This window comes from Streptomyces sp. 2A115 (assembly GCF_052245575.1).
In the GTDB taxonomy this organism is placed as follows: domain Bacteria; phylum Actinomycetota; class Actinomycetes; order Streptomycetales; family Streptomycetaceae; genus Streptomyces.
On sequence record NZ_JBQQCG010000015.1, the window covers coordinates 113,179 to 169,777 of the forward strand.

Below are 56,599 nucleotides of genomic sequence, written 5' to 3' on the forward strand. Positions count from 1 at the left end.
CAGGGCGCCGGCGCGGAGGCCTCCGCCGCCCCGACCGCGTCGGCCCCGTCCGACAAGGAGATAGCCGACGGCACCGACAAGTCGTCCGTGGAGCACGACGGTCACGGCGACGACGACCCGAAGACCCAGGCGACGGCTACGGCAGCCGCGGGCACGGACACCGAATCCGGATCCACTGAGACGACGACGACGGCGACGGACGGCTCCGGCGCCGACTCGTCGACCGATGCCGAACCCGCCGGCGCCACGGAGAACCTCGCCGAGACCGGTGGCGACAGCACCACCTCGTACATCGCGATCGGTGGGGCGACCGCCCTGGCGATCGGTGCCGCGGCGCTGTTCGCCTCGGTCCGTCGCCGTACGGTGAGCGGCGGCCGCCACAGCCGCTAGTCGGTAGCCGGTAGCGGGTAGTCGGTCCGCCGACCGGTCAGCCGATCCCGGAGAGACAGGTGGTCGGGGTGGCGTGCGCCGGATCCAGGGCGTTCGCCACCTCGTGGAACGCGATCCGGTCGAAGAGTCCGATCGCCGCGTGTTCCGAGAGGTCGGCCGGACACAGGTCCTGGATCAGGACGTTGCGTACGTTCGGACCGTCGAGGTACTGCGAGCGGTATGGCGTGACCACCTCGTCGTACTTGGTGGCGATGACCGTGTAGCGGACGCCCGGCACGGTGTCGCCGCCCGCGTTGAGCTTGGTCAGGAAAGCGGAGCCGGGCACTTGGTCGGCGAGGGCCGGGGTGGCCGTGGAGAGCAGATCGCCCGCGCCGGGGAAGTACGGCAACAGGTTGGCGAGTCCGCCCAGGGTCGTGCCGTGGTTGTTGGGAGCGATGCCGACGAGGGCGTTCACCTTGGCGGCTCCGCCGAGGAACTTCAGGTAGTGGCGGGGCATCAGACCGCCCTGCGAGTGGCCTACGAGGTCGGTCTCGGCGGCTCCGGTCGCGGTGAGCACCTTGTCGACGAAGCTCCGGAGCTGCTCTGCCGACTTGTCGATGGGGCCGAGGGCGTGGAAGAGCGGGACGCCGGGCAGCTGCCCGTAGTCGAGGGAGTAGACGCAGTAGTCGCGGTTCACCAGGTAGGGCGCGAGGGCGAGCCAGTTGTCGACGGAGTTCGCGAAGGTGCCGTGGACGAGGACGACGGGACGGGGGTGGGCGGCGGACGGTTTGCAGGAGTAGTTGTTCCAGCCTCTGCTGGGGGCGCCCTTGCTGGGTGCGGATTCAGCCTGGGCGGTGGTGGCGGCGGGTGCGACGGTGGCGGGCACGACGGTGACCGCGGCGGTCAGCAGCAGCGCGGCCAGAGGTCTGAGCACTCGTTTCCAGGGCAGCATCGGGTGATCTCCTTGCGGCTCAAGGGAGTTGCGACGACGTACGCCCTGTGACCCGGATCACGAGGATGCTGTTCTTTTGACAAATTACGAGCGAGTAGCAAAAGAGTGAAGTTACGCGTCAGTAAAAACTTCCAGTGACAGGCGCGGGCGCTGACGCGTACCGATGAAGCATCACCAGGCGGGCTTGATGGGACCGTAGGGCGCAATACGCAGCAAACGGTCACGCAACGCCCGGACTTCACCTTCACCGAGCAACTCGACCCACGGCCGTACGGCTTCCGCGGCGGCCTCCTCCGCGGCGCGCGTACAGTCCCAGCCGCGCTCGGTGAGGACGACCAGCCGGGCACGCGCGTCCGCCGGGTGGGGCCGCCGTTCGGCGTATCCCTTGCGGACGATCTCCTCCACGAGCTGACTGGCGGCCTGCTTGGTCACGCCCAGATGGGCGGCGAGTTCGGTGACCGTCGCCCCGTCCGGGGCGAGCCGGGCGAACGCGAAGCCGTGCGCGGGTCGCACCCCCTCGAAGCCGCGGGCGACGACACCGTCGTTGATGCGCTGCGTGAGCTCGCCCGCGACGGCGAGCAGGGCGACGGACAGGGCCATGGCCTCGGAGTTCTGCACGCATGCATTGAAACACCGTTGACGGATTGGTCAACCTGCTTGACTATAGAGTCACATAGTCAAGTAGATTGACCATTCAGTCCCGCAGTCCGTCCATCACCGGAGGCAGCCGTGCCCGTCATTCGCTCTTCCGAAGCCGTCGTCCACGAGATCCACGGCGCCCGCTTCGTCTCGTACGCCACTCCCCTCAGCGGAAGCAAGGAGCTGTGCGCCTGGCGGGGCGAGATCCCCGCGGGTACGAAGGCGCCCGCGCACACCGTCAACCGTGAGGAGATCTTCCACCTCCTCTCCGGCGAACTGCTGATGACGCTCGACGGCCGCACCGAGCGAATCGCCGCGGGCGACACGGTGATCGTCACCCCCGGCGCGACACTCACCGTCGAGAACCCGACCGAAGAGACCGCGATCTCCTGGGTCACCACATCCATCGGCCTCCAGGCAGAACTGGCCGACGGCACGATCATCACCCCCCCATGGGCCAACTGACCTGCTGGGGGGCGCGTCCCTTCAGGGGCGCGGGGAACCGCGCGCCCAGCCACAACCGACCCGCACCCTCCAAACAACCCGCAGCTCCAGTACCGTCCTCCAAGCGGAGCGCCCCCGGCATCACCGCCCGCGGCCCGAACTTCGCCCGCACCCGGTCCGCCACCTCCTCGATGCGGCGGGCCTTCTCGTCCAACGGATCGAAGGTGAGCTGGTAGGAGGCCTGTTCAGCGGGATCCAGGCCCTCGGCCCGCAGGGCGATGCCGCGGACCCGGGCGCGCTGCAGGCCGAGCGCCTCGTACATGCGGTACGCGGCGTCGGTGAGGGCCGAGGAGTGGGCGGTCGGCTCGGAAAGAGTGCGGCTGCGGGTCGTTGTGGACCGGTCTGCGTAGCGGACGGTGAGGGTGAGCGTGCGGCACACCTTCTCCAGGGCGCGGAGCCGGGAGCCCAGTTCCTCGGCGGCGGAGAGCAGGGCGCGCCGGTGCCGGGACCGGTCCAACTCGTCGCGCTCGAAGGGTCGTTCGGCCGCGAGAGAGCGGGAGACGGCGTTCGGTACGACCCGGCCGCGGTCGATGCCCCGGGCCTGCTCCAGCAGTTCACGGCCGGTACGGGCGCTGGTGAGCCGTTGCAGCGTGGAGAGCGGCGCGGCGGCGACCTTGCCGAGGGTGTCGAGGCCGTACTCGCACAGGGTGCGCGCGGTGGCGGCGCCGACTCCGGGCAGGGCCCGTACCGGCTGTTCTTCGAGGAACTCCGCGAGGGCGCCGGGCTCTTCGGGCACCACGCGGGTCGTTCCGGGGCCGGCCTCCCGCAGGGCCATCCGGGCGAACATCGGCCCGGGTCCGGCGCCGATCGCGCAGTCGACGCCGTGCCACGCGAGCGCCCGTACCCGTATCAGCGAGGCCAGTTCCACGGCATCCCGCCCGAAGTACCGCTCCGCGCCCCGTAGATCCACCAACGCCCCGTCGGGCGGCAGCGCTTCGACGACGGGCGTGAACTCCTCCAGCACTCCGAGGAGTCGGGGCAGAGCGGCCTCGTACATCGGAGGCAGTTGGAAACGTACGCAAAGGATGGTCATCCCGCACTCCCCGGGCTCTGGTGCCACAACTTCCTTCCGCTCGCGGGCCCTTCGCCCGCCGGGCGCAGATCCGCCCACGGATTCATTTCGTATCCCGTGGGCATCTGGATTCGACGGCCGCCCGCCGAATCTCGACCGCCCCGGGAACCGTCCTCGGCCCCGCCGTCCCCCTGCGGCTCCGCCAGCCGCAGCGCCACTCCGTCCAGCCCTTCCGCGTCACGCAGTTCCACCAGGTCGGCGAGGTTCCAGGCGGCCGCCCCGACCACGCTGAGGCTGCGCGGGCCGCGGCGCTGCACCACCCCGCGCACCAGCAGCAGCCAGGAGTGGAAGACGGTGTGCGCGCAGGCGTCGTGGGAGTCGTCGAAGAAGGCGAGGTCGACCAGGCCCGTGCCGTCGTCCAGGGTGGTGAAGATGACCCGCTTGCCGGAGCGGATCGGCGGGGTCTGTGTGGCCGCCTTGGCGCCCGCGACCAGGACCGTCTCACCGTTCCGTGCCTCGCGAAGCCGTCGCGCCGACACCACGCCCAACTCGTCGAGGAACGCCCGGTGATCGTCCATCAGATTGCGCGAGGCGTCCATGGAGAGCACGCCAAGCTCGGCGCTGAGCCGCTCCGCCGAGGAGAGATCGGGCAGACCGGCCGACGCGGTCTTTCGGCCGCCGGACAACGGGAGTTGATCCCCACGGCCACCGCGCGCACCCCGGTGGAGCTCCGTCAAGTGCAGTTGCAGATCACGGCGGTTGGCGCCGAACGCGTCCAACGCGCCTACCTGCGCGAGCCGTTGAGCGATCGGACGGCTCGGCCGGGCCCGTTCCCAGAAGTCGAGCAACGAGGCGTACGGCTGTCCGTCCGCGATCCGCGCCGCCTCGGCCTCGCTGATGCCGTGCACGTCGGAGAGCGCCAGACGCAGGCCCCAGGCCTTCCCGGGCTCTCCGACACCCCTGGATTCAGACACCAGTTCGATACGGTGGGCGACCGCCGACCGGTTCACGTCCAACGGCAGGACCGGCACCCCCCGCCGCCGGGCGTCCGCGAGCAGCAGCCGCTTCGGATACATCCCCGGGTCGTGCGTGAGCAGCCCGGCGTAGAAGGCTGCCGGGTGATGCGCCTTCAGCCACGCCGACTGATACGTCGGTACGGCGAAGGCGACCGCGTGCGCCTTGCAGAAGCCGTACGACCCGAAGGCCTCGACGATCTCCCAAGTACGGGTAATCGTTTCCGCGTCGTACCCCTTCGCGGCCGCGCACTGCGCGAACCAGACGCGGATCCTCCCCTGCGACTCGGGGTCGGACAGCCCGCGCCTGATCTGGTCCGCCTCGTCACGCCCACAGCCGGTCATGATGTCGACGATGTCGATGATCTGCTCATGAAAGACCACGACCCCGTACGTCTCCTTCAGCGGCCCCTCCAGGTCCCGGTGCGGGTAGCGGACCGGCGCCCGGCCGTGCCGTGCCGCGATGAACGGCCGCACCATGTCGGCCGCGACCGGCCCGGGCCGGAAGAGGGAGATGTCGACGACGAGGTCGTGGAAGGTCGCGGGCTGGAGCCTGCCGACCAGGTCCCGCTGCCCCGGCGACTCGATCTGGAAGCAGCCCAACGTCTCGGTGGACTGGATGAGTCGGTACGTCTCCGGGTCCCCCTCCTCAAGAGCGTCCAGGTCGACATGTGTCCCTGTCGCCCGCACCACCTCGGCCACCGCGTGCGCCATCGCGGACTGCATCCGCACGCCCAGCACGTCGAGCTTGAGCAGCCCGAGATCCTCGACGTCGTCCTTGTCGAACTGCGCCATGGGGAAGCCCTCGCCGCTGGTCGGCATGACCGGTGTACGGGAGAGGAGTGAGGCATCGGAGAGGAGCACCCCGCACGGGTGCATGGCGACTCCGCGCGGGAGGGCGTCGAGAGCCTCGACCAGCTCCCACAGCCGCCCGTACTTCTCCATCCCCCCTGCCAGTTGGCGCAGTTCGGGCAGTTCCTTGAGCGCCGCGCGAGCGTCGCGGGCGCGAATGTGCGGGAAGGACTTGGCGATGCGGTCGATGTCGGCCGGGTCCATGGAGAGCGCGGCGCCGACGTCGCGGATGGCGTGCCGTACGCGATACGTCTCGGGCATCGCCACGGTCGCGACCCGCTCGGTGCCGAACCGGTCGATGATCGCGCGGTAGACGTCGAGCCGGCGTGCGGACTCCACATCGATGTCGATGTCGGGCAGGGCCCGGCGGCGCTTGGACAGGAAGCGTTCCATCAGCAGTCCGTGCTTGACGGGATCGGCGTGCGCGATGCCGAGGAGGTGGTTGACGAGCGAGCCCGCGCCGGAGCCGCGCGCGGCGACCCGGACGCCCATCGCCCTTACGTCGTCCACGACTTGAGCGACCGTCAGGAAGTAGGAGGCGAAGTTGTGGTGGGCGATGATGTCCAGCTCGCGGTGCATTCGCTCCCAGTAGACCCGGGCCTCGGAAGAACGGTCGTAACCACGCAGCACCATCCCCGCCGCCGCTCGCGAGGCCAGCACGCGTTGCGCGGTGCGGCGGTCGGCGCCGACGAGATGCGGCTCGGGGAAGTGGACGGCGCCCATGCCGAGGTCGTCCTCCGGGTCGACGAGGCACTCGGCGGCGGTGGACCGGGTCTGTTCGAGCAGGCGGTACGCGGCGTCGCGGCGGTAGCCCGCTGCCTCGACGACGCGTTCCGCGGCACCGAGCATGGCGTCCGCGTCCTTGAGCCAGGCCTCGCCGCTGTCCAGTTCCCCGCGGGGGTCGATCGGCACGAGCCGGCGGGCGGCGTCCAGGACGTCGGCGACCGGGCCCATGCCCGGGTCGGCGTATCGGACGGCGTTGCTGAGCACCGGCCGTACCCGCTGCTCGGCGGCGAATCCGACGGTACGGGCGGCCAGGCGCAGCGAGCCGGGACCGGTTCCTTCACGACCGTGCCAGACCGCTTCGAGACGCAGGGCGTCGCCGTGGACCTCCCGCCAGGGCGCGAGCAGCTTCGCGGCCCGGTCGGGACGCCCGGCGGCGAGCGCGCGCCCCACGTCGGAGGCGGGGCCGAGCAGCACGGTCAGGCCCTCGGCGTGGTTCTCGGCCCAGGGCAGCAGCGGCGGGCCTTCGCCCGCATGCGATGCGGTAACGATCCTGCAGAGGTCGGCCCAGCCCGCCGCACCATCCCGGGCAAGGAAGGTCACCCGGGGTGTCGACTCGTCGATGAAGGCACCGCCACGCACAGGAGCCCGGCGCCGCACCCCTCGCACGGCCTCCCCGACCGCGAGCTCCACCCCGAACAGCGGACGTACACCGTGGGCGGCGCAGGCCTTGGCGAAACGGACCGCGCCCGCGAGGGTGTCCCGGTCGGTGAGGGCGAGCGCGTCCATGCCCCGCTCGGAGGCGCGCTCGGCGAGGCGCTCCGGGTGGGAGGCTCCGTAGCGCAGGGAGAACCCGGAAGCGGTGTGCAGATGCGTGAAGTCCGGCACGCGCACCTCCACTCTCCAGGGGCTCCCATGCCAGCCCTCGAACATTAGTTCCCAGCTCCCTCACTCCCACCATAGACCATTTTCGAACTCTTGTGCGACATCCATTCGAACCCATCCCACCTGCGCAAACGCAGGACGGCTGTGTCCGTTCAGGCTTGTTTGCGGTGTTCGTGGGAGTTGGCGACCTGCGACTCGCCTGTCGGCCACTTCGGCGCTCGCTCAGGAGGTGAGCGAGAACCTGAGTGCGTACACGCAGAGGGCCCCTGCCGGGGCAAGCTGGAGTGGTGGCCTACTTCGTCCGATGCCAAGACGAGAACAGCTGGGAGGCTTCGAGATGACGACGATGGCGAACCTGCCCGAGGTGGTGTCGCGCGACGAGTGGCTCGCCGCCCGCAAGGAACTGCTGGCCAAGGAGAAGGAACTCACCCGGGCGCGCGACCGGGTCAACGCCGAGCGGCGGCGGCTGCCGATGGTGCGCGTCGACAAGCCGTACACCTTCGAAGGCCCGGACGGGACGGTGGGTCTGCTCGACCTGTTCGAGGGGCGGCCCCAGCTGGTCATGCACCACTTCATGTGGACCTTCGACATCGATGCCGACGGCGTCGAGCATCCCCGCGACACCGGCTGCCCCAGCTGCTCCTCCGCAGCTGACCAGATCGGCAACCCGCGACAGCTGCACGTCCGCAACACGACGCTGGTCGCGGTGACCCGGGCGCCGTACGAGAAGCTCGCCGCGTTCCGCGAGCGGATGGGCTGGACCTTCCCCTGGTACTCCTCGTACGCGAGCGACTTCAACTACGACTTCCACACGACCGTCGACGACCGGATCGCGCCGGTGCAGATCTTCCACCGCACCGAGGCCGAGCTGGCCGAGGCCGGGATGCCGTGGTCGGAGAGCATGCGCGGCGACTGGCCGGGCATCAGCGCGTTCCTGCGCGTCGGGGACGAGGTGTTCCACACCTACTCCACCTTCGGCCGTGGCATCGAGGAGTTCCACAACGGCTACCCGCACCTCGACCTCACCGCGCTCGGCCGCCAGGAGGCATGGGAGGAGCCGAAGGACCGCGCGGTCCCCCTCGGCCTGGAGGCCGGCGGCCCCGCCCTGCGCCTCCCCGACGAGTACGACGCCTGACGATTCGGCCAACAGTGATGCTCGGAGTCAAAAGGCACTGATGGTTGAAAGGACTGAGGGTTGAAAGGACTGAGGGTTGAAAGGCACTGCTGGTGAACGGATCCGGGTGCCCTCGACTGCCCCCAGCCAGTCCGGGCCGGCATAGCTCGCGCCGGGGAGGTCCCGCGTCGCCGCGTACCGGGTGGGCAGCGCGCCGGCCCGGTCGTCCTGGGCGAAGGGGAGCGACCAGCCACAACCGCCCCGCACCTTCCACACAGCCGAGAGAGCCCCGCCCCCGCACAGCGGGGACGGGGCTCTCTCCGATGGTCCGACGGGGCTGAGGTCAGCCGATCTCGGTCCCGGTCGCGGAGAGTGCCTCCGTGACCGGCTGGAAGAAGGTCTCCCCACCCGAGGTGCAGTCGCCGCTACCCCCGGAGGTGAGCCCGATCGCGCTGCTGCCCGAGAAGAGCGAGCCACCACTGTCACCGGGCTCGGCGCAGACGTCGGTCTGGATAAGCCCGTTGACGATGTCGCCGCTGCCGTAGTTCACCGTGGCGTCCAGACCGGTGACCGTACCGTCGTGCACCTGGGTCGTGGAGCCACTGCGAGTGACCTCCATGCCGACGGTGGCCTCCGCGGCTCCCGTGATCTCCTGCGCGGAGCCGTCGTAGAGGTTCACCTCGCTCGGGTGGTCCACGTCCGCGGTGTACTTGACCAGGCCGTAGTCGTTGTCGGGGAAGCTGGACTCCGCGTTCTCGCCGATCACGTTGCCGGACGAGTCCGACCACGACGAGATCGACTCGGTGCAGTGCCCCGCGGTCAGGAAGGCCGGTTCGCCGCCGAGGAGCACGTTGAAGCCGAGCGAGCAGCGGCCGCCGCCACCGGTGATCGCGTCACCGCCGGCGATGAAGGGCTTGAACTCCCCCTTGGTGGTCTTGAGTTCGGCCTTGGCGCCGAGCCCGTCGACGACCTTGGTCAACTGGGCCATCTTCTCGCCCTTGACCGTGCGGTCCGCGGTGACCACGATCTTGTTGGTCGCCGGGTCGGTCGCCCACGAGGTGCCGGGGATGGTCGCGTCCTGCTTCAGCGTCGTACGGGCGCCCTTGAGTTCGGCGAGGGAGTTCTCGACGATTCTGGCCTTGGCGCCGGCCGACTCGACGGTCTCGGCCGCGGCCTTGTCGAGCACGTTCACGACGAGGTTCTCGGCCTTCGCGTCGTAATACGTTCCCGCCGCGTCCGTACCGAGGTCCTTGCCGAGCGTCGATGCGAGCTTTCCGGCCGCCTTGATCGACAGGGTCCGGGGCTCGGGCGTGGGCTCGCTCTCACTCGCGTTCGCAGTCTGGAAGGTGACTCCCGCGGCGACCAGTGCGGTGATGCCCGCACCTGCCAGGGCGGCCCGCCGCTTGGGTATGCGTCGGTGCTTCAAGTTACGTCCTCCTGTGGGGGGTCGGACGCGGCGATCGTGGGGGACCATCGCGACCGGAAGGTGTACGGACATGAACCCGGCTCACAAAAAAAGCCGCGTTCATGCCAACGGACACCAACCACTATTCCGAGGCCTGCCGGGAGCGCACAAGGTCGACTTCAGGACGCGCACGCAGTAATGAGCGCGCCCCCCTCGCAGGTTGACGCGCGTTGACTCATCGCTGTCGCACCACGTCGGTCCCCATCGCAAACACTACGGGCGAGTAACTAATGGCAGCCTGTGAGGTCTAGTCCTGTCCGGATTTCGACCCTCCGAAGTCTGGATCCAACGAGGTCTCGACCGGCGGGAGTTGCTCCTGCATCGATTGCTGCAACTGGGACAACAGCTGCTGCGCCGGAGCCGGCAGTCCCTGCGCCAGGGCCGAAGGCGACTGCGACGCCGACTGGTCCGACGGGACCGACGGCTGCTCCGACTCGGGCAACGACTGCTGCCCCTGAGCCGCCGACGGCTGTTGCGTCGAGGGCGCCGGCTGCTGTGCCCGCTCCAGGAACCGCAGCAGCTCCACCGGGAAGGGCAGTACGAGCGTGGAGTTCTTCTCGGCCGCGACCGCCACCACGGTCTGCAGCAGCCGCAGTTGGAGCGCGGCGGGCTGCTCGGACATCACCCCGGCGGCCTCCGCCAGCTTCTTCGACGCCTGCAACTCGGCGTCGGCGTTGATGACCCGGGCCCGGCGCTCGCGGTCGGCCTCGGCCTGACGTGCCATGGACCGCTTCATCGTCTCCGGCAGCGACACGTCCTTGATCTCGACGCGGTCGATCTGTACGCCCCAGCCCACCGCCGGGCTGTCGATCATCAGCTCCAGGCCCTGGTTGAGCTTCTCTCGGTTGGAGAGCAGATCGTCGAGATCACTCTTGCCGATGATCGAGCGCAGCGAGGTCTGCGCCATCTGCGAGACCGCGAACCGGTAGTCCTCGACCCGCACGACCGCGTCGGCCGCGTCCACCACCTTGAAGTAGATGACGGCGTCCACGCGCACCGTGACGTTGTCCCTGGTGATGCCGTCCTGCGCGGGAACCGGCATCGTCACGATCTGCATGTTGACCTTCTGGAGCCGGTCCACGAAGGGCACGATCATGGTGAATCCCGGCCCGCGCACCTGAGATCGCAGCTTGCCGAGCCGGAGCACCACACCCCGTTCGTACTGTTTGACGACCCGGGCCGCCGACATTACGTACACCGCTCCGACAGACGCGAGGGCTACTCCCGCCGTCACCAGCTCCTCGACCATTACGACCCCCAGGGTCCGTATCGGGCGCAACAGGTGTGTACTTCGACGGTAACTCCGGTGCGGACGCCAAGGGGAGATGGAGGACACAGGTGCCGAGCGGCATACGGATGCGGGACGGACGACGGCTGGCGTTCGAGGAGTGGGGAGACCCGGGTGGTACGCCGGTGGTGCTGCTGCACGGCACACCGGGCGGCCGGCACGGCGTGGTGCCACCGGAGCTGATGGCGGCGCGTCCCGGGGTGCGGTTCATCGCGTACGACCGCCCCGGGTACGGGGACTCGGACCGCGGCCCCGGCCGACGGATCGCGCACGCCGCGCGGGACGTGTCCGCGCTGGCCGACGCACTCGGGCTCGAACGGTTCGCGGTGCTGGGCCGCGCGGGCGGCGCCCCGCACGCGCTCGCCTGCGCGGCGCTGCTGCCCAGGCGGGTACGGCGGGCGGCGGCGATGGCGACCCTCGCGCCGCCCGTCGCCGAGGGGCTCAGCTGGTTCGAGGGCATGGCCGTGTCCTGTGTCGAGGACTTCACGCGGGCGCTGACCGACCCGGTGGACTACGCGGACCGTCTCGCCGCGCGGGCGACCGCGATCCGCGCGGACCCGGCCCAGTTCCTCGCGTCGATCCGCGACGGACTCACCGACTCCGACCGCCGGATCATCTCAGCGCCGGCCGAGAGCGACATGCTGCTGCGCGACTACCGTGAGGCGCTGCGCACTTCGGCCTACGGCTGGCTCGACGACAACCTCGCGCTGCTGAGCCACTGGGGCTTCGACCCGACCCTGATCACCCGCCCCGTACTGCTGTGGCACGGCGCCATGGACACCTTCTCCCCCTTGGGCCACTTCGAATGGCTGGCCCAGCACATCCCCCGCGCCCGCCCCGTCCTGGACCCGAAGGGCAGCCACTTCTCGTCCCTGGAGGCCCTCCCGGACGTACTGGACTGGCTGAGCGCAGCACCCCTTTAGCAGCGCCCCCTTTGGCAGCGCCCCTTTAGGGGCGCGGGGAACTGCGCGACCAGCCACAGACAACCCGCGGCTTCCGTACGAACCAAAGACGAGCCCCGCACTGCGAACGCAGTGCGGGGCTCACCTGCTGCCGGCCGCAGGCACATCGCGCGGGTACTGCTGAACGGTGGCGCGGGCCGGTCTACCGGTCTAGAAGACGCTGACGCCGTATGCGCTCAGGGCCTCGGTGACCGGCTGGAAGAACGTGGTGCCGCCGGAGGAGCAGTTGCCGCTGCCGCCGGAGGTCAGACCGTAGGCGGTGCCGTTGCTGCCGTAGAGCGGGCCGCCGGAGTCGCCGGGCTCGGCACAGACCGTGGTCTGGATCATGCCGTAGACGACGTCGCCGCCACCGTAGTTGACGGTCGCGTTGAGAGCGGTCACGCGTCCGGTACGGGTTCCGGTGGTGGAACCGGTACGGATGACGTTGGTGCCCACGGTCGGAGTCGCCGCACGGGTGATGTCGACGCTGCCCGCCGTACCCCCCTTGGCGATGGAGGTGTTGGTGTACCGCACGAGACCGTAGTCGTTGGTCGGGAAGCTGGAGCCGGCGGTCGGACCGAGGACCGTCGTACGGCCGGAGTTGGAGTACCAGGTTCCCGCGCCGTCGGTGCAGTGACCGGCGGTCACGAAGTAGTTGGCTCCCGAGCTGTTGCGGACGTTGAAGCCCAGAGAACAGCGCCAGCTACTCGCATAGATAGCGTCGCCGCCGGCAATGAGTTTGTTGATTTTACCCGGGGTGTGCTTGATCTGAAGGGCACCGGCGTTGCCGCCCGCGGCCTCCTTGATCTTGGCGATCTCCGCTTCGGAGACCGTGCTGTCGACGGTGACGACGACCTTGTTGGTCTTGGCGTCGGTCGCCCAGGCGGTGCCCGGCACATCGGCCTTGAGCACCGAAGAGTTGGCGCTCTTCAGCTCGGACGCGCTGAACGCCTGAGCGTCACTCGCGCTCGCGGAAGGGACGGTGACGCTGACTGCTGCCGCGGCCGCGATTCCGGTGGCCACGGCGATCAGCCGGGTCCGTCTCGCTATGCCACTGCGGGGGGTGGTGCGCTTGGTCCTCACTGTTCGTTCCCTCCAAAGGGAAGTCCGGGGGCCCGCGTGGGGTCGGGGCCCGTGAGGCGCACGTCAGAGGAAGAGTGTCCGGGTTCCGAACACGCCGTGCCCCTGACAAGCGCTGGGGGGAGTATTCGGCCGCACGACCAGCGGGCGCAAGGGCGCCTTTCGGCCGTCCGGCGTTCAACTTGCCTATGCACCGCGCGAGTTGATCTCATCGCCGCGGATGTGCGGATTACGTGCGGATCACCGGAGCAGATTGCGTTCCCCAGCCGCAATCGCCGCGCCCAGGGTATTCCCCGGCGGCGGAAAAGGGCAGATGAAGTGGTCGGCGAATGCGCACGGCGGCAGCAGCGCCCGATTGAAGTCGACGGTCGTACGGCCGTCGGCGTCGGGCGCCGCGGGCCGCAGGAACCTGAATCGATAACTGCCGTGCCCGCTCGTGGCATCGCTGAAAACAGCCCACAGGGAACCGTCCCCCTGAACGGTCGCCTGAAGCCCCAGCTCCTCCCCGTCCAGCCCAAAGGTGAGTTCACCGTCGAGCCCGAGTCCGCGCTCGCGCCCGTCGGCGTTGGCCACGCGTACGGTCCGGTCCTCTCCGTACGGCGTGAAACGTCCCGGCACCGACCAGCGCGGATCGTACGACGTGGCCTCGATGCCCCGGAACGCCCGCCGTGCCGCGGAAGCGGGGTCGAAGTCGCGTACGCCCCAGACCCCTTCGCGCACGAGGACGACGAACCGCCGCTCGCCGTGCCCGACTCGGGCGGCGGCGGCCGGACCGCGATCGGCCTCGAGCCGCACCTCACCGGCGAACGGCCGTCCGTCCAGGAGAAGGCCATCGGCTGCCCCGCCGGTCAGCACGACCGCGCCGGAGCCGTCCACGGACCACCGACCGGGGACTCCCGGCAGAACCCCCTCCGGACGGTCCTCGATCCAGTGCGTGCCGCTGAGCGCGAGCGGCCCGTAGGGCGCGGACACCGTCTCGGTACGGCGCTCGTGCCAGCGCTTCCAGTCCTCGGACGCGTCCGTCGTCATGTCCGTCGTCATGCGATCAGCCCTTCAACCCCGGGATCCGGCAACCTGAGGTATGAGCGCGGCGTCGTCCCGCCGTATTCCGTCCGGAATGCGCCGCACGGTGCCCGGCGTTCTCCCGCCCCGCCCTCGCCACACGCACTCTCCTGGCCGGACTGGTGCCGTCAGCAGCTGCAGTCGCATCCACACCCGTCACACCCGTCGCAGCAATTGCCGCAGCACTCACAGCCGTCGCAGCAGTCGTCGCAGTTCCGGCAGATCCCTTCCTTCGGCTCCCGAGTCCACGGATCCTCGTACTCGCAGCAGCACATCTGGCACGTGCAGGCGAGCCCCGACCACACCAGACAGCCCGCGAGGAGCCCGCGCCGGTCGCGGCGCGGCGGCTCGGGGGGCGGCGGACCGCCGGGCCCGGACGGCGCGTACGGGTTGCCCGGCGGAGGCCCGTACAGCTCGGTCCGGTGCGAGCACGAGGTGGTGCCGAACGCCCGGTCCACGGAGTTCCGCAGCTCGTGCACGAGCAGCACGTGCGCCAGCTCGGCCTCGGTGAACTCCACCTCGCGCAGCGCGAGGCGTATCCCGTGCAGCGCGTCGTCGGCGAGCCGTCGGGCCTCGACCAGTGACGTACCGGTGGCCGTCAATGGGTTCCAGGCACCCGACGCGGCGTCAGTTTCCCGGTCCTCGACGGCGTCCAGGAGATGGGCGAGCCGTCCGAAGAGGCGGCCGGCCTCGGCGAGCGGTGCCGCGTTGCCGGGCCGCCCGGCCAGGATCGCGGTGTGCGCGAAGGCCGCGGCGGTCGCGGTCTCGGTCGGTTCGGTGACGGTCAGCAGCGGCGTGCCGAGTCCCGCGAGCGCCTCGATGCCGGTCTGCCGGTCCACGGCGTCGACGAGCAGGGCGGTGTCGAAGCCCACGTCGGAGCCGGTCCGCGCACCGGCCCGCCCCCAGTTCACGGCCACCCGGCGCGCGGCGAGCGCCACGGGCCGGCGTGCCAACAGCCCGTCCCCGTCGGCCACGTGGTCGTGCACCTTCGCCGAGGCGAGCACCAGCGAGACGGCGGCGGCGAGCCGTGCCCCGTCGCCCCGAGCGACCGACGCGCTGCGCATTCCGCGCAGCGGACAGGGCCCCGCCGTACGCCGCCGGTCACCGGCATGCCCGGCCTGAGCCTCCGTCAAAACCGATACCAGCAGGCCGTCATAGTTCGTGACGACCCGCGCGAACTGTCCGTGGTCCCCGCGCAGCGCGAGACACAGCCCGCACAAATGGGCCATCCACTGGGTTTTGAGGCTTTCGCCGAGCCGATGCCGGCAGGGCCTGACGATTCCGAACACGACGATCCCCCGTGATGTGTACGACGTTGAGCTGCGGCATCGTATCGACACCGCGTTCACCCGTACGCTCCAGCCGTCACCCATACGCCGTGAAGAATCATATTTCACTCTCAGTCAGCAGCCGTGTGCGGCAGGACCCTTGGGAAACGCGGGCTCTCGACGAATTCGTTCTGCACCAGTACCGTCACGAAACCCCCGCGCGGCGTCTATCCCCTTGGCGCGACATCCGCATCATGGACGACCATGGGGATGCGGAAAGAAGAAAGACCGCTGTGAGAGGAGGCGTCCATGGGATCGGTGCGCAAGGCGAGTGCCTGGCTTGGCCTCGTCGACGACAACGATGACGAGCGTTACTACGACGACGACTACGCCGAAGGATCCGCCGAGCCCAGGGATGCCTGGGTCACGGATCCGCGAGTGAAGGTGGCGTCCGAAGCGGCCGAGGAGAAGGGCCGCCGGATCGGCACGGTCACCCCGGACAGCTTCCGGGACGCCCGTGGCATCGGCGAGCTCTTCCGCGACGGCGTTCCCGTCATCATCAACCTCACGGCCATGGAGGCGGCCGACGCCAAGCGCGTCGTCGACTTCGCGGCCGGCCTGATCTTCGGCCTGCGCGGCTCGATCGAGCGCGTGTCGAACCGGGTTTTCCTGCTGACCCCCGCCGACACCGAAATCGTCAGCGGGGAGCCGGCGAGCCGTCGAACGGACGGTTTCTTCAACCAGAGCTGAGCAGGGCCGCTCACCGGCCCCGCCTCTCGTCGCCGCCCAAGGCCTTCGGCCTACCGGAAAGCGTCGAGACCGGTGAGCGCCTTGCCCAGTACCAACTGGTGCATCTCGACGGTGCCTTCGTAGGTCAGCACCGACTCGAGGTTCGTGGCGTGGCGCATCACGGGGTATTCGAGCGAGATCCCGTTGGCGCCCAGAATCGTCCGTGCCGTACGGCAGATCTCGATCGCCTCTCGTACGTTGTTGAGCTTGCCGAAACTGACCTGCTCGGGACGGAGCCGTCCCGCGTCCATGCGGCGCCCCAGGTGGTGCGCCAGCAGAATTCCCTTGTGCAGCTCGACCGCCATGTCGGCGAGCTTGGCCTGGGTGAGCTGGAATCCACCGATGGGCCGCCCGAACTGCTCACGCGTCTTCGCGTACTCGACGGCGGTCTCGAAACTCGACCGCGCGGCGCCCATCGAACCCCACACGATCCCGTACCGGGCATGGGACAGACAGCTCAGCGGCCCCTTGAGCCCGGTGACCTCGGGCAGCACGGCATCGCCCGGCAGCCGCACCTCGTCCATCACGAGTTCGCTGGTGACCGACGCCCGCAGCGACCACTTGTGCTTGATCTCGGGCGCGGAGAAGCCGGGCCTGTCGGTGGGCACGACGAATCCGCGGATCCCTTCGTCGGTCTGCGCCCAGACGACGGCGACCCCGGCGACGGACCCGTTGGTGATCCACATCTTGCGCCCGCTCAGGACCCAGTCCCCGCCGTCCCGCTTGGCGTACGTACGCATCGCACCGGGATCGGACCCGTGATCGGGTTCGGTGAGGCCGAAGCACCCGATGACTTCGCCCGAGGCCATCCGCGGCAGCCACGCCCGCTTCTGCTCCTCGCTCCCGAACCGGTGGATCGCGTACATCGCGAGCGACCCCTGCACCGAGACGAGCGACCGGATCCCGGAGTCGGCGGCTTCGAGCTCCAGACAGGCAAGCCCGTACTGCACGGCGGAGGCCCCGGCGCACCCGTACCCGCTGAGTGACATCCCCAGCGCGCCGATGTCCCCCAACTCGCGCGCCAGCTCCCGGATCCCGGGCAGCTCGCCCTTCTCGTACCACTCCGCGACATACGGCACCACCCGATCCGTGGCCCAGGCCCGCACGGTGTCCCGGATCGCCAGATCCTCCGCACTCAGCAGGTCGTCGACACCGAGGGGATCGGCGGGATCGAAGGGGGGCAGCTTCGAGGATGCGGCCACGGGAGAACCTCCGGCACACGAAAACTAGCACTGTTAACCAGGACTGGCGCCTGACGTTACGACGCAGTGTCCCGCACGTCCAGGCCGGGCCGAAGGCGCAGGTGCAGGCGCCCCGTCAGCTCACGGACTCCGCGTGAAGGGATGCCCCCGCCTCCCTGGGCCCGGGCACATGCCCCGCCAAGCCCGCCGCGGGCGCCTCGCACTCCATCACCCGAGGCAGCCGCAGGGCCATCACAGCCCCCAGCAGCAACAACCCCGCGCTCACCAGCAACGTCACATGCAGCCCATGCACGAACGACTCCCGAGCCGCGTGCCGCAGCGCCTCCCCGCGCTCCCCGCCGAGCCGCGCGGCGACCTCGTACGCCTCGCCCAACGAGTGCCTCGCGGCAGCGGAGTCCGAGGCGGGCACCCCATGCACGGAGGCCAGCCCGGGCGCGTACGCGGCGTTCATCACGCTCCCGAGGAGGGCTATCCCGATCCCGGCCCCGAGCTGGTACGACGTCTCCCCGATCGCCGCCGCCCCGCCGGCCTGCTCCTGCGGAGCCTCGCTCAGCATCGACTCGTACGCACCGAAGAGCGTCACCTCGAGCCCGAACCCGAGCAGCACGAACCCGGACAGCAGCAGCGGAGCGTTGTCGTGGCTCCCCATGGCCGTCAGCATGACGACCGCGACGGCGGTGAGACAGAACCCGCTGCAGACCATGGTCCGAGGCCCGAACCGCTGCAGCAGGTTCGCGCCGGCGAGCCCCGCGGCCATGGCGGCGATGGTGAGCGGCACCAGCCGCAGCCCGGTTTCCAGGGGGGAGAGCTTCAGCACGAGCTGGAGATACTGCGCGGCGATCAGTTCGAGGCCGACCAGCGCGAGCATCGCGAGCACGATGCACCCGACGGACGTGCTGAAGGCGGGCCGCGAGAACATCTTCAGGTCCACCAGCGGCTGCCGGTGGCGTCGCTGCCGCCGCACGAAAGCGACCAGCAGCCCGGCCCCGACGGCCAGCGGCACCGCCGTGAAGACGCTCAGCGGGGCCTCTCCGCCGCCGAGCCGCTTCACGCCCAGCACGACACCGAAGAGCCCGGCCGCGGCCATCAGCGCGCCCACGACGTCCCACGGCCCGTCCCCGTCGCCGGTCGACTCGGGCAGCAGCAGCCGCCCGACGGGCAGGCTGACGAGCATCAGCGGGATGTTGATGAGGAAGACGGAGCCCCACCAGAAGTGCTCGAGCAGGAAGCCGCCGAGGAGCGGTCCGACGGCCGCGCCCACCGCGGCGACCGCGCTCCAGACGCCGATCGCGAACGCCCGCTCGCGCCGGTCGGGGAAGACCTGCCGCAGGATCGACAGCGTGGCGGGCATGATCATCGCGCCGCCGACGCCGAGGAGGGCGCGCGCCGCGATCAGGACCTGCGCGTTGTCGGCGAGGGCCGCTATGGCGGAGGCGACGCCGAAGAGCGCGTACCCGAGGAGGAGGATCCGTCTGCGGCCGACGCGGTCGCCCAGCGTGCCGAAGAGGATCAGCAGCGAGGCGCAGACCAGCGGGTAGATGTCGACGATCCAGAGCAGTGATATCGCGCCGGGCTTGAGGTCCTCGGTGACGGCGGGTACCGCGACGTGCAGCACGGTGGCGTCGACGGCGACGAGCAACAGGCTGGTGCAGAGGACGATGAGGACGACCCAGCGGTTTGCACCGGCCCCGGCCTCCCGACGGCAACGCGACGCGGCCGTGGTCGTCCCGGACATGTACGTACCTCCCAGATGTTCCCTCGCGTTCGGCGGGACCACAGGGTGGGGACTCCCTGCGGTCGCGGCCGGGGATGAGCGGTGTCCCGGGCCCACGCAACAAAGGCGAGTGAGCGGCCAGCGTACGCGAGTTCCCGTCGGGTACAGGTGGCGGACCTCTCACGTTCCGCTCGGAGAGGGTGTGGCATGCGCCACGCTTCCCTGTCTCCAAGCACGCCCCGTCGGGGTCACCGGTTGCGGGCGGCGCCCATAATCGAGCCCGTGACCGATCTTGAAACACCCGTCGCGCCGACCCGCGCGGAGCCCGCGTGGCGCCGCGCCGCGCCCGCCCTCCTCGGGTACGCGGCGGTGCGCGCGCTGGGCCTGGTGGCGCTCGCGGTGTGGAGCGCCGCGCGGGACAAGAGCCCGCAGCAGCTGCTCTCCGCCCGCTGGGACTCGCTCTGGTACACCCGGGTCGCCGAGCTCGGCTACGGCTACGAGGTGCGCCTGCCGAACGGCGACGTGCACTCGAACCTCGCGTTCTTCCCGCTGCTGCCCTGGCTGGAGCGGGCCGTGGCGGCCGTCAGCCCTCTCTCGTACGCGGACGCGGGCCTGCTGGTCAGCACGGTCGCCTCGCTCGCGGCGGCCTGGGGGATCTTCGCGGTCGCGGACCACGTCTACACGGAGAGAAAGGCGCGAAGCGCGGCCTTGGAAGGGCGGTGGCGGGAGACGGGCGGGCGCCGGGTGGGCGTCTGTGCCGTGCTGGTGTGGGCCGTCCTGCCCGTCGGGATCGTGCAGTCGATGGCGTACAGCGAGTCGCTGTTCACGGCGCTCGCCGCCTGGTCGCTGTACGCGGTCCTGACCGGCCGCTGGCTGACCGCGGGCCTGCTCGCCTCGCTGGCCGGCCTGACCCGCCCGGTGGGCGCCGCGGTGGTCGCGGCCCTGTGGGTGGCGGCCATCGCCTCCTTCGTACGGGAACGGAGTGATTCCGTACGGGAACGGAGTGTTCCGGCACCGGACGGCGCCCCGCGGTGGCCGCGCGCCCTCGCCATGCTCCTCGCGCCCCTGGGCGCCGCCGGCTATGTCCTGTGGGTCGGCCACCACACCGGCAAGGGCCCGCTGGGCTATCTCGACGTCCAGGCGGGCTGGCGCAACGGCTTCGACGGCGGCTACGCCTTCGCCCGTTTCATCGCCGAAAAGTTCGCGTCGTCCCCTTCGGCCCTGGCGGGGGTCGGGCTGATCATCGGGGTCGGCCTGCTGGTCTGGCTGTACGTCATCTGCGTGCGGCAGCGTCAGCCGCTTCCGCTGCTGGTGTACGCGGGGGTCGTCACCGCGCTCGCCCTGTGCGCGTCGAGCTATTTCGGCTCGAAACCGCGTCTCCTGATGCCGGCCTTCCCTCTCCTGCTGCCCCTCGCACTGGCCCTGTCCCGGCTGCGAACGTCCAGGTCGGCGTGGGTGCTGGGCACCGTGGCGGTCGCGTCGGCGGCGTACGGCGCGTTCTGGCTGAACGGCTCCGGTCCGCCGTGATCGGCTTCTGGCCGTGGGTGAGCACCGGGAGAAGCGCACACAAGCACCCGGTGAACGAATTCATAAGCGCCACAAAACAAGTCACCTGAGTGATCAATCGAATTGACGGAAGAACAGGCCGCGGATTCTCTAATCCTTCGAAATAAACCACCTCCTGAGAGCAATCCCACATCACACCCTCATCACAAAGAGGGTGCTTCGCCCAGGAACACACCTCACTCGCTGTAACGTCGATTGGGTGCGTACCGAACGAAAGCTGACTCGTCTGGACCGGGTCTTCGCCCGGCTGGACCGTGAGCCGGAACGACCGGCCCACATCGACGTGCCTCGGATGAGCCGGCACAGAGTGGTCCTTTTCGCGTCCACGCTCGCCTTCTACGTGGCCATCGTGTGGGCCGTCGTGATCACCTCGTGGCTGGTCCGGCTCGACTGGCAGGTCATGTTCTTCCGGCCGTATCAGCAGTGGCCGGAGATCCACGCGTTCCTCGACTACTACGTGGTGCTGGGCCAGCGCGGCCCCACCGCCGTGATGGTCTCCGCCTGGCTGGGCTGGCGGTCCTGGCGGCAGCACACGCTGCGTCCGCTGCTCGTCCTGGGCGCCTCGCTGCTGCTGCTGAACATCACGGTCGGCGCCGCCAAGATCGGCATGGGCCGCCTCGGCCCGCACTACGCCACCACCGTCGGTTCGAACGAGATGTGGCTGGGCGGCGACATATTTCCTTCGGGCCACACCGCCAACGCCGTGGTGACCTGGGGCATCCTCGCCTATCTGGCCTCGACGCCGTGGGCCCGCCGTTGGCTGTCGGCCCTCTCCGCCGTGGTCTCCCTCGGCGTCGGCCTGACCACCGTCTACCTCGGTACGCACTGGCTGAGCGATGTGGTGCTCGGCTGGGCCGCGGGTCTGCTGATCCTGCTCGCGCTGCCCTGGGTCGAGCCGCTGATCGCCCGCGCCGAGACCGGCCTCTTCGACCTGCGCGACTACTGGCGCAACCGTCGCAGCGCCCCGGCAGCCGTTCCCGCCGTCCCGGAAGGCGCTCCCGCGGCGCTCTCTCCGCTCGACACTCCGGCCGACGACGAGGAGCCCGCGGTCCGCGAGCCGGTGGCCGCCTCCCGGCCGCCCCGGCCTCCGGTCCATCCGCCGGGCTTTCTGGCCCCGGGCCCGCACACGGCCCGCTCCGAGCGCACCCCGGTGACGCCCGTCGGCAGCCGAAGACCGCCGCAGTCGGACCGAGTGACACGTGGCACCGCCTCGGCCCGCCCTCTCACGGGCGGCTGAGCACCGGGCAGCGGGGTCGGTACGCACACCACTCCCCGCATGGCGAAGGCCCCGGCTCCAGGAGCCGGGGCCTTCGCCATGCACTCAGGCAAGCAGGCGGCATGTACGCAGGCATATGGCCGGGCATGCGCGCCGAGATGGTCAGCCCTTCCAGCAGCGCGTCACGCGGCCGTCCGTGACCTCGAAGTTCAGCCGCCCCACGCGGTACTCCATCGTGATGATCGCGCCCGGCGGCAGCGACCGCACGGTGGACCAGCCGCGCTCACGGGCCAGTCGCTCGGCGCCGCCCGCCTCCATTCCGACGTACGCGTCCGGGCTGTCCGAGGGCTCTGCGGGAGGGGTGGGAATCGGTGGCATGCCGCCACGTTAGGCGGCGTAACGCGGACGGGGAAGCCCGGACCCGCCACCATCCGTCACCGGTCCCTCTCCGGTCACGCTTCTGTCACAGGACGACGACACTCGTTTTGGCCGCCGTGACATCAGCTGCCGCGCAGCGGGCCGTCACACGTACGAGCGATTCCGTACGTGTTCCGCCCGCCTTCGAACGTAATTCGGGACTACTCGGGACTACCTTGGCCGCGGTCCGAATATCCGAGGGGAAAGCGTGGCGCCGACTCCGCGCCCGCGTTTTTTCATTCCGGTTCGGCGGCGTGTCCCGAAAGTTGACAGGCCATAGGAAATACACGGTTACAGCACAGAAACCACGTACGCCCCCTGTCGGAGCGCCGTGCGCCGCGAGCATCATGGCGTGGACTTCAGGAGGCCCGGGACGCGACGAGCGAGGGGGCAGCGATGGGGACGGAGACGGCGCAGGCGGCGGTACGGCCGCCCGTACCGGTGAAGCCGGGGCGACTGATCGTGGACTGGCTGACCACGACCGACCACAAGAAGATCGGCCATCTCTATCTGATCACCTCGTTCGCGTTCTTCCTGGTCGGCGGCCTGATGGCGCTGCTGATGCGCGCCGAACTCGCCCGGCCCGGCCTGCAGATCATCGACAACACCCAGTTCAACCAGATGTTCACCCTGCACGGCACGATCATGCTGCTGCTCTTCGCGACGCCGACCTTCGCCGGTTTCGCCAACGAGATCATGCCGCTGCAGATCGGTGCGCCCGACGTGGCCTTTCCGCGGCTGAACATGCTGTCGTACTGGCTGTTCCTCTTCGGCGGTCTGATCGTGCTGGGCTCGTTGCTGGTGCCCAGCGGCCCCGCCGACTTCGGCTGGTTCGCGTACGCGCCGCTGAACAGCATGGAACGGTCGCCCGGTATCGGTGCCGACATGTGGATCATGGGACTCGCGCTGGCCGGTTTCGGCACGATTCTCGGCGCGGTGAACTTCCTTACGACGATCATCGGGATGCGCGCGCCCGGCATGACGATGTTCCGGATGCCGATCTTCACATGGAACACGCTCTTCACGTCGATCCTCGTCCTGATGGCGTTCCCGGTGCTCGCCGCGGCGCTCCTGGTCCTGGAGGCGGACCGGCGGTTCGGCTCGCAGGTGTTCGCCTCGGCCAACGGCGGGGCGCTGCTGTGGCAGCACCTGTTCTGGTTCTTCGGGCATCCGGAGGTCTACATCATCGCGCTGCCGTTCTTCGGGATCATCACGGAGATCCTGCCGGTCTTCAGCCGGAAGCCGATCTTCGGCTATCTGACGCTGGTCGCGGCGACGATGTCGATCACCGGTCTGTCGGTGGTCGTGTGGGCGCACCACATGTTCGCCACTGGTGCGGTCCTCCTGCCGTTCTTCTCCTTCATGTCGTTCCTGATCGCGGTGCCGACGGGCGTGAAGTTCTTCAACTGGTCCGGCACGATGATCAAGGGATCCCTGTCCTTCGAGACACCCATGCTGTGGGCGGTCGGCTTTCTGGTGTCGTTCCTGTTCGGCGGCCTGACGGGGGTGATCCTGGCCTCGCCGCCGCTGGACTTCCACGTCACGGACACGTACTTCGTGGTGGCGCACTTCCACTACGTGGTGTTCGGCACCGTCGTCTTCGCGACCTTCGGCGGCTTCTACTTCTGGTGGCCGAAGTTCACCGGGAAAATGCTCGACGAACGGCTCGGCAAGATCCACTTCTGGACGTTGTTCGTCGGCTTCCACACCACGTTCCTGGTGCAGCACTGGCTCGGCGCGGAGGGCATGCCGCGCCGGTACGCGGACTATCTGGCCGCCGACGGGTTCACGGCCCTCAACACCATCTCGTCGATCGGCGCGTTCCTGCTCGGTATGTCGACGCTGCCGTTCCTCTACAACGTCTGGAAGACGGCGAAGTACGGCGAGAAGGTCGACGTCGACGATCCCTGGGGCTTCGGCCGTTCCCTGGAGTGGGCGACCTCGTGTCCGCCGCCGCGGCACAACTTCGTCACGCTGCCCCGGATCCGCTCCGAGTCTCCGGCGTTCGACCTGCATCACCCGGAGTACGCGGCGCTTCCCGAGGAGTCCGCTCCACCGCCCGGGTCAGTCGGTCCCGCGCGGTCCTGATCACGTCGGTGAGCTCGGCCGGTTCGAGCACCTCGAACTCGAGGCCCATCATCATCACGTGAATCACCATCACGTCGAGGCTCCCGGCCCCGGTGCGCAGGACGCAGCTGCCGGCGCTCTCCGCCTCCAGCGTCCCGGCCGAGGGCGAGATGTGCTCGGCCGCCTCCTCCAGGGGCACGAGCAGCCTGATGACGGCCTGTGCGGCGTACACGCGGGTGGAGACGCCCTTGGACACGTAGGCGGCCAGGTCGTCGGCGGGCGGCGTACGAGGAGTGAAGCGCGGCCCGTGCGGCGGCCTCGGCGTGACACGGTCCACGCGGAACGTGCGCCAGTCGTCGCGGTCGACGTCCCAGGCGACCAGGTACCAGCGGCGCTCGGTGCACACCAGGCGGTGCGGTTCGACCGTGCGGCGGGTCGAGGAGCCTTCGTGGTCGCGGTACTCGAAGCGCAGCCGCTCCGAGTCGCGGCAGGCGGCCGCGAGTTCGGTGAGCACGGCCGGGTCCACGGCGGACGGCTGAGGGCCGCGCAGCATCGGCACGGTGTAGGCGTTGAGGGCGCCGACCCGGCGGCGCAGCCGGTGCGGCAGGACCTGTTCGAGCTTGGTGAGGGCGCGTACGGAGGTCTCGCCGATGCCCTCGATGCCCTGCCCGGCGGCGGTGCGGAGGCCGACGGCCACGGCGACGGCCTCGTCGTCGTCCAGGAGCAGCGGCGGCAGCTCGGCCCCCACGCCGAGCTGGTAGCCGCCGCCCGTGCCCGGGCTGGCGTTCACCGGATAGCCGAGTTCGCGCAGCCGGTCCACGTCGCGGCGGACGGTGCGCGGAGTGACGCCGAGTCGCTCCGCCAGGTTGGCGCCGGACCACTCTCGGTGGGCCTGGAGCAGGGAGAGCAGACGCAGGAGTCTTGCTGAGGTCTCCAACATGGCGCCGAGTCTGCCAGTCCTTGCGGACAGCCACTGTCCGCAAGGACTGGCAGGGGTGCGTCCGGTTTGTTTGCCGGGTGCGGGCCGTCCGTAGCTGGTCGCGCCCACGCGGCGGAGCCGCATGATGTGACAGCTCCCGCGCCGATTACGGGGCGCCGATTACGGGGCGCCGACTGCAACGGACAGGTCATTGTCAGCCGTGTAGTACGGGCCGGCCGTCACCAGGCCGCTCTCCGTCTCCAGCGTGACCTTCGGGTACGCGAAGATCAGCTTCTTTTCGGCGATGTCGTCGAGCAGCCGGGCGATCCGTACGCGCGGCCCGGCCTCCCCCGCCGGGCGCAGCCACAGGTCCCAAATGCCCACCGACAGTGCGGAGTAGTCGACGGTGAAGCGGAACTGTGCCTGGTCCGAGGCGACTTCGGCCCTGAGCGCGTGTTCCGGTTCCTCGCGGACGCGCAGTTCGGCGTACGCGTCCGGCAGGAGTTTCGCGCCGTACACCTGACCCCGTACATCCAACTCGCCCTCTGCTATGCGCAGTTCGCCCGCCTCGGCGTGCGGGGCGCGCAGCCAGCTGCGGACGGTGAGGTTGCCGTGCTTGGTGCCGTACGGGATGCGCACCGCGACGTGGCCGCGGTCGCCGCTGGGCACGCGGTCGACGAGCGAGCGCAGGTCGTTGAGGCCGGGTGTGAGGCGCTGCGGCTCGCCGTCGGCGAGCTGGGTGTAGGCGTCCCAGCGGCCCTCGGGCAGCTCGACGCTGCTGGGCAGCGCGGCGCGCAGTCGGCCGTCGGCGGCGGCCGGGGTGAGCGGCAGCCGGACCTCCTCGTGGCTGTCGCGGTGACGGAGCACGAGGTGCGCGCCGCCGGCGCCGACGCCGTCATCGGGGTCGGTGACGTCGAAGGTGAGCCCGCCCGCGGAGTCGGCGATGCAGTCGGCGCGCGGCGGCATGGCGGTGTCCTCGTCGGTGTCCTGGTGCGCGGCCCGCGGAGCAAGCGTCATCATGCGGAACGCTCCTTCCCGAGTACGGTGCGTCCGACATCCCGAACGGCATACGCACCACTGAGCAGCGCTCCTCGGGTGCGGTGCAGGGAGCCGCGTATCCGGCCGATCTTCGAGTCACCGCCGCGCGAGACGAGGCCGTCGAAGATCGACTCGTAGCGCTCGGCTATCCGGGCCGGGTCGAAGCGCTCGGAGTCCTTGAGCGCCGCGCCCGCCATCCGCCGCCGCAGCGCGTCGTCGTTGATCAGTTCGAGCAGGCCTTCGGCGATGGCCTCGACGTTGCCGACCGGAACGAGGCGGCCGTCCACGCCGTTGTCGATGATCTCCCCCGGGCCGTGCGGGCAGTCGGTCGAGACGACGGGCAGGCCGCAGCGCATGGCCTCGACGATCGTCATGCCGAACGACTCCAGGCTGGAGGTGACGGCGGCGATGGAGCCCTTGGCCCACTCCGGCTCGATCGGGTGGGCCGCGCCCATCAGATAGACGTGGTTGTAGAGACCCAGCTGGTCGATGAGGCTCCGTAGCCGGTCCTTCTGCTTGCCGCCGCCGTAGATCCTCAGGCGCCAGTCGGGCCGCTGGTCGCGCACGCGGTCGAAGGCCTTGATCAGCAGGTCGTACCGCTTGACCGGGGCGAGCCGCCCCGCCGCCACGACCCACTTGCCGGAGCCGTCCGCGGGCTCTATGCCGGGCGCGGGCACCGGGTTGGGCACGGCTTCGACATGGACGCCGGGCAGCCGCATCTTCTTCCGGTACGCACCGGCGTCCGCCTCCGTGGTCGTGGTGAGCGCGTCGAGCCGCGGGTAGACGCCGCGCAGCTCCGTGCGCAGGGCGGCCGAGTGGCTGTCGAGCGTGAGGTGCTCCTGGCCGACCCGGACCGGGCCGCGCCGGGTCTGGCGGGCCAGGTGCACGTTCAGCCCCGGCCGGGTGCCGACCACCACGTCGGCCTCGACCATCGCGAGATGGCCGGCGATGCGCCGGTCGGTGAGGACGCTGTACTGGTCGTAGCGGCCCTCCCCACGCGGGAAGACCCGAGCCGGCGTCCGGGACTCGGGGTCCTCGCCCTCGTATCCCGGGCTGTCCTGGCGGATGTCGACGAGGTGGCGCACGTGCACGCGCGGGTCAGGCGCGAACACCGGCTCGTCGCGGTGGCGGAATACCGAGACGATCTCGACGTCGTGCTGCTCGGCCAGGGTGTTGGCCAGGTTGTACGTGGTCCGGATGGTCCCCCCGATGCCATATGCGTTGTGTATGAGAAAAGAAATATGCATGCGTCCCCGAATCCCCTGTCTCATCCGCCTGCCGCATGGTTAGACATGGCCTCCTGGCTGTTGGTTGGGCTCCATTACCATCTTGTTCCCTAACGGTTGCGCCACTGGTAGGCGATATCAGGAACCTTTTCACCTTGTCGCGCATCAGAGCAGGTAGGGGATACGCAAGGGTGCCTGAGGGATCAGGGTGGATCAGGGTTTGTATGACAACTGCGGTACGTCGAAACACTCATCGTTCATGTCTCCCTGGCTCACCCAGCCCTCGGCGTCCTCCCAACGGGCCACCGAGACACAGGTCCTGCGGGTCTTCGGGGGTTCGGACAGCCGCTCGTGCCGGACGGGAATCAGCAGGCCGTCGGCCGTGTACGCCTTGCCCGAGTCCATGAAGCGGTCGACGCACGCGCGCGTGACGCCCGTCCCGGCACAGGACTTCGCCGCGTCCGTGAACCACATGGCGGCGGCCCAGCCCTCCAACTGCCACTGGGAATGGGTCTCCAGGCCCTTCGTGGCGTCCCGGAACTCCCGTACGGCGTCGTGGTCCGTGTCCTCGTGGTTGCGGCTGGAACCCGTCGCCCACAGGGCGTTGCGGCAGCGCGGTGAGTCCTTGTAGTCCTCGGGGACGGTGGACGTCCAGTTCTGCACGTTGGTGACCTTGGCGAGGACCTCGGCGCCGACGTCGTCCATCGCCTTGCACAGCTGGGCGTTGCCGTAGCTGTCGATGGCGTCGAAGACCAGGTCGGCGCCCTGCTCCTTCAGATCGGCCGCCGCGGCACGGAAGTTGGGCAGCGCGAAGTCGACCTGTTCGGTGACCACCTCGTAGCCCTCGGCCTCCAGGCCCCGGGTGACGAGCCGGGCGTATGCCGCCGACGAGGACTGGTTGTACGAGACGACGGCCGCCGTACGGGCGCCCTGCTCGCGCTTGAAGTAGCGGTAGATCTCGGTACCGCCGTACAACTTGCCGTCCCAGCCGGGTTCCCCGTCGCGCGGGGCGAGGCTGCCGTAGATCCCGTAGAGGTGCGGGTAGGTGTCGTACGCCGCGCCGATGGGCTGGCCGCCGATGTCGGGCACGCGCGCGCGTGACACGCGGGAGGCGCCCGCGTAGTCGAGGGCGGTGGTGGCGACGAGGGCGACGACGTTGTCCTCGTCGACGAGTTCGTGCACGCACTCGTTGTTGCCGACGCCGCTGCCGCCGTCGTCGCAGGTACGGACGTCGACCTTGCGGCCGTCGATGCCGCCGCGCGCGTTCAGCCGGTCGAAGTAGGCCTTGGCGCCGTCGCGCGGCCCCGTGAACGTGTCGCCGCCGACCGGGCTGGTGGCGCTGGTGATGATGCCCACGCGGATCGGGTCTCCGCCTTGCTGTGTCGGTGTCCGCTGCGGCCGGGTCTCGAAGTCGCTCTCCGGGAGGCGGCTGCCGCAGGCCGTGCTCAGGAGGAGCAGCAGGCCCGCGACAGCGCACTCAGCAACCCGGACCCGGCGACTCATTGCCGCTCAGCCCGACCAGCCCGCACAGCGTCTTGACGGAGACCTTCCACACGTCGTCCTGCTCGACGGCCGTCCCGGCGGCGTCGGGCATGACCGTGGCGCCCTTGAGCGTGAGCGAGTACGTCACGTCCGCCTCGGTCGGCGAGGTGAACTCGATCTCGTTGACCGTCGCCTCCACCTGCCCGCCGCGTTCGTCACCGCTGAAGCTCTCCAGGACCTGGGCCATCTTGTCGCCGTCCTCCAGGACGGCCTGCTTGTCCTTCAGGGAGACGGCGGGGTCGAAGAACTTCTTCCAGTTCTCCCTGATCTCCTTCTCGGCCGCCGCGGAGTCGGCCGGTTCTGTCGCTGTGGGACTGGGCTCGACGGTTGTTGGCCGCTCCACGGTGGGAGAGGGCGGCGCGGTGTCGTCACCGCCGCTGTCGTCTCCGCACGCCGTGAGGGCCGCTGCCAGGGCGAGTACCACCGCCGCCGCCAGCCCCCCGCTGTTTCCCCGCCTGAGGTCGCTCCCGAGAACCATCTGGCTCACCACCGGGTGTCGGTCCGGGCCATGTGCGCCCGGTTCTTTCAGGGTCAGCTTCCAGAAGGCATAGTGCAAGCCATTGGCTGACATGGACAGACACATGACGTGGGAGCCCGTATGCGGACTGCTCGACTGCGGACTGTGCACCCCGTCCTCTGGGCCGGGTGGGCCGCGCTCGCCGCGGGAGCGGTGCTGTGCGTCCTGGGCTGGTACGGGATCTCCGGCGAGCGGTTCGCGGAGCGGCAGCTGCCGTATCTCGCGTCCTGCACGGTGCCCGGAGCCGCGCTGATCATCGCGGGCGCGGTGCTGCTCACCCACGGCAGGAACGCGCTGGCCGCCGCACGTGTGGAGGAGTTGTACGGGCTCCTGGTCGCCGCCGAGCCCGCCGACGTCGGCGAGTCCGGGCAGGCGGCCGCCGCGCCCGTCGCCGTCAGCGGAGACCTTCGGATGGTGCCGGGCGGCACGCTGTGGCACCGCGCGGACTGCCCGCTCGTGGCGGGGAAGCCGGAGGCCCTGCCGGTGGACTCGCGGGTCCTCGCGAGCGGGGAGCTGGCCCCCTGCCCGATCTGCGAGCCGACCGCGTCCGATGACCGGCCGGCTGCCTCGGGTGACCGACCGTCCGACCCGGGTGACCGACCGTCCGACCCGGGTGACCGACCGTCCGACCCGGACAACAGACCGTCCCCCTCGGGCGACTGATGGCGTCGCTGACGTACGACCTCACGCTCGCCGGGCTCTCCGTCGGCAGCGCCGCCGCGCTCACGGGGATCGGGCTGATCGTCACCCACCGGGCGACCGGCGTGCTGAACTTCGCGCACGGCGCGATCGCGATGGTGTGCGCGTATCTGCTGCGCCAGCTCACGGTCGAGTGGGACTGGCCGCTCGCGCTCGCCGCCGCGGTCACCCTGCTCGTGGTGGCCCCCGGCATCGGCATGGCCCTGGAGCGCTTCGTCTTCCGCCCCCTGTCCGTGCTGGGCAGCGACCCCGCACAGACCCTCGTCGCGTCCATCGGGGTGTTCGTCCTGCTCGTCGGCGGGGCGGCGCTCGTGTGGGGGCCCGGCGCACACTCGGACGCGCCGACGCTCGTCTCGGCCGACCCTTGGGGTCAGCTGGCGGCGGCGCTCGTACTCGCCGTGGGCGTGGGCGCGGTGACCCGCTGGACCCGTTTCGGCCGGGAGCTGCGGGCCGTCGTCGACGACCGCTCGCTCGCCGTTCTTGGCGGCATCGACGCGGACCGGGTGGCCGCCGCGGGCTGGGCCTTCGGCTCGTTCACGGCGGGCCTGACGGGGGTGCTCCTGGCGCCCTACGTACGCCTCGATCCGTACGGCCTGCCGCTGCTGGTCATGGAGGTCGTGGCCGTCGCGGTGGCCGCCCGGATGCGCAGTCTGCCGGTGGCCGTGGTGGTCGCGCTGGGCATCGGGGTCGCCCAGAGCCAGCTGACACAGCTGCACCCGTCGGGCTGGGGCGAGCCGCTGGTGCAGGCGTTGGGGGCGAACCTCTTCGTCGTGGCGCTGCTCATCGCGGCGCTGGTGCTGCCCGGGATCGGCACGCGGGACGCGCTGCCGCGCACGGCGACGGCACGGGTGGCGACCCCGCCGGGCGCGTGGATCGTGGCGGTGGTGCTGTTCCTGCTGCCGCTGGGCTTCGCGGGCTCGGACCTGCACACGTCCGTCCAGGTCCCGGCACTCGGCGTCGTCCTCCTCTCCCTGGTCGTGGTGACGGGCCGCGGCGGCCAGATCTCGCTCGGCCAGGCGGCGTACGCGGGCCTGGGCGCGCTCTTCACGGCGCTGCTGGCGGCGGGCCGCTTCCCGGGTCTGCCGGAACTCCCCGAACTGGCCGCGCTCGCGGTCGCCGTCCTCCTGGTGGCTCCCCTGGGGCTGCTGACCGGCTGGCCCGCCATCAGCCGCCATGGGCTCGCCCTCGCCCTGGCGACCTTCGCGGTGGGCGTCGGCGTCAGCCGCTTCGTCTTCGCCCAGCCGTACGCGACGTCGGGCCTGAACCTCGGCCGCCCGGCGGGCTTCGAGGGCGACCGCGCGTACTACGTCCTCGAACTCTGTTTGCTGGCGGGCGCGTTGCTGGCCGCCCACGCCCTGCGCCGGGGCCGCACCGGCCGGGCCCTGGCCGCGATGCGCGACCACGAGGCGGGCGCGTCGGCGGCGGGCGTCCGCGTGCCCGCGCTCAAGGTGACGGCCTTCGTGGCGGGCGCCGCCCTGGCCGCCCTCGGCGGCGGCATGCTCGGCATGGGCCTGCGCGCCTTCGACCCCGCCGCCTACGACCCCGTCCGCGGCCTCCTCTGGTTCGCCGCGATCGTCGTCCTCGGCGCGGACAGCGTGCTCGGCGCCCTGGCCGCGGCGGCACTCCTGGTCGGCCTGGACGCGGGGACGCGCGGCGGAGTGGCGGCGGCGCTGATCGGGCTCCTGGCAGTCCTCGTGGGCCGCTTCCCGGGCGGACCGTACGAGGCGCTGCGCCTGGCGACGGGCCGGCTGCGGCTCCACCGGGAGGCGGCGCTCACGCCGTTGGGGGCGAGGGTGAGGGGGAGGCTTCGGGCGACGGTCAAGGAGTTCGGTGCGGGAGAGGGTGCGGCTGTGGTGGGGGTTACGGACTCTGCCCGGCGGTCCGGCTCGACTCCGACGCCCGGCGCGGGCAGGACCGAAGGTCCGGCCCGGCCTCACCCCGCCGGCGCCACCGGAGCCATCGGGCAGGCCGAAGGCCGCGACCGACACGGCGCGACCCCAAGGTCGGGCGAGGACCGGTCCGAAGGCCGCACCGTACCCGAGCCCACCCGCCCCCGCGCCCCCCACGACAAACCCACCTCCCGCCACGTCCTCCGCGCCCGCGGCCTACGCGTCGCCTACGACGGCTTCACCGCTCTCGGCGGCGTCGACCTCGATCTCCCCCCGGGCCGGATCACCGCGGTCGTCGGGCCCAACGGGGCCGGGAAGAGCACCCTGTTCCACTGCCTCGCCGGAACCCTGCGGCCGGAGGCCGGGCGGGTCGGGTTCGGGGAGCGGGACATCACCCGGCTGCCCGCTCACGCACGAACACGGCTCGGTGTCGCCCGCACCTTCCAACAGCTCGCCGTCTTCCCGACCTTGACCGTGGCCGAGAACGTGCGGGTGGGCGCCGAGCAGGGGCGCGTCGTGGATGCGGGCGCCGTGGAGCGCGTGTTGCGGTTGCTCGGGCTCCACGGGGCCGTACGGTCACTGCCGGCGGCCGGACTGCCGACCGGGACCCTGCGGCGTGTCGAGCTCGCGCGCGCCCTGGCGGGAAGCCCGCGTGTCCTGCTGCTCGACGAGCCGGCGGCGGGCCTCGACACGGGCGAGGTCGCCGCGCTGGCCCGCGTGTTGCGAGCCCTCGCCGCGGACGGCATGGCCCTGCTCGTCGTCGAGCACGACCTGGACCTCGTGGCCGACCTGGCCGACACCGTGCACGTCATGACGGCGGGCCGCATCGTCGCTTCGGGCCCCGCCGAGCACGTCCTCGAAAGGCTCGACCGCCCTCAAGAACTCCAACAACCCCAAGGGCCCCAAGAGCCCTCAAGACCCCAAGGACCCGGCACGGCGGTCGACGGATGAGCACCCCCGGGATTTCCCTGCGCCACGCGCGCGTGCGCTACGGCCCGTTGGAGGCCCTGCACGGCGTGACCCTGCTCGCGCCCGCCCCCGGCCTCACCGTCCTGCTCGGCCGCAACGGCTCGGGCCGTACGACCGCGCTGCGGGCCCTGGCCGGGACCGTGCCCCTGTCCCGCGGTGCCGTGGTCTGGGACGGCGCCGACGTCACGGGGATGCCCGCGTACGAACGGGCCCGCCGCGGCCTGTGCCTCGTCCCGGACCGTCGGGCCGTCTTCGGCACACTCACCGTCCGCGAGAACCTCGAACTCGCGGCGTCGGCGCAGGACTTCGCCCCGACCCTGGACGCCTATCCCCAACTGCGCCCCCTGCTCACCAGAAGAGCCGGCACCCTCTCCGGCGGCGAACAGCGCATGCTCGCCCTCTCCCGCGCCCTCCTGGCACGCGCACGCGTGGTCCTCGTCGACGAACCCGCGCAGGGCATGTCCCCGATGGTCGCGTCCCGCACGTACGAGCTGCTGAGCGGCCTCGACGCGTGCGTCGTCGTGGCCGAGCAGCGACTGCCGCCCGGCCTGCACGACAAGCCGGCGATCGTGTACGAACTCCGGCGCGGCGTGGTCCTGTTCAGTGGCGAGGCGACGGAGGCGGCGGCGACAACGGCGGACCCATCAGTACCGGAGGGCCCGACACGCCAGGGGGGCTCTGGACCGCCGCGCCGTCCGGAGTGAGCGACCTCCCCGGGGCCGCCCCCTTCGGCAGCCGCAGCCTGGTGCCCGGGTTCAGCCGGTCCGGATGCTTCCCGACCATCTGTCTGTTGGCCTTGTACAGCGCCCGCCACCCGCCTTTGATCCGATACCGGCGGGCGACGGACGAGAGCGTCTCGCCGGACTTCACGGCATGCGTCCGGCCGCTGAGCTTGTACTTTCTGGCACAGACGGGCCACGCCTCCCATCCCTGGACGCGTACCACCTCCTCCGCGACCTTGATCTGTTCGGCCCGCGTGGCGAGATCCGCGCGCGGCGCGTAGGCCAGCCCGCCGAATGCCTGCCAGGTGCGCTGCCCGAACTGCAGCCCGCCGTAGAAGTCGTTCCCGGTGTTCGCGTGCCAGCGGCCACTGCTCTCGCACTCCGCGAGACAGCCCCACGGCCACTGGTCCTTCGTACAGGCGGACGGCGCCGGCACCTGGACCGTGCCGGGACCGGGCGCCGGAGGCGATGGCGCCGCGACCGCCTCGACGGGGACGAGCACGGCCAGGACGAGGGCGACGACAGTCACGTACCGCATGCGCTTGATCGACATCGGGCCACGCTAAGCGGGGTGACGAGGGTGCCTCGACGAGCCGCGCCAGCGGCCGGTGGGGCCCCACCCGGTCGGAGGACCGGGTGGGGCCCGTTGCCCGAAAGCAGGGTGAGTCCGGCTCGGAGTGCGCGGACTCGGCTCAGTGGCTCAGAGCTCCAGGCGCTGCCCGGGGACGATCGCGTTGGGATCCCCGCCGATGACGGACTTGTTGGCGGCGTAGATCCGCTGCCAGCTGGTCCCGTGCCGTGCCGCGATGCCGCTCAGCGTGTCGCCGCTGCGGACGGTGTAGTCGCCGCGGGACGAGCTGCGGGCGGTGTGGCCCGTCGAACGTGCCGGCGCCTTCGACGGCTTCGACGGGGCTGCCTTGGTGGTGGGCGTGTCGGGCGCGGACGCCGCGGGAGCGCTCCCGGACGCGCCCGCGCGTGCCGAGCAGGTGGGCCAGGCGCCCCATCCCTGCCCGCGCTGCACCTTGGTGGCGACAGCGATCTGCTGCGCCTTGGATGCCTTGTCGGCGGTCGACGCGTAGGCCGTGCCGCCGTACGCGCGCCAGGTGCCGGCGGAGAACTGGAGTCCTCCGTAGTAGCCGTTACCGGTGCTGATGTGCCAGTTTCCGCCGCTCTCGCACTGTGCGATGCGGTCCCACACTCCGCTGTCCGCCGCTGCGGCGTTGCCGGTCGCGGCGAGGAGTCCGAGCGGAGCGATCAGTGCCGCCCCTGCGAGGACCGCCGTCGTACGAGTCGTACGAGCCTTACGAGTGTTGTCGGCACAATCGGACATGTATTTCCCTCTCCAACAACCCGGGGTCCCCCAAGGCGGCACGGAACTCCCACGCGCTTCGACGCGGTCGTTCCGCTCCACCCCGTCCGCCGACGGTGGTGCTGATGGTGCTTTCTTGCTGGCTGTGAAGCGGTCGGCGGACGTACCCGAGCGGTGCTCGTTGCACACGGCGGAGGAATGTAGGGACCCGAGAGGCCCGATATCAACCAACTCCTTGTCATTCCAGGCCAGTTCGCCGTTACCGGGAGTATCGGCGATTTCAGGTCAGCCATTTCATTCGCTGATTTCCGGATTTGTCGACCAGTAGTCCTGATGATCTGTGACTCAGATCACGGGATCAACTTCCTTGGAAATCCAACGAGTTGACATGGAGTAACAGATTCCGCCACCGGGTTCACCCTGCGCGTCGGATGGTTCGATTCCGTTCGCTCTCGGGCGTGACTCCGGCCACAGATCGTCCGTTGTCTTCTTCATGAACCGGGAACCCATCCGGTTCATGGGCCGGGAGCCGCCCGGCCACGCCACGCATATCCCGAGGAGCCACCCGTGCCGCGCATGCTCGACGTCAGCGACGACGTACGCGCCGAGATCGGCGACGAAGAAGCCGACCGGCTGCTCGCCGGAGAGAACGCCCCGGGCAGTTACGACTGCACGTCCTGCCGCACCCAGGGCGACTCCGAACAGGAGCGCACCAGCACCGTCCTGTTCATCGGCGACGAGACCGCCGTACTCGCCTTCGCCCACGCCACCTGCCTGCCCTCGCAGGTCGTCCAGGTCACCGAGGAGCAGCTGCAGGGCGCCGTCCGCTCCATCACCGGCGACGAGCGCCCCTCCGAAGCCATGCCCGAGCAGGCCGTCCTCGGAGTCACCAGCGGAATCGTCCTGCTCGGCGGCGAGTTGCACCCCGCGCTCGTCGTCGAACCGACCGGGCCGATCGCCCGGCCCGGCACGACGGGAGGCGGCGGCGACGACTTCCTGCCCCTCCTCATCGAGCAGGGCTTCATGCCGGTGACCCAGCTCACCGAGGTGCCGCCCGTGCTGCACGGCTGGTCCGTGCTGCTCGCCATGGGCCAGCTGCACGCGGTGCTGCAGCCCGGCACGGGGGGCAGCTCACCCGTCGCCTGGTGGCAGGCCCACCAGCCGCTCCAGGTCACCGACGGCTGGCGGGCGGCCGCCAACAAGCACCAGCAGGTGCTGCTGTTCGCGGCTCCGGTCGGCTCGATCGGCCGCCAGCCCCGGGAGGACCTGCTGCGCGACGCCCTCGACAAGGCCGCCGCCAACGGCAAGCTGGTGGCGAGCGCCATGCCGCTGGCCGGTACCTGAGCGTGAGCCCCGGACCCTGAATGCGCCGGGCACACTCCCGTGACCTGCGAAAGCGGACAAGTCGGCCGCATCCGAAGGGCGGCGGGGTCGTTGGCACGTACGTGCACACCTACGACGTTCCTCGCCGCCTGCCGTACACGTCACCGATCCCGGCCATGCGGCCGGGACAGGAGAGCGCGGGCAGCCTCCCCCAATTTCTCGGCTTCGCTCGAACAGGGGGGACCCCCATGGCCACGCCGATCTACGACGCGCTCTGCGCGGAGTACCGCAGGAGCTTCCGGACCCTGCCGGGCGACCGCAGCGGCGAGGAGGAGCTCGGCTTCACGGCTTTCGGGACCGGCCCGCACGGCACGGGCTCGTACAACCCGGGTTCGTATGCGTCGACGCCGTACGGCATGCGGCACAGCGCCGGGTATCACGCGACCGGGCGGAACACAGCGTCCCCCACGCACCACGGTCAGGCCACTACGTCCGTCTGGCAGCCGGTTGCTCGGATGCACACCACCGGTCTGCTCCCGGCGGCGCTGCCGCCCGGACCGCGCCGGGAAAGCTGACCACGCGCACAGGAGAGGGCCCCTGCACAGCAGGGGCCCTCTCCCATGTGCTTCCCGCTACGTCACTTCTTCCTGCCGCGCTTCTCGCGCACCCGCACCGAGATGTGGATGGGCGTCCCCTCGAAGCCGAACTCCTCGCGCAGCCGGCGCTCCACGAAGCGGCGGTAGCCGTGCTCGATGAAGCCCGAGGAGAAGAGCACGAACCGCGGCGGCTTGGTGCCCGCCTGCGTGCCGAAGAGGATGCGCGGCTGCTTGCCGCCCCGGACCGGGTGCGGGTGCGCGGCGACCAGCTCACCGAGGAAGGCGTTCAGCCGACCCGTCGGGACGCGCGCCTCCCAGCCCGCCAGTGCGGCCTCGATCGCCGGGACCAGCTTCTCCATGTGGCGGCCCGTACGCGCCGAGACGTTGACCCGCGGTGCCCACGCCACCTGGAGGAGCTCGGTCTCGATCTCCCGTTCCAGGTAGTAGCGGCGCTCCTCGTCGAGGTTGTCCCACTTGTTGAAGGCGAGGACGATCGCGCGGCCCGCCTCCACGGCCATGGTCACGATGCGCTGGTCCTGGACGCTGATGGGCTCGGTGGCGTCGATCAGGATGACCGCGACCTCCGCCTTCTCGACAGCGGCGGCGGTGCGCAGCGAGGCGTAGTAGTCGGCGCCCTGCTGGAGGTGGACGCGCTTGCGGATGCCCGCCGTGTCGACGAACTTCCAGGTGACACCGCCGAGTTCGATGAGCTCGTCGACCGGGTCGCGGGTGGTGCCCGCGACCTCGTTGACGACGACGCGCTCCTCGTTCGCCACCTTGTTCAGCAGTGACGACTTGCCGACATTCGGGCGGCCGATGAGGGCGATACGGCGGGGCCCGCCGACCGCGGTACCGAAGGTCTGGGCCGGGGCCTCGGGCAGCGCCTCCAGAACGGCGTCCAGCATGTCGCCGGTGCCTCGGCCGTGCAGGGCGGAGACGGGGTGCGGCTCGCCGAGACCGAGGGACCAGAGATAGGAGGCGTCGGCCTCGCCGCTCAGGCCGTCGACCTTGTTGGCGCACAGGACGACGGGCTTGCCGGCCTTGCGCAGGAGGCGTACGACCGCCTCGTCGGTGTCCGTGGCGCCGACCTTGGCGTCGACGACGAAGACGACCGCGTCGGCCGCGTCGATCGCGTACTCGGCCTGCGCGGCCACGGAGGCGTCGATGCCGAGGACGTCCTGCTCCCAGCCGCCGGTGTCGACGAGCTTGAAGCGGCGGCCCGCCCACTCGGCCTCGTAGGTGACGCGGTCGCGGGTGACGCCCGGCTTGTCCTCGACGACGGCCTCGCGGCGGCCGATGATGCGGTTCACCAGGGTCGACTTGCCGACATTCGGGCGGCCGACGACGGCGAGGACCGGGAGCGGGCCGTGGCCTGCCTCCTCGATCGCGCCCTCGATGTCCTCGGCGTCGAAGCCTTCAACCGCGGCGAGCTCCATGAACTCCGCGTACTCGGCATCGCCAAGCGCCCCGTGCTCGTGCTCGGCCGAGCCCTCGGGCTGGATGTGGTCGTTCATGAAGTCGGTCCCTCGTCGTTCATCGTGGTGATCGGTGGAACTCCCTGATACCGGGTGATCCACTACTCGAGTGTCGCCTGGCGCTCGGTGTGACGCCCGGCGTTTTCCGTGCGTCCGGTGAGACGCCTGGCGTTTTCCAGGTGCGCGGTGAGCTGCTTCTGGATGCGTACGGTCGCCTCGTCGAGCGCCGCGCGCGTACGCCGTCCGCTGCCGTCGCCCGCTTCGAAGGGATCGCCGAAGACGACGTCGACCCGGCTGCGCAGCGGAGGCAGCCCCTTTATCAACCGTCCGCGGCTCTCCGTGCTTCCCAGAACGGCGACCGGAACGATCGGCGCTCCGCTGCGGACGGCGAAGTACGAGAGCCCGGCGCGCAGCGAGGCGAAGTCGCCCTCGCCGCGGGTGCCCTCGGGGAAGATCCCGAGGACGCCGCCGTTCTGCAGGACGCCCAGGGCCTGGGTGATCGCGGTGCGGTCAGCGATCGAGCGGTCCACCTTCAGCTGGCCGACGGCGCGCATGAAGGGGGCGAGCGGGCCGACGAACGCCTCCTTCTTGACCAGGAAGTGCGACGGCCGGGGCGCCACGCCGATGACCATCGGACCGTCGATGATGTGGGAGTGGTTGACCGCGAAGATCACCGGACCGGTCGCGGGGACCTTCCAGGCGCCCAGGACACGCGGCTTCCAGAACCCGTACATCAGGCCGACCCCGATACGGCGGCCGACCTCGGCGCCCCGCACGGAAGGCGCCTGCGGGGAGGGTACCTGCGTCACTTCGCGGCCCGCTTCTCCTCGACGAGGGTGACGACGCACTCGATGACCTGCTGGAGCGTGAGGTCGGAGGTGTCCACCTCGACCGCGTCGTCCGCCTTGGCGAGCGGGGAGGTCTTGCGGCTGGAGTCGGCCGCGTCCCGCTTCAGCAGGGCCTCGCGGGTCGTGTGGATGTCGGCGCCCTTCAGCTCACCGCTGCGACGGGCGGCGCGGGCCTCCGGGGAGGCGGTGAGGAAGATCTTCAGGTCGGCGTCCGGCAGCACGGTCGTACCGATGTCGCGTCCCTCGACCACGATGCCCTGCTCGGACCCCGCGGCGATCGAGCGCTGCAGCTCGGTGATGCGGGCCCGCACCTCGGGCACGGCGCTGACAGCGCTCACCTTGGAGGTGACCTCCTGGGTGCGGATCGGGCCCGCGACATCCGTGCCGTCGACCGAGATGGCGGGCGCCGAGGGGTCCGTACCGGAGACGATGTCGGGCTTTCCGGCCGCGGCCGCGATCGCGGAGGGGTCGGTGATGTCGATCCCGTTGCTCACCATCCACCAGGTGATCGCCCGGTACTGCGCGCCGGTGTCCAGGTAGCTCAGGCCGAGCTGCGTGGCGACGGCCTTCGAGGTGCTCGACTTGCCCGTACCGGAGGGACCGTCGATGGCGACAATCACGGCCGGGGCGGTCCGGGCGGCGGTGGTTTCCACGGGTGCGGGCACCTTCCTGGTACGGGGTGGCTGGCTGGTACGGGCACGAAGGCGCCCCGAACAAGGTTACTGGCTCCCCGGACCCCGTTTTACGGCCCCTGCCGCACCCTCGTCACCCGTTGTTCGTCGCCGCCACGATCCTCATCCGCGCGGAGAGACACCGCGTGTGCCCCGAACCGACCCACCACGACAGGGCGTTCGACGACATCTACCGCCGAATCGCACAACCCCGCCCGGCCGAATCCCGCACCCCGCCCTCCGATGCACCCTCGCACCGGGCGCTACTGCCGGATCGACCAACCCCGCTCCCGCAACGCGGCCGTCAACACCGGCGCCGCCGACGGCTGCACCATCAACTCCACCAAGCCCGCCTGCTGCCCGGTCGCGTGCTCGATGCGTACGTCCTCGATGTTGACGCCCGCGCGGCCCGCGTCGGCGAAGATGCGGGCCAGCTGGCCCGGCTGGTCGTCGATGAGGACGACGACGCTCTCGTACGTGGTCGGGGCCGCGCCGTGCTTGCCGGGGACGCGGACCTGACCGGCGTTGCCGCGGCGCAGGACGTCCTCGATGCCGGTGGTGCCCTCGCGGCGCTTGGCCTCGTCGGAGGACTGGAGGGCGCGCAGGGCCTGCACGGTCTCGTCCAGGTCGGCGGAGACGTCCGCGAGGAGATCGGCGACCGGGCCCGGGTTCGCGGACAGGATGTCGATCCACATCCGCGGGTCGGAGGCCGCGATCCGGGTCACGTCACGGATGCCCTGGCCACAGAGGCGTACGGCCGCCTCCTCGGCGTGCTGCAGGCGCGCGGCGACCATGCTGGACACCAGGTGGGGCATGTGCGAGACGAGGGCGACCGCGCGGTCGTGGGCGTCGGCGTCCATGACGACCGGTACGGCACGGCAGTGCGAGACCAGCTCCAACGCGAGGTTGAGCACCTCGGTGTCGGTGTCCCGGGTCGGCGTCAGCACCCAGGGGCGCCCCTCGAAGAGGTCGGCGGTCGCGGCCAGGGGGCCCGACTTCTCGCGGCCCGACATGGGGTGCGAACCGATGTACGCGGCCAGGTCGAGGCCCATCGCCTCCAGCTCACGACGCGGCCCGCCCTTGACGCTGGCCACGTCGAGGTAGCCGCGCGCGAGCCCGCGCCGCATCGCGTCGGCGAGTGTCGCGGCCACATGTGCGGGCGGCGCCGCGATGATCGCGAGGTCGACGGGGCCCGTCGGCTCCTCGTCCGTGCCGGCGCCGATCGCGGCCGCGGTACGGGCCTGCTCGGGGTCGTGGTCGGCGAGGTGCACGACGACGCCACGCCCGGCGAGGGCCAGCGCGGCGGACGTGCCGATGAGTCCGGTGCCGATGACGAGTGCGGTTCTCACTGGGCGATGTCCTTGCGGAGCGTGCCGGCGGCGCCGAGGTAGACGTGCGCGATGTCGGAGCGGGGCAGGTCGGACTCGATGTGCGCGAGGACGCGTACGACACGGGGCATCGCGCCCTTGATGTCCAGCTCCTGCGCACAGATCAGCGGTACGTCGACGATGCCGAGCTTGCGGGCGGCGGCTGCCGGGAAGTCGCTGTGCAGGTCGGGCGTCGCCGTGAACCAGATGCTGATCAGGTCCTCGGTGGTCAGCCCGTTTCGCTCCAGGATGGCGGTGAGCAGCTCGCTGACCTGCTCGTCCATGTGCCCGGCCTCGTCCCTCTCCAATTGGACGGCGCCCCGGACCGCTCGTACCGCCACGGTGATGCTCCTTGCTGATGTACGTATCGGCTCGATGTACGCATCGGCTCTTGGTACATCCAGCCTAGTCAGCCCTCCCTGGGCGAGCGCCCGGCGCCCGCACGCTGAGACGGCCGCCGCGTACGGCGTCAGACCTGCTGCCGCTTGATGACGTCCTCGATCGAGCCGGACGGCAGATGACCGTCGGGAGTGAGCCTGTCGACCGCCTCGGGCAGGGTCCGGGCGAGCTCGGTGGCGGCCTGGTCGGTAGTGACACCCGCCTGTTCGGAGACCTGCTTGAGGGTGTCGTCGGGCAGCGCCTGCTGGATCTGCGCGCCGGTCACCGGCTGGTTCTCGCCGGTGCCGACCCAGGAGTCCCTCTGCTCGGCGAGGCCGGCCTTGGTGAGCATGTCCAACAGGCCGCCCAGCGGGTTGGTTCCGCTGCCGCCGCCCCCGCTCCGGCCGTTCATGAGCGCCTGGAGGAGCGAGCCCAGGATGGCGCCCCCGCCTGAGCCGGCGGAACCGGACCGGCCGCCGCCTCCGTCTCCGCCGAGGAGACCGCCGAGCAGGCTGCCCAGATCGTTACCCGCCATGGTCGCGCCTTTCGTGGGTGCGGCGGGGCCCGTCCCGCGAGTCCCCGGACTCGGACCTCGTCCAATGTCACCGGTCACCGTCGATGCCACTGTCACCGCCGGTGCCCCGCCAATGTCACCCGAAGCACCCCGTCTCGCCACTTGGAGTGAGGGCTCTTTAGGTGAGATCGTCCGCAAATCTCCGCCAAGTCGCTCCTGTGCGCCTCTGGACGCAGGGGCCGCTGGTCCGCTTGCATGGTGAGGCTGTCCGCGCCACGCCTCGGGGGAGGCAAGATGAAGCGTTCCGGACCACTTTTCACGCTCCTTGCGGGACTACTGCTCGCCCTGTTCATGCTGTCGCTCAACGCGACCACGGGGACGCGCAGCACGTCGGTCGGGAGCGGGACATCACCCGACGCCGCCTCACCGAGCCCGACAGCGACGCCACCGTCCACGGCCACACCGAGCAAGCCGTCGGCGTCGCCGACTCCCGGCCCGTCGAAGACCACCGTGCCCAACGGCGACTACGCGGGCCGTACCGACGACGACTCATCCGCAGTGGCGATCACACTGCGCGACGGCAAGGCGGTCGCGTACTTCTGCGACGGACGGGACCAGGAGTCGTGGCTGAAGGGCGACGTCGAGACCGACGGCACCATGCGGCTGACCAGCCAGAAGGGCGCCGTACTGACCGGCGAACTCACCGGCAGGCGCATCAGCGGCACCGTCGACATGGGACAGCGGGAGTACGGCTTCACGGCCGACAAGGCCCTCAAGCCCTCCGGCCTGTACCGGGCGACCGACACCGTGCGCGGCGCCACGGTCGACGGCGGCTGGATCGTCCTTCCCGACGGCCAACAGGTCGGGATCCTCAAGCTCGACGGCAAGCCCGCGACCGCGCCCCGCATCGATCCCGAGACCGGCGCCGTGACGGTCGACGGACAGCGGCTCACCGCACGCCCCGTGACTCCGTGACAGCTATGACAGCTATGACAGCTATGACAGCTATGACAGCCGTGACGACCGTGACAGCCATGACTCCGTGACGCAGCGCCTCCGTATTTCCGTGATCTATTTCCGTGATCTCCTCGCTCCGCCCCTTGCTCCATGACCTTGTGAACTCGTGAACTCGTGACCGCAGGGAGCCGACCATGACCGTGGACCCGAACGCCGCCACCCAGGGCTTCTCCTCACCCGACCCCGCCCACGGCCGCCCGGGAGCCGCCCGCTATCTCGTACCGGTCCTGGTCGCGGGAGCGGTCGCGGTCGGCCTCGGCGTGTACGGAAAGGTGCACGACCCGGAGGGCACCGCCTTCAACCTGGCCGGGTTCAACAGCACGGGTGCGGTCAAGTCATGGCTGGCCACGGCGGCGATGGGCTTCGCGGTCGTGCAGTTCGTGTCGGCGCTCATGCTGTACGGGCGACTGCCGGGCCCGGGCTGGTCAGGGATCCTGCACCGTTGGTCGGGCCGGATCGCGTTCCTTCTCGCGGTGCCGGTCGCCGTGCACTGTTTGTACGCATTGGGATATCAGACATACGAACCGCGCGTTTTATGGCACTCACTCCTGGGTTGCTTCTTTTTCGGTGCCTTCAGTGCCAAGATGCTGCTACTCCGCTGGGATCGACTGCCCGGCTGGATCCTGCCCATCGTCGGCGGACTCGTCTTCACCGCGCTCACGGTGGTCTGGCTGACCTCCGCCCTCTGGTTCTTCCGCACGTTCGGAGTGACGACATGACCAACGGCACGACGCGGCGCACGGTCCTCGCGACGGGCGCGGCCGCGCTGCTCGCGGGCTGCAGCAAGTACGGGGACGAGAACGACGGGGGCGGCGAGGAGACGTCCGCTTCGGTGGAACCGTCAGCCGGAGGCGAGGCGCCCGCCGGCGAGGAACTCGCCAAGACCACCGACATCCCGGTGGGCGGCGGCAGGATCTTCAAGGACGAGAAGGTCGTCGTCACCCAGCCCGAGCAAGGCGAGTTCAAGGCCTTCTCGGCGATCTGCACCCACCAGCGATGCACGGTCGCCAACGTCTCGGACGGCACGATCAACTGCACCTGCCACGGCAGCAAGTTCCGCGTCGCCGACGCCTCGGTGGCCGACGGCCCGGCCACGCGCCCGCTCCCCGCGAAGCAGATCACGGTCACGGGAGACTCGATCAGCGTGGCGTGACCACCTGCTCATTTCTGCCGCCTGCCGCCTGTCTCCTGCCCCTGTCTCCTGTCTCCTGTCTCCTGTTCTCCCGCCTCGTACCGTCTGCCGCCTGCCCGTCTTCTGGGCAGGTCAGGCATCCCAGAGTGCCCCCAACGCCGTCAGGTCACCCTGGTACTCGATCCTGTCGGCCCACTCCGTAGGCCATGCGTCGACACCGAGGTGTGCCCCCGCGAAGGCGCCGGCGAGGCACGCGATCGAGTCCGAATCGCCCGAGGTGCAGGCGGCGCGGCGCAGGGCCGTCAGGGGCTCGTCGACGAAGAGCAGGAAGCAGAGCAGGCCGGTGGCGAGGGCCTCTTCGGCGATCCATCCGGCACCGGTGGCCAGGCAGGGGTCCGTCTCGGGCGACGGTGACCGCAGGGCCTGCTGAAGCCGGTCCAGGATCTCCAGGCACTCGTCCCAGCCGCGCGCGATGAAGTGCGTCGGCGTCGGGTCCTGGGCGCGCGTCCACAGGTCGCCGAGCCAGCGCTCGTGATAGCGCGTGCGGTTCTCGTACGCGTACGAGCGCAGCAGTCCGACGAGCCCCGTCGGCTCGGTGCCCTGCGCGAGCAGGCGCACCGCGTGCGCGGTGAGGTCGGACGCGGCGAGCGCCGTGGGGTGACCGTGGGTGAGCGCGGCCTGCAACTGGGATGCTCCCGCGCGCTGTTCGTCGCTGAGCCCCGGGACGAGTCCGAGGGGCGCGACGCGCATGTTGGCACCGCAGCCCTTCGAGCCGACCTGGCTGGCGTCCTGCCAGGGCCGGTCCTCGCGCTTCAGCTTCTCGCAGGCGACCAGGCACGTACGCCCGGGCGCACGGTTGTTCTCCGGCGACTGGTACCAGTCCACGAACTCCTCGCGTACGGGCCGCTCCATCCGCTTGGGCCCCAGCAGCCCCCGGTCCATGGCCGTCCGCAGCCCTCGCCCCAGTGCCAGCGTCATCTGCGTGTCGTCCGTGACGTACGCGGGGTCCGGCAGTTCCATCTCCCGCCAGGGGCCGCACTTGGCGAGGATCGACGGCACGTCGTTGAACTCGGTCGGGAAACCGAGCGCGTCCCCGAGGGCGAGCCCGGTCAACGCCCCTGAGGCGGCCCGCTTCTTGACGGTGGTGGTCATGAGGATCGTCCTTCCAGGGACGGAGATGGAGACGGAGGCACGGAGGAAGGGGAAGGGGGTGCCGCCGATGGATCGGGTGCCGGAGTCGGCCGCAGCAGCGGCGGACGCAACGCGCTCGCGGGACCCGCGCGATAGAGCGCCGCGGGCTTGCCCCGGCCACCGGTCAGCCGCGCCGCACCGGGGACCTGTTCGACGAACCCGGGTGTGGCGAGGACCTTGCGCCGGAAGTTCGGCCGGTCCAGCCCTGTGCCCCACACGGTCTCGTAGACCTGCTGAAGCTCCCCGAGCGTGAACTCCGGCGGGCAGAACGCCGTGGCGAGGCAGGTGTACTCGAGCTTGGCGCCGACGCGTTCATGGGCGTCGGCGAGGATCCGGTCGTGGTCGAAGGCGAGCGGCCCCAGTCCGTCGTACGGCAGCCACCGCGCGCTCGCCGCGTCCCCGCCGCCGTGCGGCTCGGGCGGGTCAGGCAGCAGCGCGGTGTACGCCACGGAGACGACCCGCATCCGAGGATCGCGGTCCGGTTCGCTGTACGTCCGCAGCTGCTCCAGATGCAGCCCCGAGACGTCCGACAGACCGGTCTCCTCTGCGAGTTCACGCCTGGCGGCCGTCTCCGCGGACTCCTCGGGCAGCACGAAGCCACCGGGCAATGCCCGGCGGCCCTCGTACGGCTCCTGCCCGCGCTCGATCAGCAGCACCTGGAGTACGCCCGCCCGGACCGTGAACACCGCGAGGTCGACGGTGACGCCGAACGGCTCGAAGGCGTGCTTGTCGTATCCCTCGGGTGCGGTGCCTCCTGCTGCGGTCACGCCGCCCACCTCCTTAATAGTCACTAAGACTATAAAGAGACGAGCGGCTGGTGGCAACCCCTCAACTCCGGTCGCTGGACGTCAACTCCCGTCCTTGGACGGCGCGAACACCGCCACCATCGCCCCGGCCGCCGAGGCCGCCGCCGAGACCCACAGCGCGGGGGCGCACCCGTCGATGAAGCTCTCGGCCGAGTCGTAACCCCCGTACCGGACGAACACGGCCGCGGCGACGGCGACTCCGAAGACCCCGCCCAGCTCGCGCAGCGCGTTGTTGACGCCCGCCGCGACGCCCACGTCGGCGGGCGGCACCGCCGACGTCACGGCGTTCGCGACGGCGGGGAAGACCATGGAGATGCCGACTCCGGCGATGATCAGCGGCACGACGAGGCGGTCGTAGCTGACCCCGGGCTCCACCAGCCAGGCCATCAGCCCGAGTCCCACCGCTTGGAGGACGAGGCCCGTCAGCATGAAGGGCCGGTTCCCGAACCGGTCCGCGAGCGCGCCCGCGACCGGCGCGACGAGCAGCGGCGTGCCGGTCCACACCAGAATCCGCAGGCCCGCCTCCAACGGGGTGTTGCCCAGGCCGACTTGGAAGAGCTGCGAGATCATGAACAGCGCGCCGAGCAGCGACATGAACATCAGGAAGACCGCGCCGTTGGCGGTGGAGAAGCCGCGCCGCCGGAAGTGCGCGAGCGGCAGCATCGGGTACCGCGCCCCCGACCGTTCCCAGCCGAGGAAGGCCGCCACGAACACGATGCCGACGGCCAGGGCGCCCAGCACCTCGGCGCTCCCCCAGCCGGCCTCCGGCGCCCGCACCGGCGCCCAGGCGAGCCCGGTCAGGCCCACGGCCGCCAACGCCAGCCCCACGATGTCGAGTTGGGGTCGCGGGCCGTAGCTCTCGCGCAGTTTCATCGCGGCGAGCGGAAGCATCACGAGCCCCAGGGGCACGTTCAGCCAGAAGATCCACTGCCAGGACAGGCCATCCGTGACCGCCCCGCCCAGCACCGGCCCGGCGGCCACCCCGAGCCCGCTCACTCCACCCCACAGGCCGATCGCCACGCCCCGCTTCTCGGCCGGGAAGGCCTCGCCGATCAGGGTCAGTGTGAGGGGCAGGAGTACGGCCGCTCCGGCGCCCTGGACCGCTCGTGCGGCGATGAGTTCGCCGGCGCCGCCGGCGAGCGCGGCCCCCGCGGAGGCCAAGGTGAAGACGGCGAGTCCGACGACGTACATCCGCCGCCGTCCGAAACGGTCGCCGAGCGCCGCGCCCGTCAGGGTCAGACAGGCGAAGACGAGGTTGTACGCGTTGATCGTCCATTCCAGTTGGGAGAGGCTCGCCCCGAAGTCGGCCTGCAGCGCGGGCAGCGCGGTGGCGACGACCACCACGTCCAGCGCGCACAGGAGCGCCCCCAGCCCGGCAAGGACCACCGTCCAGACGCGCCGTGGGGGCGCGGTGGGTGGTGCCTTGCGGGTGGGGGCGAGCAAATTTTCTGCGATGTCTGCGATGTCAGCCATGAGAGACAGGCCCTTCCGTGAGAGTCACTCACGGATGGCAGACCAGCCCCGCCCCGAAAAGGAATCGCGCCCTAGGAACGCGACGAGCCGGTCGGAGGCGTCGGCCGGGGGCAGCACGCCGACCGGCGCGGCGAAGCGCACCCCCCGGTCCTCGTCCGCGACCACGCACTGCGCCACGGACAGCAGCTCGGCCGCGAGCGCGGACGGAATCGGCCGCGGCCGCCCGCAGGCCTGTGCCACGTCCCAGCCGTGCACGGCGATCTCGACGGCTCCGGCGGCGGCCATCACGCGGACGTCCAGCGGCCGGTCCGCCACGATCACCGAGCGCCCCTCCCCGGAAAGGGCCACCCAGGCGCCGAGCAGCGCGCAGGCACGCCGCCGGAAGTCGCACGCGGGATCCGCGCCGCCCCCCGCGCCCGGGAAAAGACCGATCCGCCCGCCCGTCAAGCCCTCGTGCAGTGCGTCGAGACCGTCGTCGAGATGGCCGAGCAGCTGGCCCAGGTCCCACCGGGCGCACGGCGTGGCCCGCCCCAGACTCCCCGGTGCCACGGCGGCGACGCTCCCCAGCGCGTACGCGAGGGAACGCTCGAGCAGCTCCCCGTAGTTCGGCTCCCCGGTGTTCGGCTCCCCCGTGTTCACGACAGCACCTCCGGCATCCCGAAACGCCCGACCAGCCCCGCATCCACATCCAGGAAGACGGTGATCCGTGCGATCTCCCCGGCCTCGACGGTGAGCACCTGCACGGAGTGCGCCCGGTGCACCCCGTCCGGACCGCGCGTGTACGCCACCGCGGTCGGCTGACCGTTCGCGCGCGTGGGGATCATCCGCATACGTCCCTTCTCGTGGTGGCGCGACTCCAGGAACCGAAGTACGTCCTTCCGCCCGCTGAACCACTCCAGGTAGGGCGGCATCTCCAGCTCGACGCCTTCCTGGAGCAGCCCGAGCAGCGCGTCCATGTCGGCGTGCTCGAAGGCGGCCATGTACCGGTCGAGCACCGCACGGTCCTCCGCGCCTTCGGGTTCGACCAGGAGGTCCTCGTCCGGAGCGACCTCGTCGAGGCGGGCACGCGCGCGTTGGAGGGTGCTCTTGACCGCCGCCGTGGAGGTCCCGAGCTCCGCGGCGACCTCGGACGCCCGCCAGGCCAGTACGTCCCGCAGGAGGAGCACGGCCCGCTGCCGCGCGGGCAGATGCTGCAGCGCGGCGACGAGCGCGAGCCGCAGACTCCCCCGCGCGGCCACGACGGTCGCCGGGTCGACCAGCGCGTCGGGCAGCGGCTGCAGCCAGGGGACGTCCGTGGCCGAGGCCCTCAGCGGCTCCTCAAGCGCCTCGGAGGGCGCCCCGAGCCCCGAGGGCAGCGGACGGCGCACACGGCTCTCCAGGGCCGTCAGACACGTGTTGGTGGCGATCCGGTGGAGCCACGTGCGCAGCGAGGCACGGCCTTCGTACCCGTCGTACGACCGCCAGGCCCGCAGATACGTCTCCTGCACCAGGTCCTCGGCCTCGTCGACCGACCCCAGCATCCGGTAGCAGTGCGCCAGCAACTCCCGTCGGTACGGATCCGTCAGCCGTACGAACTCGTCGCGGTCGGACGTCGTGACCATCGGCGTATCCCTTCGCTCGCCCACCGATACAGACCGGCGCGGCGGCGAAAACGCATCGGCCGGTGCCGGGGCAATCCCGGAACCGGCCGATGCCGTACGAAAACTGGGCTCTCCGAAGACAGTCCTTGAAGCCTGAGCCCCGGAGGCAGTCCTTGGAGCCGGAGACCCGGAGACAGTCCATGGAGCCGGAGACGAACCTCGGACCTCAGAACCTTGGGACCTCAGAACCTTCGACCCTAGAGATCGACCTCGCGCATCAGCATCCCGACCTCCGTGTTCGACAGCCGTCGCAGCCACCCCGACTTCTGGTCGCCGAGCGTGATCGGCCCGAAGGAGACGCGCACGAGCTTGTCGACCGGGAAGCCGGCCTCGGCGAGCATGCGCCGCACGATGTGCTTGCGGCCCTCGTGGAGGGTGACCTCTACGAGGTAGTTCTTGCCGGTCTGCTCGACGACGCGGAAGTGGTCCGCCTTCGCGTACCCGTCCTCCAGCTGGATGCCGTCCTTGAGCTGCTTGCCCAGGTCGCGCGGGATCGGGCCCACGATGTGCGCGAGGTAGACCTTCTTCACGCCGTACTTGGGGTGGGTGAGGCGGTGCGCCAGCTCGCCGTGGTTGGTGAGCAGGATGACGCCCTCGGTCTCGGTGTCGAGCCGGCCGACGTGGAAGAGCCGCGTCTCACGGTTCGTCACGTAGTCACCGAGGCACTGACGGCCCTCCGTGTCCTCCATGGTCGAGACGACACCGGCGGGCTTGTTCAGCGAGAAGAACTGGTACGACTGCGTGGCGACCGTCAGCCCGTCGACCTTGATCTCGTCGTGCTCGGGGTCGACGCGCATCCCCTGCTCCAGGACGATCTCGCCGTTGACCTCCACCCGGGCCTGCTCGATCAGCTCCTCGCAGGAGCGCCGCGAACCGTAGCCCGCGCGCGCGAGCACCTTCTGCAGCCGCTCGCCCTCCTGCTCGGCGCCCGGGAAGGTCTTGGGCGGCTTGACGTCCTTCTTCTCCGCGTACCGGTCCCGGTTGCGCTCCTCGGCCCGCGCGTCGTACTCACGCGAGCGCGCCGGAGCCGTACGGCCGCCGCGCTGCTGGCCCTGCTTGGGGCCGCCCTTGGCACCGCCGCGCGCCGCGTTGCCGCGCCCGGACTTGGGGCCCTCGTGGGTGGCTCCGGGGCCCACGTCGTAGCGGCGCTCCTCGGGCCGGGGCTTTCCGGGACGCTTCGGCTTGTCACCGCTGGGCTTCTCACCGCTCGGCTTGCCGCCGCCGGGCTTGCCGCCGCGCCCTCCCCCAGCCTTCGGCTGGGAGCCGCCCCCACCGGCTCCCCGGTAGTTACCGCGTCCGTTGCTGTTCCTACCGCTGCCGTTGCCGCTGCTTCGCATCAAATTTCCGTCTAGTCGTCTGCGTCGTCTGTACCCGGAGCGTCAGGAGCATCCGGATCGAACGACGGAACACCTTCCTGCGTCTCGGCCTCGATCGCTTCCGCCTCCGGAAGGAAGGGCGCGAGCTCCGGGAGCTCGTCCAGGCCTCGCAGGCCCATTCGCTCCAGAAAGTAGTTCGTCGTCCTGTACAGGATCGCACCTGTTTCAGGTTCCGCGCCCGCCTCCTCGACCAGACCGCGCTGGAGGAGCGTTCGCATCACGCCGTCACAGTTCACTCCGCGGACCGCCGAGACCCGCGAACGGCTGACCGGCTGGCGGTACGCGACCACCGCCAGCGTCTCCAGCGCGGCCTGCGTGAGCCGGGCCTGCTGCCCGTCCAGCACGAAGCGCTCGACGGCCGCCGCGTACTCGGGCCGGCTGTAGAACCGCCAGCCGCCGGCGATGAGCCGCAGCTCGAAGCCACGCCCCTGCACGGTGTACTCGTCGGCCAGCGCGCGAAGCGCGTCCGCGATCTTCCGCTTCGGCCGCTCCAGGATCTTCGCGAGGTACTCCACGGTCGCGGGCTCGTCCACGACCATGAGGACGGCCTCCAGAGCGGGCCTGAGGTCGAGGTCCGCGACGGTACGCAGCCCCGCCGGGACCTCGGTGGTGTCCTCGCTCACGCCTTCTCCTCCTTTGCCACCTCTGGCGGCCTGTCGAACTCGTCCGTCACCGTCGGCTCGGCGTCCCCGTCCCCGCCCGTCCAGCGCACCATCAGCTCCCCCAGAGCCTCCTCCTGGTCCAGGGCGACCGCCTTCTCCCGGTAGAGCTCCAGAAGGGCCAGGAAACGCGCCACGACCGTGAGGGTGTCGTCGGTGTCCTCGACGAGCGCCCGGAAACTGGCCTCGCCCAGCTCCCGCAGCAGCGCCACCACGATCCCGGCCTGCTCCTGCACGCTGACGAGCGGGGCGTGGATGTGATCGACGTACACCTGCGGCTTCGGCTTCGGCTGCATCGCCTTCACCGCGAGCTTGGCGAATCCTTCCGCCCCGATGCTGATGACGACTTCGGGAAGCAGCTCGGCGTGATGGGGCTCAAGGCCGACGGTACGGGGATAGCGCCGCGCCTCCTCGTCGAGGCGGCGGTTGAAGATGTCGGCGATCTGCTTGTACGCGCGGTACTGAAGCAGCCGCGCGAAGAGCAGGTCCCGGGCTTCGAGGAGGGCGAGGTCGGCCTCGTCCTCGACCTCGGCGGAGGGCAGCAGCCGAGCGGCCTTCAGATCGAGGAGAGTGGCGGCGACCACGAGGAACTCAGTCGTCTGGTCGAGGTCCCAGTCCGGCCCCATGGCCCTGATGTGCGCCATGAACTCATCGGTGACCCGTGACAGTGCTACTTCCGTGACGTCCATCTTGTGCTTGGAGATCAGCTGGAGCAGCAGGTCGAAGGGCCCCTCGAAGTTCGCGAGCCGGACCTTGAAGACACCGTCATGGGGCTCGGTGTCCTCCGGACCGCTGGGCCTGACGTCTTCGGGGCCGCTGGGCCCGAGCTCTCCGGGTTCGCTCGGCACGGCGTCTGCGGGCTCGACAGCGGGCGGTTCCCCGGCAACTCCGTCGGCGCCGTGGGCAGGCGTTCCGCCAGGCGATGGGGATTGTCCCTCCGCTCGAGCGGAGTCGAGAGTGGGGGAGGGTGGGCCCAACCCCCCACGATCCGCGGACGACGGCGCGTCCTCGACCAGAGACCGACTCTCCGCAGGCGGTACCGGCTCCGCCGCAGGCGGCACGGGCACGGGGTCCGGGGCCGCATCCCCCGGACCCCGCCCCAGCGCTCGCCGCCGACCGGCAGAGCCGCCGGAGGCAGAGGCAGGGGCGTCGTTCGAGGTCATAGCCGTCGCAGGCTACCGCTACCGCCCGCGGAGCCGTCGTACGAGAATGCTCGCGTCCCCCCGGGATTCAAGATCGGCGAGGACGACGGCGACGGCCTCACGCACGATCCGCCCCCGGTCGACCGCGAGCCCGTGCTCCCCTCGGAGCACCAGCCGGGCGTGCTCGAGGTCCATGAGCTCCTCGGCGGACACGTACACCGTGATCTTCTCGTCGTGCCGCTCCCGCCCACTGGGACGCCTCCCACCACCACCGCCGCGCCCGCGCTTGCGCGGCTGCTGCTGTGGGGTGGCAGAACCTTCCTGCGGCCCCGGACGCCGCCCGGAGCGCTCCGCGGTGGCGCCCCGGCTGCGGGACTCCCCCTCGTCGGAGGACTCGGCACCGGCCGCGGCGTGTTCGTCGCCCTCGCCGTCGCCGCCCCGCACGGGCACCGACTGCGGCGCGTCCTCCCCGGAGGCGGCACCGGCGTCGCTCTCGCCCGCCGGAGCCGGCACCCGGGCCTCGCCGTTGGCCTGGCGCCTGGGGCTGGACGCCTGGAGCGCCATTCCCCCGGTCGTACGGAACAGTTCGTCGGCCCCCGGCAGACTCACTCGGCGTGACACCGGGCGAGCACCTCCCTGGCGAGCTGGCGGTAGGCGGCGGCGCCGACGGAGTTGGAGGCGTACGTCGTGATCGGCTCACCGGCGACCGTGGTCTCCGGGAAGCGCACGGTCCGGCCGATCACCGTGTGGTAGACGTGATCGTCGAACGCCTCGACCACGCGCGCGAGCACCTCACGGCTGTGCACGGTCCGCGAGTCGTACATCGTGGCGAGGATGCCGTCGAGCTCCAGCTCCGGGTTGAGCCGCTCCTGGACCTTCTCGATGGTCTCGGTGAGCAGCGCGACACCGCGGAGGGCGAAGAACTCGCACTCGAGCGGCACGATCACCTTGTGCGCCGCCGTCAGGGCGTTGACGGTCAGCAGGCCGAGCGAGGGCTGGCAGTCGATCACGATGTAGTCGTAGTCGGCCATCAGCGGCTTCAGGGCCCGCTGCAGCGTGGACTCGCGCGCGACCTCGGACACCAGCTGAACCTCGGCGGCCGACAGGTCGATGTTGCTGGGCAGCAGGTCCATGTTCGGAACCGCCGTCTTCAGGAGCACCTCGTCGGCCGCCATGCCCCGCTCCATGAGCAGGTTGTAGACCGTGAGGTCGAGCTCCATCGGATTGACGCCGAGGCCCACGGACAGCGCGCCCTGCGGGTCGAAGTCGACGAGCAGTACCCGTCGTCCGTACTCGGCGAGCGCGGCGCCCAGGTTGATGGTCGACGTCGTCTTGCCGACGCCGCCCTTCTGGTTGCACATCGCGATGATCTTGGCGGGGCCGTGATCGGTAAGCGGGCCCGGAATCGGGAAGTACGGCAGCGGGCGCCCGGTCGGACCGATGCGCTCACGGCGCTGGCGCGCGGCATCGGGCGCGAGCGTGGCCGCGTACTCCGGATCGGGCTCGTACTCGGCGTCGGGGTCGTAGAAATGCCCCTCGGGCAGGTCGTCGTAGTCGGCGAAGTGGGTGCGGTTCTCGCCACTTCCGTTGCCGGCCATGGCGTTCACGTGATGGCCATCCATGCTCTGGTGTGCTGTCTGAGTCATCTTCGGACTCTGGTGGGCTGCGAAGGTGCGCACAGCAACGGAGCCGACAGCCTCGAGCCCCGTGGGCCTTGAGCCCTGCGCAGGCATTCCTGGTTGACCACCCCCGGGAGTAAATGTCGACTCATTCACAAGTCGTCTTACCTCCTTGGTGACCAGGAAACTTCTAGATAGGTCAGCGTGGCACCATGCCGACGGTTGGCGACTCTATGGCGTGTCACCGGTCCGCAGCAACACAATCCGCCGGACCCGGCCCGATGTGTCGGCAACGGAACACCCCACTGTCAAGGGCGTAAGGGCGTCGCACGGCAGGTTTCACGGGTGTGCGAAACGGTTCAAGGGTTACGTTCGAGGCGAGTTGAACGAGTCTCGCAAAGTGACTCGACACACATACGGCCGGACCTTGCGGGACAAGGTCCGGCCGGACGCGCGAGGTTGACGACTCGTGTTGACGTATCGCCTTTTATCAGCCCAGAGATGGCCTCGACGGGTCAGCCGAGCAACGTCTCCAGCTCGACGTGCTCCAGGCCGTGCGACTCCGCGACCTCACGGTAAACCACCTTGCCGTCATGGGTGTTGAGGCCCTTGGCGAGCGCCGGATCCCGCCGCAGCGCCTCGACCCAGCCGCGGTTGGCGAGTTCCACGATGTACGGCAGCGTGGCGTTGGTGAGCGCGTACGTCGACGTGTTCGGAACCGCGCCGGGCATGTTGGCGACGCAGTAGAAGACCGACTTGTGGACCGGGAAGGTCGGCTCGGCGTGGGTCGTCGGACGCGAGTCTTCGAAGCAACCGCCTTGATCAATCGCGATGTCGACAAGAACACTTCCCGGCTTCATCCGCGACACGAGCTCGTTCGTGACGAGCTTCGGCGCCTTGGCACCCGGGATGAGCACGGCGCCGATGACGAGGTCGGCCTCGAGGCAGGCCTTCTCGAGCTCGAAGGCGTTGGAGACGACGGTCTGGATCTTCGTACCGAAGATCTTGTCCGCCTCCTTGAGCTTGTTGATGTCGCGGTCGAGCAGGGTCACGTGGAAGCCCATGCCGATGGCGATCTGCGCGGCGTTCCAGCCGGAGACACCGCCGCCGATGACGACGGCCCGGCCGGCCAGTACACCCGGGACACCGCCGGGCAGCACGCCGCGGCCGCCATTGGCGCGCATCAGGTGGTAGGCGCCGACCTGCGGGGCGAGCCGGCCCGCGACCTCGGACATCGGGGCGAGCAGCGGCAGCGCGCGACTGGGCAGCTCGACCGTCTCGTACGCGATCGCCGTGGTGCCGGACTCCAGGAGCGCGTCCGTGCACTCCTTGGACGCGGCCAGGTGCAGGTAGGTGAAGAGCGTCTGGTCCTTGCGGAGGCGCTGGTACTCCTCGGCGATGGGTTCCTTGACCTTCAGCAGCAGGTCGGCGGTGGCCCAGACCTCGTCGGCGGTGGCGATGATCCGCGCTCCGGCGGCGATGAACTCGTCGTCCGCGATCGAGGAGCCGACGCCGGCGTTCTGCTCGATGAGGACCTGGTGGCCGTGGCGCACCAGCTCGTGCACGCCGGCGGGGGTGATGGCCACCCGGAACTCGTTGTTCTTGACCTCGCGGGGGATGCCGACCTTCACGTCGATCACGGTCCTTGGCTCAGAAGGGTCTGGGGCAACGCTACGCATGCCTGGACGATGCCTGACATACCCGGAGGCAAGTGAGCACACCGGGAGACACCGCGAAAGAACGCGGCGGAGCCAGTCTAATGAAGGGATTCCCTCTGTCTAGCCTTTCAATGCATCATTCTTCTTCGGATGTACTGCGGATTTCGTAGGCGTTAGCGTCTTGTTCCCTGGCTGATGCGTCCCGTGGGAGCTCGTCACCCAGCATGCGCTCCGCCGCGCCGCGGTGCAGCCGGGCGGCCGCGGGGTCGCCGAGCCGGTCCAACGTGTCGGCGAGCCGGAGGTGCAGCGCGGCCTGCAGCCGGATGTCCTCGGCACGGCGTGCCCACTCGACCGCCTCCTGGCATGTCGCCAACGACTCCTCGGGCCGGCCCGCGTACTCCTGCACCCGTGCCAGCTCGCTCAACGCCCTTGCCTGGCCCGCCACATCACCGGTCCTGCGGTGGCCGGTGACCGCCGAGCGCCAGTTGCGCAACGCCTCGCCGTAGCGGCCCGCGTAGGTGTGCGCGGTGGCGATGCGGCCGTGCAGCCTGGCCGCGTCCGCGCGCTCGTCGCGCGCGAGCCGCTGGGCCAGCGCGCGCCCGTACCAGTCGGCGGCCCGGTCGTAGTCGCCGAGCTCCTGGTAGGCACCCCCTACGGATTCCATCGCGCGGCCGGTCGCATACGGGTCCTGGGCTTCCCGTCCGGCGTCAAGGGCGGCCCGGTAGCGGGCGAGCGCCTCGGTCGTG

Annotated in this window: 51 protein-coding genes and 3 pseudogenes (2 of these 54 running past the window's edge); 16 read left to right on the forward strand and 38 right to left on the reverse strand. The window is 70.5% G+C overall.

Going from position 1 to position 56,599, the window contains the following annotated elements:
• On the forward strand, positions 1-390 hold the end of the coding sequence (locus ACTWQR_RS15905) for a lytic polysaccharide monooxygenase auxiliary activity family 9 protein (protein WP_443227704.1). It extends 675 nt beyond the left edge of the window; the window shows 390 of its 1,065 coding nt (coding positions 676-1,065); its start codon lies beyond the left edge, outside the window; the stop codon is at positions 388-390.
• A 37-nt stretch (positions 391-427) separates the two neighbouring features.
• Here ACTWQR_RS15905 and ACTWQR_RS15910 read toward each other — a convergent pair whose 3' ends face one another.
• Together ACTWQR_RS15910 and ACTWQR_RS15915 are read right to left on the reverse strand one after the other, a co-directional pair.
• Positions 428-1,321 (reverse strand): esterase/lipase family protein, encoded by an 894-nt coding sequence (locus ACTWQR_RS15910; RefSeq protein ID WP_443227705.1) that lies wholly within the window; start codon positions 1,319-1,321, stop codon positions 428-430.
• Positions 1,322-1,492: 171 nt separating this feature from the next.
• Positions 1,493-1,939, reverse strand: coding sequence for a MarR family winged helix-turn-helix transcriptional regulator (locus tag ACTWQR_RS15915; protein WP_443227706.1), 447 nt, complete (start codon positions 1,937-1,939; stop codon positions 1,493-1,495).
• 111 nt (positions 1,940-2,050) lie between these two features.
• Here ACTWQR_RS15915 and ACTWQR_RS15920 point away from each other — a divergent pair, with 111 nt between their 5' ends.
• Complete coding sequence (locus ACTWQR_RS15920) at positions 2,051-2,425, forward strand: cupin domain-containing protein (RefSeq protein WP_443227707.1); 375 nt, start codon at positions 2,051-2,053, stop codon at positions 2,423-2,425.
• Between the two features lie 106 nt (positions 2,426-2,531).
• On the opposite strand, the pseudogene ACTWQR_RS15925 reads toward ACTWQR_RS15920, so the two are convergent.
• Both ACTWQR_RS15925 and ACTWQR_RS15930 read right to left on the reverse strand, forming a co-directional pair.
• Positions 2,532-3,497: pseudogene (locus tag ACTWQR_RS15925) on the reverse strand (DNA polymerase Y family protein); the annotation flags it as partial.
• Positions 3,494-6,952 carry a DNA polymerase III subunit alpha gene (locus ACTWQR_RS15930; protein ID WP_443227708.1) on the reverse strand — a complete coding sequence of 1,153 codons (3,459 nt, stop codon included), beginning with the start codon at positions 6,950-6,952 and terminating at the stop codon, positions 3,494-3,496. The pseudogene ACTWQR_RS15925 and the gene ACTWQR_RS15930, both read right to left, overlap by 4 nt.
• A gap of 334 nt (positions 6,953-7,286) precedes the next feature.
• Here ACTWQR_RS15930 and ACTWQR_RS15935 point away from each other — a divergent pair, with 334 nt between their 5' ends.
• Complete coding sequence (locus ACTWQR_RS15935) at positions 7,287-8,084, forward strand: DUF899 domain-containing protein (RefSeq protein WP_443227709.1); 798 nt, start codon at positions 7,287-7,289, stop codon at positions 8,082-8,084.
• Positions 8,085-8,192: 108 nt separating this feature from the next.
• On the opposite strand, the pseudogene ACTWQR_RS15940 reads toward ACTWQR_RS15935, so the two are convergent.
• The 3 genes and pseudogenes from ACTWQR_RS15940 to ACTWQR_RS15950 form a co-directional block, all read right to left on the reverse strand.
• A pseudogene (locus ACTWQR_RS15940) lies at positions 8,193-8,297 on the reverse strand (oxidoreductase); the annotation flags it as partial.
• Positions 8,298-8,406: 109 nt separating this feature from the next.
• Complete coding sequence (locus ACTWQR_RS15945; protein ID WP_443227710.1) at positions 8,407-9,489, reverse strand: S1 family peptidase; 1,083 nt, start codon at positions 9,487-9,489, stop codon at positions 8,407-8,409.
• Positions 9,490-9,775: 286 nt separating this feature from the next.
• A complete protein-coding gene (locus ACTWQR_RS15950) occupies positions 9,776-10,777 on the reverse strand; it encodes a slipin family protein (protein ID WP_443227711.1) in 1,002 nt (333 codons plus the stop codon).
• Between the two features lie 89 nt (positions 10,778-10,866).
• Here ACTWQR_RS15950 and ACTWQR_RS15955 point away from each other — a divergent pair, with 89 nt between their 5' ends.
• Entirely contained in the window at positions 10,867-11,739 is an 873-nt protein-coding gene (locus tag ACTWQR_RS15955; RefSeq protein ID WP_443227712.1) for an alpha/beta fold hydrolase, read from the forward strand.
• A gap of 189 nt (positions 11,740-11,928) precedes the next feature.
• On the opposite strand, the gene ACTWQR_RS15960 is transcribed toward ACTWQR_RS15955, so the two are convergent.
• The 3 genes from ACTWQR_RS15960 to ACTWQR_RS15970 form a co-directional block, all read right to left on the reverse strand.
• On the reverse strand, positions 11,929-12,840 hold the full coding sequence (locus ACTWQR_RS15960; protein WP_443227713.1) for a S1 family peptidase: 912 nt from the start codon (positions 12,838-12,840) through the stop codon (positions 11,929-11,931).
• Positions 12,841-13,077: 237 nt separating this feature from the next.
• The gene (locus ACTWQR_RS15965; protein ID WP_443227714.1) at positions 13,078-13,878 is read right to left on the reverse strand and encodes a DUF1684 domain-containing protein; all 801 of its coding nucleotides are present in this window, start codon (positions 13,876-13,878) and stop codon (positions 13,078-13,080) included.
• Between the two features lie 149 nt (positions 13,879-14,027).
• The gene (locus tag ACTWQR_RS15970; RefSeq protein WP_443227715.1) at positions 14,028-15,188 is read right to left on the reverse strand and encodes a DUF5685 family protein; all 1,161 of its coding nucleotides are present in this window, start codon (positions 15,186-15,188) and stop codon (positions 14,028-14,030) included.
• A 288-nt stretch (positions 15,189-15,476) separates the two neighbouring features.
• Between ACTWQR_RS15970 and ACTWQR_RS15975 the strand changes: the two genes are divergently transcribed.
• The gene (locus tag ACTWQR_RS15975; RefSeq protein ID WP_443227716.1) at positions 15,477-15,917 is read left to right on the forward strand and encodes a cell division protein SepF; all 441 of its coding nucleotides are present in this window, start codon (positions 15,477-15,479) and stop codon (positions 15,915-15,917) included.
• 50 nt (positions 15,918-15,967) lie between these two features.
• Here ACTWQR_RS15975 and ACTWQR_RS15980 read toward each other — a convergent pair whose 3' ends face one another.
• Together ACTWQR_RS15980 and ACTWQR_RS15985 are read right to left on the reverse strand one after the other, a co-directional pair.
• Entirely contained in the window at positions 15,968-17,158 is a 1,191-nt protein-coding gene (locus ACTWQR_RS15980) for an acyl-CoA dehydrogenase family protein (protein ID WP_443227717.1), read from the reverse strand.
• A gap of 115 nt (positions 17,159-17,273) precedes the next feature.
• Positions 17,274-18,893 carry an MFS transporter gene (locus tag ACTWQR_RS15985; protein WP_443227718.1) on the reverse strand — a complete coding sequence of 540 codons (1,620 nt, stop codon included), beginning with the start codon at positions 18,891-18,893 and terminating at the stop codon, positions 17,274-17,276.
• 261 nt (positions 18,894-19,154) lie between these two features.
• Between ACTWQR_RS15985 and ACTWQR_RS15990 the strand changes: the two genes are divergently transcribed.
• On the forward strand, positions 19,155-20,399 hold the full coding sequence (locus ACTWQR_RS15990) for a hypothetical protein (RefSeq protein ID WP_443227719.1): 1,245 nt from the start codon (positions 19,155-19,157) through the stop codon (positions 20,397-20,399).
• A gap of 238 nt (positions 20,400-20,637) precedes the next feature.
• A complete protein-coding gene (locus ACTWQR_RS15995; RefSeq protein WP_443227720.1) occupies positions 20,638-21,675 on the forward strand; it encodes a phosphatase PAP2 family protein in 1,038 nt (345 codons plus the stop codon).
• A gap of 141 nt (positions 21,676-21,816) precedes the next feature.
• Here the strand turns inward: ACTWQR_RS15995 and ACTWQR_RS16000 are convergent, their stop codons facing one another.
• Complete coding sequence (locus ACTWQR_RS16000) at positions 21,817-22,032, reverse strand: I78 family peptidase inhibitor (protein WP_443227721.1); 216 nt, start codon at positions 22,030-22,032, stop codon at positions 21,817-21,819.
• A 435-nt stretch (positions 22,033-22,467) separates the two neighbouring features.
• Here ACTWQR_RS16000 and ctaD point away from each other — a divergent pair, with 435 nt between their 5' ends.
• Complete coding sequence (ctaD, locus tag ACTWQR_RS16005; protein ID WP_443227722.1) at positions 22,468-24,159, forward strand: aa3-type cytochrome oxidase subunit I; 1,692 nt, start codon at positions 22,468-22,470, stop codon at positions 24,157-24,159.
• Here the strand turns inward: ctaD and ACTWQR_RS16010 are convergent.
• The 5 genes from ACTWQR_RS16010 to ACTWQR_RS16030 form a co-directional block, all read right to left on the reverse strand.
• The gene (locus tag ACTWQR_RS16010; protein WP_443227723.1) at positions 24,041-25,078 is read right to left on the reverse strand and encodes a helix-turn-helix transcriptional regulator; all 1,038 of its coding nucleotides are present in this window, start codon (positions 25,076-25,078) and stop codon (positions 24,041-24,043) included. The genes ctaD and ACTWQR_RS16010 overlap by 119 nt on opposite strands.
• Before the next feature lie 159 nt (positions 25,079-25,237).
• Positions 25,238-26,077 (reverse strand): hypothetical protein, encoded by an 840-nt coding sequence (locus ACTWQR_RS16015; protein WP_443227724.1) that lies wholly within the window; start codon positions 26,075-26,077, stop codon positions 25,238-25,240.
• On the reverse strand, positions 26,074-27,342 hold the full coding sequence (locus ACTWQR_RS16020) for a glycosyltransferase family 4 protein (protein WP_443227725.1): 1,269 nt from the start codon (positions 27,340-27,342) through the stop codon (positions 26,074-26,076). Before ACTWQR_RS16020 ends, ACTWQR_RS16015 begins: the two co-directional genes overlap by 4 nt.
• A 192-nt stretch (positions 27,343-27,534) precedes the next feature.
• Entirely contained in the window at positions 27,535-28,824 is a 1,290-nt protein-coding gene (locus ACTWQR_RS16025; RefSeq protein WP_443227726.1) for an ABC transporter substrate-binding protein, read from the reverse strand.
• The gene (locus ACTWQR_RS16030; RefSeq protein ID WP_443227727.1) at positions 28,799-29,341 is read right to left on the reverse strand and encodes a hypothetical protein; all 543 of its coding nucleotides are present in this window, start codon (positions 29,339-29,341) and stop codon (positions 28,799-28,801) included. The genes ACTWQR_RS16025 and ACTWQR_RS16030 overlap by 26 nt, the downstream gene beginning before the upstream one ends.
• Before the next feature lie 120 nt (positions 29,342-29,461).
• Between ACTWQR_RS16030 and ACTWQR_RS16035 the strand changes: the two are divergent.
• The 3 genes and pseudogenes from ACTWQR_RS16035 to ACTWQR_RS16045 form a co-directional block, all read left to right on the forward strand.
• Positions 29,462-29,935 (forward strand): annotated as a pseudogene (locus ACTWQR_RS16035) (hypothetical protein); the annotation flags it as partial.
• Between the two features lie 107 nt (positions 29,936-30,042).
• Entirely contained in the window at positions 30,043-32,919 is a 2,877-nt protein-coding gene (locus tag ACTWQR_RS16040) for an ABC transporter permease subunit (protein WP_443227728.1), read from the forward strand.
• Entirely contained in the window at positions 32,916-33,641 is a 726-nt protein-coding gene (locus ACTWQR_RS16045; RefSeq protein WP_443227729.1) for an ATP-binding cassette domain-containing protein, read from the forward strand. Before ACTWQR_RS16040 ends, ACTWQR_RS16045 begins: the two co-directional genes overlap by 4 nt.
• On the opposite strand, the gene ACTWQR_RS16050 is transcribed toward ACTWQR_RS16045, so the two are convergent.
• Positions 33,538-34,212, reverse strand: coding sequence for a transglycosylase family protein (locus ACTWQR_RS16050; RefSeq protein WP_443227730.1), 675 nt, complete (start codon positions 34,210-34,212; stop codon positions 33,538-33,540). The genes ACTWQR_RS16045 and ACTWQR_RS16050 overlap by 104 nt on opposite strands.
• Positions 34,213-34,359: 147 nt before the next feature.
• Positions 34,360-34,989: a LysM peptidoglycan-binding domain-containing protein gene (locus ACTWQR_RS16055; protein ID WP_443227731.1), complete on the reverse strand. Its 630-nt coding sequence runs from the start codon at positions 34,987-34,989 to the stop codon at positions 34,360-34,362.
• A 546-nt stretch (positions 34,990-35,535) separates the two neighbouring features.
• Here ACTWQR_RS16055 and ACTWQR_RS16060 point away from each other — a divergent pair.
• Positions 35,536-36,312 carry a hypothetical protein gene (locus tag ACTWQR_RS16060; RefSeq protein ID WP_443227732.1) on the forward strand — a complete coding sequence of 259 codons (777 nt, stop codon included), beginning with the start codon at positions 35,536-35,538 and terminating at the stop codon, positions 36,310-36,312.
• A 227-nt stretch (positions 36,313-36,539) separates the two neighbouring features.
• On the forward strand, positions 36,540-36,866 hold the full coding sequence (locus ACTWQR_RS16065; protein WP_443227733.1) for a hypothetical protein: 327 nt from the start codon (positions 36,540-36,542) through the stop codon (positions 36,864-36,866).
• Positions 36,867-36,928: 62 nt separating this feature from the next.
• Here ACTWQR_RS16065 and der read toward each other — a convergent pair whose 3' ends face one another.
• The 6 genes from der to ACTWQR_RS16095 all read right to left on the reverse strand — a co-directional run bounded on the left by der (position 36,929) and on the right by ACTWQR_RS16095 (position 42,239).
• Positions 36,929-38,401, reverse strand: coding sequence for a ribosome biogenesis GTPase Der (der, locus tag ACTWQR_RS16070; protein WP_443227734.1), 1,473 nt, complete (start codon positions 38,399-38,401; stop codon positions 36,929-36,931).
• Between the two features lie 62 nt (positions 38,402-38,463).
• Positions 38,464-39,210 carry a lysophospholipid acyltransferase family protein gene (locus tag ACTWQR_RS16075; RefSeq protein WP_443227735.1) on the reverse strand — a complete coding sequence of 249 codons (747 nt, stop codon included), beginning with the start codon at positions 39,208-39,210 and terminating at the stop codon, positions 38,464-38,466.
• Positions 39,168-39,863: a (d)CMP kinase gene (gene cmk / locus ACTWQR_RS16080; protein ID WP_443227736.1), complete on the reverse strand. Its 696-nt coding sequence runs from the start codon at positions 39,861-39,863 to the stop codon at positions 39,168-39,170. The genes ACTWQR_RS16075 and cmk overlap by 43 nt, the downstream gene beginning before the upstream one ends.
• A 281-nt stretch (positions 39,864-40,144) precedes the next feature.
• Complete coding sequence (locus ACTWQR_RS16085) at positions 40,145-41,230, reverse strand: prephenate dehydrogenase (RefSeq protein WP_443227737.1); 1,086 nt, start codon at positions 41,228-41,230, stop codon at positions 40,145-40,147.
• Positions 41,227-41,589, reverse strand: coding sequence for a chorismate mutase (gene aroH, locus ACTWQR_RS16090; protein ID WP_443227738.1), 363 nt, complete (start codon positions 41,587-41,589; stop codon positions 41,227-41,229). The genes ACTWQR_RS16085 and aroH overlap by 4 nt, the downstream gene beginning before the upstream one ends.
• Before the next feature lie 128 nt (positions 41,590-41,717).
• Complete coding sequence (locus ACTWQR_RS16095) at positions 41,718-42,239, reverse strand: YidB family protein (protein WP_443227739.1); 522 nt, start codon at positions 42,237-42,239, stop codon at positions 41,718-41,720.
• A 195-nt stretch (positions 42,240-42,434) separates the two neighbouring features.
• Here ACTWQR_RS16095 and ACTWQR_RS16100 point away from each other — a divergent pair, with 195 nt between their 5' ends.
• The 3 genes from ACTWQR_RS16100 (at position 42,435) to ACTWQR_RS16110 (ending at position 44,310) form a co-directional block, all read left to right on the forward strand.
• On the forward strand, positions 42,435-43,115 hold the full coding sequence (locus ACTWQR_RS16100; protein WP_443227740.1) for a hypothetical protein: 681 nt from the start codon (positions 42,435-42,437) through the stop codon (positions 43,113-43,115).
• Positions 43,116-43,291: 176 nt separating this feature from the next.
• Positions 43,292-43,876, forward strand: coding sequence for a DUF6529 family protein (locus ACTWQR_RS16105; RefSeq protein WP_443227741.1), 585 nt, complete (start codon positions 43,292-43,294; stop codon positions 43,874-43,876).
• Complete coding sequence (locus ACTWQR_RS16110) at positions 43,873-44,310, forward strand: Rieske (2Fe-2S) protein (protein ID WP_443227742.1); 438 nt, start codon at positions 43,873-43,875, stop codon at positions 44,308-44,310. Before ACTWQR_RS16105 ends, ACTWQR_RS16110 begins: the two co-directional genes overlap by 4 nt.
• A 111-nt stretch (positions 44,311-44,421) precedes the next feature.
• Here ACTWQR_RS16110 and ACTWQR_RS16115 read toward each other — a convergent pair whose 3' ends face one another.
• From ACTWQR_RS16115 to ACTWQR_RS16170, 12 genes are all read right to left on the reverse strand, one after another.
• Complete coding sequence (locus ACTWQR_RS16115) at positions 44,422-45,441, reverse strand: ADP-ribosylglycohydrolase family protein (RefSeq protein WP_443227743.1); 1,020 nt, start codon at positions 45,439-45,441, stop codon at positions 44,422-44,424.
• Positions 45,438-46,247 carry an NUDIX hydrolase gene (locus ACTWQR_RS16120; protein WP_443227744.1) on the reverse strand — a complete coding sequence of 270 codons (810 nt, stop codon included), beginning with the start codon at positions 46,245-46,247 and terminating at the stop codon, positions 45,438-45,440. The genes ACTWQR_RS16115 and ACTWQR_RS16120 overlap by 4 nt, the downstream gene beginning before the upstream one ends.
• Positions 46,248-46,328: 81 nt before the next feature.
• Positions 46,329-47,759: a DHA2 family efflux MFS transporter permease subunit gene (locus ACTWQR_RS16125; protein ID WP_443227745.1), complete on the reverse strand. Its 1,431-nt coding sequence runs from the start codon at positions 47,757-47,759 to the stop codon at positions 46,329-46,331.
• Positions 47,760-47,783: 24 nt separating this feature from the next.
• Positions 47,784-48,398, reverse strand: coding sequence for a TIGR03086 family metal-binding protein (locus ACTWQR_RS16130; protein ID WP_443227746.1), 615 nt, complete (start codon positions 48,396-48,398; stop codon positions 47,784-47,786).
• A complete protein-coding gene (locus ACTWQR_RS16135; RefSeq protein WP_443227747.1) occupies positions 48,395-49,360 on the reverse strand; it encodes a sigma-70 family RNA polymerase sigma factor in 966 nt (321 codons plus the stop codon). The genes ACTWQR_RS16130 and ACTWQR_RS16135 overlap by 4 nt, the downstream gene beginning before the upstream one ends.
• A gap of 236 nt (positions 49,361-49,596) precedes the next feature.
• A complete protein-coding gene (locus ACTWQR_RS16140; protein WP_443227748.1) occupies positions 49,597-50,736 on the reverse strand; it encodes a pseudouridine synthase in 1,140 nt (379 codons plus the stop codon).
• Positions 50,737-50,747: 11 nt separating this feature from the next.
• Entirely contained in the window at positions 50,748-51,398 is a 651-nt protein-coding gene (gene scpB, locus ACTWQR_RS16145) for an SMC-Scp complex subunit ScpB (protein WP_443227749.1), read from the reverse strand.
• Positions 51,395-52,597: a segregation/condensation protein A gene (locus ACTWQR_RS16150; RefSeq protein WP_443227750.1), complete on the reverse strand. Its 1,203-nt coding sequence runs from the start codon at positions 52,595-52,597 to the stop codon at positions 51,395-51,397. The genes scpB and ACTWQR_RS16150 overlap by 4 nt, the downstream gene beginning before the upstream one ends.
• An 18-nt stretch (positions 52,598-52,615) precedes the next feature.
• Entirely contained in the window at positions 52,616-53,197 is a 582-nt protein-coding gene (locus ACTWQR_RS16155; RefSeq protein ID WP_443227751.1) for a hypothetical protein, read from the reverse strand.
• Positions 53,182-54,309 (reverse strand): ParA family protein, encoded by a 1,128-nt coding sequence (locus ACTWQR_RS16160; protein ID WP_079053143.1) that lies wholly within the window; start codon positions 54,307-54,309, stop codon positions 53,182-53,184. Before ACTWQR_RS16160 ends, ACTWQR_RS16155 begins: the two co-directional genes overlap by 16 nt.
• Before the next feature lie 401 nt (positions 54,310-54,710).
• On the reverse strand, positions 54,711-55,835 hold the full coding sequence (gene ald / locus ACTWQR_RS16165; protein WP_443227752.1) for an alanine dehydrogenase: 1,125 nt from the start codon (positions 55,833-55,835) through the stop codon (positions 54,711-54,713).
• A gap of 154 nt (positions 55,836-55,989) precedes the next feature.
• Positions 55,990-56,599, reverse strand: partial view of a tetratricopeptide repeat protein gene (locus tag ACTWQR_RS16170; RefSeq protein WP_443227753.1) — the end only. It continues 1,472 nt past the right edge of the window; 610 of the gene's 2,082 nt are visible here — the last part of the coding sequence; the start codon falls outside the window, past its right edge; the stop codon is at positions 55,990-55,992.

What these genes read in the sequence shown, in the direction of transcription:
- ACTWQR_RS15910 (WP_443227705.1), bottom strand. Translation starts at nt 1,321, where the DNA reads ATGCTGCCCTGGAAACGAGTGCTCAGACCTCTGGCCGCGCTGCTGCTG.
- ACTWQR_RS15935 (WP_443227709.1), top strand. Translation starts at nt 7,287, where the DNA reads ATGACGACGATGGCGAACCTGCCCGAGGTGGTGTCGCGCGACGAGTGG.
- ACTWQR_RS15950 (WP_443227711.1), bottom strand. Translation starts at nt 10,777, where the DNA reads ATGGTCGAGGAGCTGGTGACGGCGGGAGTAGCCCTCGCGTCTGTCGGA.
- ACTWQR_RS15965 (WP_443227714.1), bottom strand. Translation starts at nt 13,878, where the DNA reads ATGACGACGGACATGACGACGGACGCGTCCGAGGACTGGAAGCGCTGG.
- ACTWQR_RS15975 (WP_443227716.1), top strand. Translation starts at nt 15,477, where the DNA reads ATGGGATCGGTGCGCAAGGCGAGTGCCTGGCTTGGCCTCGTCGACGAC.
- ACTWQR_RS15985 (WP_443227718.1), bottom strand. Translation starts at nt 18,893, where the DNA reads ATGTCCGGGACGACCACGGCCGCGTCGCGTTGCCGTCGGGAGGCCGGG.
- ACTWQR_RS16000 (WP_443227721.1), bottom strand. Translation starts at nt 22,032, where the DNA reads ATGCCACCGATTCCCACCCCTCCCGCAGAGCCCTCGGACAGCCCGGAC.
- ctaD (WP_443227722.1), top strand. Translation starts at nt 22,468, where the DNA reads ATGGGGACGGAGACGGCGCAGGCGGCGGTACGGCCGCCCGTACCGGTG.
- ACTWQR_RS16010 (WP_443227723.1), bottom strand. Translation starts at nt 25,078, where the DNA reads ATGTTGGAGACCTCAGCAAGACTCCTGCGTCTGCTCTCCCTGCTCCAG.
- ACTWQR_RS16015 (WP_443227724.1), bottom strand. Translation starts at nt 26,077, where the DNA reads ATGATGACGCTTGCTCCGCGGGCCGCGCACCAGGACACCGACGAGGAC.
- ACTWQR_RS16020 (WP_443227725.1), bottom strand. Translation starts at nt 27,342, where the DNA reads ATGCATATTTCTTTTCTCATACACAACGCATATGGCATCGGGGGGACC.
- ACTWQR_RS16025 (WP_443227726.1), bottom strand. Translation starts at nt 28,824, where the DNA reads ATGAGTCGCCGGGTCCGGGTTGCTGAGTGCGCTGTCGCGGGCCTGCTG.
- ACTWQR_RS16030 (WP_443227727.1), bottom strand. Translation starts at nt 29,341, where the DNA reads ATGGTTCTCGGGAGCGACCTCAGGCGGGGAAACAGCGGGGGGCTGGCG.
- ACTWQR_RS16040 (WP_443227728.1), top strand. Translation starts at nt 30,043, where the DNA reads ATGGCGTCGCTGACGTACGACCTCACGCTCGCCGGGCTCTCCGTCGGC.
- ACTWQR_RS16045 (WP_443227729.1), top strand. Translation starts at nt 32,916, where the DNA reads ATGAGCACCCCCGGGATTTCCCTGCGCCACGCGCGCGTGCGCTACGGC.
- ACTWQR_RS16050 (WP_443227730.1), bottom strand. Translation starts at nt 34,212, where the DNA reads ATGTCGATCAAGCGCATGCGGTACGTGACTGTCGTCGCCCTCGTCCTG.
- ACTWQR_RS16055 (WP_443227731.1), bottom strand. Translation starts at nt 34,989, where the DNA reads ATGTCCGATTGTGCCGACAACACTCGTAAGGCTCGTACGACTCGTACG.
- ACTWQR_RS16065 (WP_443227733.1), top strand. Translation starts at nt 36,540, where the DNA reads ATGGCCACGCCGATCTACGACGCGCTCTGCGCGGAGTACCGCAGGAGC.
- der (WP_443227734.1), bottom strand. Translation starts at nt 38,401, where the DNA reads ATGAACGACCACATCCAGCCCGAGGGCTCGGCCGAGCACGAGCACGGG.
- ACTWQR_RS16100 (WP_443227740.1), top strand. Translation starts at nt 42,435, where the DNA reads ATGAAGCGTTCCGGACCACTTTTCACGCTCCTTGCGGGACTACTGCTC.
- ACTWQR_RS16105 (WP_443227741.1), top strand. Translation starts at nt 43,292, where the DNA reads ATGACCGTGGACCCGAACGCCGCCACCCAGGGCTTCTCCTCACCCGAC.
- ACTWQR_RS16110 (WP_443227742.1), top strand. Translation starts at nt 43,873, where the DNA reads ATGACCAACGGCACGACGCGGCGCACGGTCCTCGCGACGGGCGCGGCC.
- ACTWQR_RS16115 (WP_443227743.1), bottom strand. Translation starts at nt 45,441, where the DNA reads ATGACCACCACCGTCAAGAAGCGGGCCGCCTCAGGGGCGTTGACCGGG.
- ACTWQR_RS16125 (WP_443227745.1), bottom strand. Translation starts at nt 47,759, where the DNA reads ATGGCTGACATCGCAGACATCGCAGAAAATTTGCTCGCCCCCACCCGC.
- ACTWQR_RS16135 (WP_443227747.1), bottom strand. Translation starts at nt 49,360, where the DNA reads ATGGTCACGACGTCCGACCGCGACGAGTTCGTACGGCTGACGGATCCG.
- ACTWQR_RS16140 (WP_443227748.1), bottom strand. Translation starts at nt 50,736, where the DNA reads ATGCGAAGCAGCGGCAACGGCAGCGGTAGGAACAGCAACGGACGCGGT.
- ACTWQR_RS16150 (WP_443227750.1), bottom strand. Translation starts at nt 52,597, where the DNA reads ATGACCTCGAACGACGCCCCTGCCTCTGCCTCCGGCGGCTCTGCCGGT.
- ACTWQR_RS16160 (WP_079053143.1), bottom strand. Translation starts at nt 54,309, where the DNA reads ATGCCTGCGCAGGGCTCAAGGCCCACGGGGCTCGAGGCTGTCGGCTCC.